Source organism: Streptacidiphilus jiangxiensis, assembly GCF_900109465.1.
Classification (GTDB): domain Bacteria; phylum Actinomycetota; class Actinomycetes; order Streptomycetales; family Streptomycetaceae; genus Streptacidiphilus; species Streptacidiphilus jiangxiensis.
In genome coordinates, this window is record NZ_FOAZ01000026.1 from 55145 (window position 1) to 101246 (window position 46102).

Annotated in this window: 48 protein-coding genes, 1 tRNA gene and 1 pseudogene (1 of these 50 only partly in view); 27 read left to right on the forward strand and 23 right to left on the reverse strand. The window is 71.9% G+C overall.

Annotated elements, in window-relative coordinates:
- The 3 genes from BMY61_RS36065 to BMY61_RS36075 all read right to left on the reverse strand — a co-directional run.
- A protein-coding gene (locus BMY61_RS36065) for a hypothetical protein (protein WP_042457800.1) crosses the window boundary here: on the reverse strand, window positions 1-528 show its 5' portion. Its footprint begins 39 nt before the window's first position; the window shows 528 of its 567 coding nt (coding positions 1-528); its start codon is at window positions 526-528; its stop codon lies off the left edge, out of view.
- Window positions 515-937 (reverse strand): helix-turn-helix domain-containing protein, encoded by a 423-nt coding sequence (locus tag BMY61_RS36070; protein ID WP_042457802.1) that lies wholly within the window; start codon window positions 935-937, stop codon window positions 515-517. Before BMY61_RS36070 ends, BMY61_RS36065 begins: the two co-directional genes overlap by 14 nt.
- A gap of 101 nt (window positions 938-1038) precedes the next feature.
- The gene (locus BMY61_RS36075) at window positions 1039-1401 is read right to left on the reverse strand and encodes a hypothetical protein (protein ID WP_042457804.1); all 363 of its coding nucleotides are present in this window, start codon (window positions 1399-1401) and stop codon (window positions 1039-1041) included.
- Window positions 1402-1508: 107 nt separating this feature from the next.
- On the opposite strand from BMY61_RS36075, the gene BMY61_RS36080 reads away from it, so the two are divergent.
- Together BMY61_RS36080 and BMY61_RS36085 are read left to right on the forward strand one after the other, a co-directional pair.
- Window positions 1509-2306 (forward strand): GNAT family N-acetyltransferase, encoded by a 798-nt coding sequence (locus BMY61_RS36080; RefSeq protein WP_042457806.1) that lies wholly within the window; start codon window positions 1509-1511, stop codon window positions 2304-2306.
- A 128-nt stretch (window positions 2307-2434) separates the two neighbouring features.
- On the forward strand, window positions 2435-3523 hold the full coding sequence (locus BMY61_RS36085; RefSeq protein ID WP_083555244.1) for a rhomboid family intramembrane serine protease: 1089 nt from the start codon (window positions 2435-2437) through the stop codon (window positions 3521-3523).
- A gap of 90 nt (window positions 3524-3613) precedes the next feature.
- Here the strand turns inward: BMY61_RS36085 and BMY61_RS36090 are convergent, their stop codons facing one another.
- On the reverse strand, window positions 3614-3961 hold the full coding sequence (locus BMY61_RS36090; RefSeq protein ID WP_042457815.1) for a hypothetical protein: 348 nt from the start codon (window positions 3959-3961) through the stop codon (window positions 3614-3616).
- Between the two features lie 197 nt (window positions 3962-4158).
- Here BMY61_RS36090 and BMY61_RS36095 point away from each other — a divergent pair, with 197 nt between their 5' ends.
- The 10 genes from BMY61_RS36095 to BMY61_RS36140 all read left to right on the forward strand — a co-directional run bounded on the left by BMY61_RS36095 (window position 4159) and on the right by BMY61_RS36140 (window position 10700).
- Window positions 4159-4581, forward strand: a complete 423-nt coding sequence (locus BMY61_RS36095; RefSeq protein ID WP_042457818.1) for a hypothetical protein — start codon at window positions 4159-4161, stop codon at window positions 4579-4581.
- A 3-nt stretch (window positions 4582-4584) separates the two neighbouring features.
- Window positions 4585-5166, forward strand: a complete 582-nt coding sequence (locus BMY61_RS36100) for a thiol-disulfide oxidoreductase DCC family protein (protein WP_063773390.1) — start codon at window positions 4585-4587, stop codon at window positions 5164-5166.
- Between the two features lie 9 nt (window positions 5167-5175).
- The gene (locus tag BMY61_RS36105) at window positions 5176-6042 is read left to right on the forward strand and encodes a TetR/AcrR family transcriptional regulator (RefSeq protein ID WP_052439401.1); all 867 of its coding nucleotides are present in this window, start codon (window positions 5176-5178) and stop codon (window positions 6040-6042) included.
- 54 nt (window positions 6043-6096) lie between these two features.
- A complete protein-coding gene (locus BMY61_RS36110) occupies window positions 6097-6687 on the forward strand; it encodes a hypothetical protein (protein ID WP_143094690.1) in 591 nt (196 codons plus the stop codon).
- On the forward strand, window positions 6684-7148 hold the full coding sequence (locus BMY61_RS36115) for a hypothetical protein (protein WP_042457825.1): 465 nt from the start codon (window positions 6684-6686) through the stop codon (window positions 7146-7148). The genes BMY61_RS36110 and BMY61_RS36115 overlap by 4 nt, the downstream gene beginning before the upstream one ends.
- Window positions 7145-7531 carry a DUF805 domain-containing protein gene (locus BMY61_RS45555; RefSeq protein WP_042457828.1) on the forward strand — a complete coding sequence of 129 codons (387 nt, stop codon included), beginning with the start codon at window positions 7145-7147 and terminating at the stop codon, window positions 7529-7531. Before BMY61_RS36115 ends, BMY61_RS45555 begins: the two co-directional genes overlap by 4 nt.
- A complete protein-coding gene (locus BMY61_RS36125) occupies window positions 7528-7818 on the forward strand; it encodes a hypothetical protein (RefSeq protein WP_143094691.1) in 291 nt (96 codons plus the stop codon). Before BMY61_RS45555 ends, BMY61_RS36125 begins: the two co-directional genes overlap by 4 nt.
- 400 nt (window positions 7819-8218) lie before the next feature.
- Window positions 8219-8707, forward strand: coding sequence for a hypothetical protein (locus BMY61_RS36130; protein WP_042457842.1), 489 nt, complete (start codon window positions 8219-8221; stop codon window positions 8705-8707).
- 91 nt (window positions 8708-8798) lie between these two features.
- Window positions 8799-9680, forward strand: coding sequence for an AraC family transcriptional regulator (locus tag BMY61_RS36135; protein WP_042457845.1), 882 nt, complete (start codon window positions 8799-8801; stop codon window positions 9678-9680).
- Window positions 9681-9722: 42 nt separating this feature from the next.
- On the forward strand, window positions 9723-10700 hold the full coding sequence (locus BMY61_RS36140; RefSeq protein WP_082015559.1) for a deoxyribonuclease IV: 978 nt from the start codon (window positions 9723-9725) through the stop codon (window positions 10698-10700).
- 139 nt (window positions 10701-10839) lie between these two features.
- On the opposite strand, the gene BMY61_RS36145 is transcribed toward BMY61_RS36140, so the two are convergent.
- Window positions 10840-12111 (reverse strand): GNAT family N-acetyltransferase, encoded by a 1272-nt coding sequence (locus BMY61_RS36145; RefSeq protein WP_042457929.1) that lies wholly within the window; start codon window positions 12109-12111, stop codon window positions 10840-10842.
- Window positions 12112-12121: 10 nt separating this feature from the next.
- A complete protein-coding gene (locus BMY61_RS36150) occupies window positions 12122-13459 on the reverse strand; it encodes an MDR family MFS transporter (RefSeq protein WP_042457848.1) in 1338 nt (445 codons plus the stop codon).
- Between the two features lie 105 nt (window positions 13460-13564).
- Here BMY61_RS36150 and BMY61_RS36155 point away from each other — a divergent pair, with 105 nt between their 5' ends.
- Window positions 13565-14323 carry a phosphoglyceromutase gene (locus BMY61_RS36155; RefSeq protein WP_042457851.1) on the forward strand — a complete coding sequence of 253 codons (759 nt, stop codon included), beginning with the start codon at window positions 13565-13567 and terminating at the stop codon, window positions 14321-14323.
- Window positions 14324-14970: 647 nt separating this feature from the next.
- Here the strand turns inward: BMY61_RS36155 and phoU are convergent.
- The gene (gene phoU / locus BMY61_RS36160; RefSeq protein WP_042457853.1) at window positions 14971-15648 is read right to left on the reverse strand and encodes a phosphate signaling complex protein PhoU; all 678 of its coding nucleotides are present in this window, start codon (window positions 15646-15648) and stop codon (window positions 14971-14973) included.
- Window positions 15649-15828: 180 nt separating this feature from the next.
- Between phoU and phoR the strand changes: the two are divergent.
- Window positions 15829-17031: pseudogene (phoR, locus tag BMY61_RS36165) on the forward strand (two-component system sensor histidine kinase PhoR); the annotation flags it as partial.
- Window positions 17032-17366: 335 nt separating this feature from the next.
- Complete coding sequence (gene phoP, locus BMY61_RS36170; RefSeq protein WP_481557188.1) at window positions 17367-18044, forward strand: two-component system response regulator PhoP; 678 nt, start codon at window positions 17367-17369, stop codon at window positions 18042-18044.
- Window positions 18045-18136: 92 nt separating this feature from the next.
- Here phoP and BMY61_RS36175 read toward each other — a convergent pair whose 3' ends face one another.
- Entirely contained in the window at window positions 18137-18778 is a 642-nt protein-coding gene (locus tag BMY61_RS36175) for a hypothetical protein (RefSeq protein WP_052439403.1), read from the reverse strand.
- Window positions 18779-19150: 372 nt separating this feature from the next.
- Here BMY61_RS36175 and BMY61_RS36180 point away from each other — a divergent pair, with 372 nt between their 5' ends.
- From BMY61_RS36180 to BMY61_RS36205, 6 genes are all read left to right on the forward strand, one after another.
- On the forward strand, window positions 19151-19633 hold the full coding sequence (locus tag BMY61_RS36180) for a CarD family transcriptional regulator (protein WP_030255707.1): 483 nt from the start codon (window positions 19151-19153) through the stop codon (window positions 19631-19633).
- Between the two features lie 261 nt (window positions 19634-19894).
- Complete coding sequence (gene ispD / locus BMY61_RS36185) at window positions 19895-20659, forward strand: 2-C-methyl-D-erythritol 4-phosphate cytidylyltransferase (RefSeq protein WP_042457860.1); 765 nt, start codon at window positions 19895-19897, stop codon at window positions 20657-20659.
- Window positions 20649-21149, forward strand: coding sequence for a 2-C-methyl-D-erythritol 2,4-cyclodiphosphate synthase (ispF, locus tag BMY61_RS36190; RefSeq protein WP_042457863.1), 501 nt, complete (start codon window positions 20649-20651; stop codon window positions 21147-21149). The genes ispD and ispF overlap by 11 nt, the downstream gene beginning before the upstream one ends.
- A 155-nt stretch (window positions 21150-21304) precedes the next feature.
- The gene (gene cysS, locus BMY61_RS36195) at window positions 21305-22699 is read left to right on the forward strand and encodes a cysteine--tRNA ligase (RefSeq protein ID WP_042457867.1); all 1395 of its coding nucleotides are present in this window, start codon (window positions 21305-21307) and stop codon (window positions 22697-22699) included.
- A 51-nt stretch (window positions 22700-22750) separates the two neighbouring features.
- Complete coding sequence (gene rlmB / locus BMY61_RS36200; protein WP_042457870.1) at window positions 22751-23731, forward strand: 23S rRNA (guanosine(2251)-2'-O)-methyltransferase RlmB; 981 nt, start codon at window positions 22751-22753, stop codon at window positions 23729-23731.
- 310 nt (window positions 23732-24041) lie between these two features.
- Window positions 24042-25475, forward strand: a complete 1434-nt coding sequence (locus tag BMY61_RS36205; protein ID WP_052439404.1) for a DoxX family protein — start codon at window positions 24042-24044, stop codon at window positions 25473-25475.
- A 139-nt stretch (window positions 25476-25614) separates the two neighbouring features.
- Here the strand turns inward: BMY61_RS36205 and BMY61_RS36210 are convergent, their stop codons facing one another.
- The 3 genes from BMY61_RS36210 to BMY61_RS36220 form a co-directional block, all read right to left on the reverse strand.
- Window positions 25615-26412 (reverse strand): nucleotidyltransferase family protein, encoded by a 798-nt coding sequence (locus BMY61_RS36210; protein WP_042457873.1) that lies wholly within the window; start codon window positions 26410-26412, stop codon window positions 25615-25617.
- Between the two features lie 69 nt (window positions 26413-26481).
- Window positions 26482-26910 (reverse strand): hypothetical protein, encoded by a 429-nt coding sequence (locus BMY61_RS36215; RefSeq protein WP_042457876.1) that lies wholly within the window; start codon window positions 26908-26910, stop codon window positions 26482-26484.
- A 175-nt stretch (window positions 26911-27085) separates the two neighbouring features.
- Window positions 27086-28186 carry an ABC transporter ATP-binding protein gene (locus BMY61_RS36220; RefSeq protein ID WP_042457879.1) on the reverse strand — a complete coding sequence of 367 codons (1101 nt, stop codon included), beginning with the start codon at window positions 28184-28186 and terminating at the stop codon, window positions 27086-27088.
- A 251-nt stretch (window positions 28187-28437) separates the two neighbouring features.
- On the opposite strand from BMY61_RS36220, the gene BMY61_RS36225 reads away from it, so the two are divergent.
- Window positions 28438-28511, forward strand: a tRNA-Thr gene (locus BMY61_RS36225).
- A gap of 160 nt (window positions 28512-28671) precedes the next feature.
- Here the strand turns inward: BMY61_RS36225 and BMY61_RS46725 are convergent.
- Together BMY61_RS46725 and BMY61_RS36230 are read right to left on the reverse strand one after the other, a co-directional pair.
- A complete protein-coding gene (locus BMY61_RS46725) occupies window positions 28672-28842 on the reverse strand; it encodes a hypothetical protein (RefSeq protein ID WP_161791344.1) in 171 nt (56 codons plus the stop codon).
- Window positions 28843-29055: 213 nt separating this feature from the next.
- The gene (locus BMY61_RS36230; protein WP_042457882.1) at window positions 29056-29361 is read right to left on the reverse strand and encodes a hypothetical protein; all 306 of its coding nucleotides are present in this window, start codon (window positions 29359-29361) and stop codon (window positions 29056-29058) included.
- Window positions 29362-29539: 178 nt separating this feature from the next.
- Here BMY61_RS36230 and BMY61_RS36235 point away from each other — a divergent pair, with 178 nt between their 5' ends.
- On the forward strand, window positions 29540-30535 hold the full coding sequence (locus BMY61_RS36235) for a helix-turn-helix transcriptional regulator (RefSeq protein WP_042457885.1): 996 nt from the start codon (window positions 29540-29542) through the stop codon (window positions 30533-30535).
- A 299-nt stretch (window positions 30536-30834) separates the two neighbouring features.
- The gene (locus tag BMY61_RS47230; protein ID WP_052439405.1) at window positions 30835-31413 is read left to right on the forward strand and encodes a helix-turn-helix transcriptional regulator; all 579 of its coding nucleotides are present in this window, start codon (window positions 30835-30837) and stop codon (window positions 31411-31413) included.
- 45 nt (window positions 31414-31458) lie between these two features.
- On the opposite strand, the gene BMY61_RS36245 is transcribed toward BMY61_RS47230, so the two are convergent.
- The 10 genes from BMY61_RS36245 to BMY61_RS36290 all read right to left on the reverse strand — a co-directional run bounded on the left by BMY61_RS36245 (window position 31459) and on the right by BMY61_RS36290 (window position 43068).
- Window positions 31459-33081 (reverse strand): amino acid adenylation domain-containing protein, encoded by a 1623-nt coding sequence (locus BMY61_RS36245; RefSeq protein ID WP_082015563.1) that lies wholly within the window; start codon window positions 33079-33081, stop codon window positions 31459-31461.
- Window positions 33078-34931 carry a condensation domain-containing protein gene (locus tag BMY61_RS36250; protein WP_042457889.1) on the reverse strand — a complete coding sequence of 618 codons (1854 nt, stop codon included), beginning with the start codon at window positions 34929-34931 and terminating at the stop codon, window positions 33078-33080. The genes BMY61_RS36245 and BMY61_RS36250 overlap by 4 nt, the downstream gene beginning before the upstream one ends.
- 71 nt (window positions 34932-35002) lie before the next feature.
- Window positions 35003-35743, reverse strand: coding sequence for a class I SAM-dependent methyltransferase (locus BMY61_RS36255; protein WP_042457893.1), 741 nt, complete (start codon window positions 35741-35743; stop codon window positions 35003-35005).
- A 32-nt stretch (window positions 35744-35775) separates the two neighbouring features.
- On the reverse strand, window positions 35776-36786 hold the full coding sequence (locus BMY61_RS36260; protein ID WP_042457896.1) for an OsmC family protein: 1011 nt from the start codon (window positions 36784-36786) through the stop codon (window positions 35776-35778).
- Complete coding sequence (locus tag BMY61_RS36265) at window positions 36786-37841, reverse strand: PLP-dependent transferase (protein ID WP_052439406.1); 1056 nt, start codon at window positions 37839-37841, stop codon at window positions 36786-36788. The genes BMY61_RS36260 and BMY61_RS36265 overlap by 1 nt, the downstream gene beginning before the upstream one ends.
- A gap of 2 nt (window positions 37842-37843) precedes the next feature.
- Complete coding sequence (locus BMY61_RS36270; protein WP_082015564.1) at window positions 37844-39313, reverse strand: radical SAM protein; 1470 nt, start codon at window positions 39311-39313, stop codon at window positions 37844-37846.
- A 124-nt stretch (window positions 39314-39437) separates the two neighbouring features.
- Window positions 39438-39917, reverse strand: a complete 480-nt coding sequence (locus BMY61_RS36275) for an SAM-dependent methyltransferase (protein WP_201777646.1) — start codon at window positions 39915-39917, stop codon at window positions 39438-39440.
- 24 nt (window positions 39918-39941) lie between these two features.
- The gene (locus BMY61_RS36280; protein ID WP_042457901.1) at window positions 39942-41042 is read right to left on the reverse strand and encodes a thioesterase domain-containing protein; all 1101 of its coding nucleotides are present in this window, start codon (window positions 41040-41042) and stop codon (window positions 39942-39944) included.
- An 86-nt stretch (window positions 41043-41128) separates the two neighbouring features.
- Window positions 41129-42364: an MFS transporter gene (locus BMY61_RS36285; protein WP_042457904.1), complete on the reverse strand. Its 1236-nt coding sequence runs from the start codon at window positions 42362-42364 to the stop codon at window positions 41129-41131.
- Window positions 42361-43068, reverse strand: coding sequence for an alpha/beta fold hydrolase (locus BMY61_RS36290; protein WP_177240403.1), 708 nt, complete (start codon window positions 43066-43068; stop codon window positions 42361-42363). Before BMY61_RS36290 ends, BMY61_RS36285 begins: the two co-directional genes overlap by 4 nt.
- A 248-nt stretch (window positions 43069-43316) precedes the next feature.
- Here BMY61_RS36290 and BMY61_RS36295 point away from each other — a divergent pair, with 248 nt between their 5' ends.
- The 3 genes from BMY61_RS36295 to BMY61_RS36305 form a co-directional block, all read left to right on the forward strand.
- Complete coding sequence (locus BMY61_RS36295; RefSeq protein WP_052439407.1) at window positions 43317-44897, forward strand: amino acid adenylation domain-containing protein; 1581 nt, start codon at window positions 43317-43319, stop codon at window positions 44895-44897.
- A gap of 485 nt (window positions 44898-45382) precedes the next feature.
- Window positions 45383-45838 carry an SAM-dependent methyltransferase gene (locus tag BMY61_RS36300; RefSeq protein ID WP_042457950.1) on the forward strand — a complete coding sequence of 152 codons (456 nt, stop codon included), beginning with the start codon at window positions 45383-45385 and terminating at the stop codon, window positions 45836-45838.
- A gap of 50 nt (window positions 45839-45888) precedes the next feature.
- Window positions 45889-46102: S-adenosylmethionine synthetase N-terminal domain-containing protein (locus BMY61_RS36305; RefSeq protein WP_280521069.1), on the forward strand; the 214-nt coding region annotated here is incomplete at its 3' end.

The window sequence follows — 46102 nt, forward strand, 5'->3', positions numbered from 1 at the left end:
CGCCGGCTTCGGCGCGGGCGCCTCGGCGTCGGCCTCGGCTGCGGGGGCCGCGTCCTTCGGCTCCTCGGTCTCGGCCGCGAACACGTCGGCCTTGGCCACCGGCGCCGCGGGCGCCTCGATGGCGGGCTCGCCGTCGAGCGTCTCGGCGCCGTTGAACTGACGGTCGACGACGGCCTTGCCGCGCGCGGCCAGCTCGTCGTACGCCTCACGCGCCTTCACGGCGAGCTCGGCCGCCCGGCCCACGCTCTGCAGCGCCAGGCCCTGGGCCTTCTCCTGCAGCGACTTCAGGTCGGTCGGCAGCGTCTGCACCGCCTCGGAGACCTTGACCTGCGCCTCGTTCAGTCGCGTCTGGGCCTCGCCCAGCTTCGCGGCCGCCTTGTCCTGCGCGGCCTTGCGGTCCGCGGCGAGCGCGGCGGCGCGCTCCGGGACGGTCTTGAGCTTCTCCACGGCCAGGTCACCGGCGCCGGCGAGCGCGTAGAGAGGCGTCGGATCGGACAGGGTCTTGCGGAGGTCCTCAGCGATCGCCATCGGAAATCCTCCCCTTCTGTGCGTTCTCATCGAGGGACTGCGGCTCGTCTTGGTCGGCCTGGTGGACGCCGTTCTCCTTGAGGAACGAGTCGTACACGGCGAGCAGCACGTCCTTCTGCCGCTCATTGATCAGCGGGTCGGCGAGGATCGCCGTCCGCAGCCCGAAACCGTGCTCATCGCGCTCCTCCAGAATCCCCGCCTGCACGTAGAGCGTCTCCGCGGAGATCCGCAGGGCCTTCGCGATCTGCTGCAGGATCTCCGCGCTGGGCTTGCGCAACCCGCGCTCGATCTGGCTCAGATACGGATTCGACACCCCTGCGGCGTCCGCGAGCTGCCGCAGCGAGTACTGCGCGTGCCGCCGCTGCTCCCGGATGTACTCGCCGAGCGACCCGACGTTCAGTGAGGCCATGCCCACATGCTGCCGCGCCGTGCTTGCAATTGCAAGCACGGCGCTAACTCGCGCACGCGCGAGTCGGGCGGCGACCCCGGCGGCGACCCCGGCGCTGCGGGTCAGGACTCCGGGGCGAACAACTGCAGTGTTGGACCGTCCAGGGCCAGGGCGGTGAAGCCCGTGTCCGTGCCGGAGGTGTGGAGTTCCCCCTGCTCCCAGCGGACGCCCTGCCCCGCGGCGATCGGGACGCGGACCCGGTCGGGGCCGGCGACCCAGCCGGCGCCGGTGAGCACGAGGAACAGCTGCGGTCCCATAGCCGGGTGCGTCCCGACCACGCCGCCCGCGGCCACGGACAGATGCGCGAGAAACGCACCGTCGCCGTTGGACGGGCCCGTTCCGTGGGCGATCCGCGTCGCCGTCAGGCCGATGCTGCCGTGCTGGGTGACGGACCGTTCCGCGCGGTCGAAGGTGAACATCTCCATGGGCTCCCCCTGGCCGAGTGGCGAAAGGTGAACCCTACTGCGGTGCCCTCCCCGGTAGGCCCTAAAGCGTTTGCCCAGTTCGGCACGCCTGTGGTGGCGTGGACGGCATGGATGTGGACACGACGCTCGCGCTCTTCGACCGGCAGATGCGCAAGGAGGCGCGGCCCGACCCGGCGCCGGCCCGCGTCGAACGGACCGGAGAGGTGGTGCGCCAGGTCGGGCCGGGGGAGCTGTGGAACGGGGTGCTCTGGTCCGGGTTGGACGAGGCCGGCACCGGGGCCGACCAGGCGATCGCCCGGCAGGTGGCGGAGTACCGGGCGCAGCCCGGCGTGGAGAGCTTCGAGTGGAAGCTCTACAGCCACGACCGGCCCGCCGACCTGGGGGATCGGTTGGCCGCGGCCGGGTTCGTCGCCGACGACACGGAGGCGTTGATGGTGGCGGAGGCCGCGGACGTCGCCGCCCTCGCGGCCCCGCTGCCGGAGGGCGTGGAACTGCTGCCGGTCACCGACACCGCAGGCGTGGAGCCGGTCGCGGCCGTGCACGACGAGGCCTTCGCCGTGGGGACCGGTGCACGGATCAGGGCGCGGCTGCTCGCCCAGCTCGCCGCGGCGCCGGAGAGCCTGGTGGTGCTGTTGGCGATGGCCGGGGACCGGCCGGTCTGCGCGGCGCGGATGGACTTCGCCGAGGGCACCGACTTCGCCGGCCTGTGGGGCGGCGGCACCGTCGCCGAGTGGCGCGGCCGTGGGATCTACCGTGCGCTGGTTGCCCACCGCGCGCGGGTGGCCGTGGAGCGGGGCTACCGTTACCTGTTCGTCGACGCCTCCGACCAGAGCCGTCCGATCCTGGCCCGGCTCGGCTTCGTCCAGCTCGCGACGACGACTCCGTACGAGTACCGGCTGCGGTAGGGCGGGCGGGCCCGGCCTGCCGAGTCTTTGCGTGGGGCGGGGGCTTCGCTAGCCTCCTCTGGACCGCGCGCGGTGAGGGCTGCCGCGGTTCGTCCGTCACCTCGCATCGAGTGGAGCCACACGCCGCCATGGAGCACCAGGAGAACGCGCCCTCCACGGTCGAGGGGGTGTCCGGGGCCGCGCCCGAGCAGGCAGCGGCCGCCGCGATCCCGGCCCAGGCCGAGCCCGCCGGCGCGCCGTCCGAAGCCGCGCCGTCCGTGGCCGCGCCGTCGGTGGCCGCGCCGTCCGTCGACGCGCCGCAGGCCGTCGCGCCGCCGGCGACGACGTGCTACCGCCATCCGGACCGCGAGTGCTACGTCCGCTGCACCCGCTGCGAGCGCCTGATCTGCCCGGACTGCATGCGGGCCGCCTCCGTCGGCTTCCACTGCCCGGAGTGCCTGCGCGAAGGAGTGAAGTCCCAGCGACGGGCGCGGACGGTCTTCGGCGGGCGGATCGCGGGCGGGCCGCCGGTCGCGACGATCACGCTGATCCTGCTCAACGTGCTCGCCTTCGCGGGCGAGCTGCGCGACAACGCGATCGTCGACCGGTTCGCCCAGCTGGGGCGCGGGGTGATGACCCCGAACGGGACGGTGTTCCCCTGGCCCGGCTTCGTGCCGGAGGGCCTGGTGCCCGTCGGCGTCGCCCACGGTGAGTGGTACCGGCTGGTGACCTCGGCGTTCCTGCACGCGCTGCCGAGCTCCGGTGCCCTCGGGATCACCCACATCCTCTTCAACATGATCTGGCTGTGGCGTCTCGGCCCGGTGATGGAGGTGCAGTTGGGGCGGGTCCGCTACGTCTCGCTCTACCTGGCCGCCGCGGTCGGCGGGTCGACGGCGGTCTACGTGCTGGCGCCGGACAGCGCGGCGATCGGCGCCTCCGGCGCGATCTTCGGCCTGGTCGGCGGGTACTGGGTGATGAGCCGGCGGCTGCGCAACGACCCACTGGGCGGCAACGGGCTGTTGGCCATCTTCGTGCTGTGGATGGTGGTGTCGGCCGGGATCGACTCCTGGCAAGGTCACCTCGGCGGGCTGCTCGCGGGCCTGGCCGTGGGGACGGGCTTCGCCTTCGCGCCGCGGGGCAAGGCGCGGCCGTGGGTGCAGGCGGGCACGGTGGTGCTGGTCCTGGCGGTGCTGGTGGCGCTGGTGCTCTGGGAGACGAGTCGGCTCGGGGCGATCTGAACGAAGCCGAGCCTGGCTCGGTGGTGAACGGCGACGGGCCGGGTGGCGGATGCCACCCGGCCCGTCGCCGTTTCCGTCGCAGGCCTGTCGTCAGCCGTGGTGGTGCCCGCCGCCTCCGCCGAAGTCGGACGAGCCGGACGAGCTCGACCAGGACGAGCCGCTGTCGTGGTGGCCGTGGTGTCCGCCGCTCTGCTGCCAGCTCTGGTCGTGGTGGCTGTGGTGTCCGTGGTGTCCGTGGTGCCCGCCGGTCGGCTGGCCGGGATCGCTCCACGGCATCTGGTTGGCGGTGGGATCGGGCAGGTAGGCGAGGCCGTCCCGGCGCCCGTGTGCCTGCCGCCGGTCCGCGTCCGTCCGTGCGCTCTTCCGGCGGGCCCGGTCCACGGCCACCGGTGTCAGTACGGCCAGCACCGCCACCACGATCAACAACCCGATCAGCATCTCGTGATCCCCCTTCGCGTCGGGTCCTTCGAGGTCACTGTGCCCAGCGCGGGGCCCTGCCACAACACATCTGATCCAGATCTGAGGTTCGGCCCTCCCGGGCATATTGAACGCGTTCAAAAAGCTGCTACAGTCCTCTCGAAGGCGAAATTGAACGCGTTCAACAACTGTGTGAAGGGCCGGAGGGCTGTGCCGAGATGAACACCACCGTCGTCACCTACGTCGTCTACCTGATCCTGAGCCTGTCGCTCACGATCTGGGTGGGCAGGACCCTGAGCCGGGCCGGCCGCGTCTTCCTGGCCGACGTGTTCCAGAGCAACGACAAGCTCGCCGACGCCGTGAACCACCTGCTGGTGGTCGGCTTCTACCTGGTCAACCTGGGCTTTGTCGCTCTGTGGCTGCGCGTCGGGGACAACGACGTGGCGGACGTCCCCGAGGTGTTCCGTGCGCTGTCCTACAAGGTCGGCACGGTGCTGCTGGTGCTGGGCGTGATGCACCTGGTCAACGTCTACGTGCTGAACCGGTTCCGGAACGGTGCGCGGATGCGCAACGAGCCGCGCCCGCCGGTCCCGCCGACGGCCTGGACCGTGCCCATGCCGCCCGTCGCCCCGCAGGCCTGAGCGATGAGCCGGCCCCAGCCGACGCCCCGGCCGGTACCGGAGCGGGGTGCCAGCGACGCCCCGGTCCGGTGGCTGACGGTGCTGTCCGATCCGGGCTGCCCGCTCTGCAGCTACCTGCGTCGCTGGCTGGAACGCCAGCCGCAGCTCGTGCCGCTGGAGTTCGTCGACGTCGGCTCGGACGAGGCGCGGGCCAGGTTCCCGCAGCTCGACCACCGGCGGGCACAGGACGAGATCACGGTGATCGGCGACGCGGGCCAGGTCTACGAGGGCCCGGCCGCGTGGATCGCCTGCCTGTGGGCGCTCGCCGGCCACCGGGCCACCGCTCACCAGCTCAGCACTCCGGCCGGGGCACCGCTCGCCCGGGCCGCGGTGGTTGCCGCGGCGAGCGGGCGCAAGCTCCTGTCGCACCGCGACGGGAGAGGGGGAGGGGGGACGGGAACGGCTGCGGCGACCGCGCGGGGGGCGGCCGCCGCAGCCGGGACCGGCCTGTCCGACCCGACCGAGCTGTCCGACCCGGCCGGCCCGGACGGGCCCGGCGACGATGTTCCGTCCTGCGGCAGCGAGTGCCGGGCATGGTCCGGATAGCCTCGATCCGTGACCGACGAACAGCCTGCCCCGTCCACCCCAGCCGCGCCGGCGGGCGAGAGCGCCAAGACGGCGAAGAGCGAGCGCACCCGCGCGCTGATCCTGGAGACGGCCATGCGCCTCTTCCAGGAACGGGGCTACGAGAAGACCACGATGCGCGCCATCGCCGCGGAGGCGGGTGTCTCGGTCGGGAACGCCTACTACTACTACGAGGGCAAGGAATTCCTGATCCAGGGGTTCTACGACCGGATGACGCACGAGCACCTGGTCGACGCCCGGGCCCGGATGGAGGGCCGCCGGGACTTCTCCGAGCGGCTCACCCTCTCGCTGGAGTCCTGGATCGACTGCGCGGCGCCGTACCACGAGTTCGCCGCCCAGTTCTTCCGGACCGCGGCCGACCCGGACAGCGCGCTGAGCCCCTTCTCCAACGAGTCCCACCCGGCCCGCGAGACGGCCGTCCAGCTCTTCCGTGAGGTGCTGGACGGCTCGGACCTCGGTCCGAAGATCGACCCGGAGCTGGACGAGTTGCTGCCCGACCTGCTCTGGCTGCACCTCATGGTCGTCGTCCTGTACTGGGTCTTCGACCGCACCGACGACACCGAGCGCACCCGTGCCTTCGTGCAGCGCTGCGCTCCGTTCGTCGCCAAGCTGGTCACCCTGTCGCGCTACCGGGTCTTCCGCCCGCTGGTCCGCGACGCGGTGGACATGATCAAGGAATTCGTCCTGCCGACCATCGGCCAGACGTCGATGGGCCAGACGTCGACGGGCCAGACGTCGACTGGCAAGACGTCGACGGGCAAGACGTCGATCGGCAGGACCACCACCGTTGCCGGCCCGGAGAGCGGCACCAAGCGCAGGCGGCGCGCCAAGGACTGACCCGAGCCGAGGGCTCGGTCCCTCCGGCGCTGCGGCCGCCGGAGGGGAAGCAGGATGAGCACCAGCGCAGCGTTGCCACCGCCGGAGACCGGCCCCGACATGACGGGCCTTCTGCTCCGCGCCCTGGGTGAGGGCTTCGGCCTCTCCCTCCTCCTCGGCCTGGCGCTGTTCGCGGTCGGAGTCCCGTTGCCGCTCGCCGGCGGGCTGACCGTGTTCGCCGCGGCCGTGGCCTACGGGGTGGCGACGGGCCGTCAGGAACGGCCCTCCGAGCGGTGGGTCGTGGGGCTCGCCCGGACGACCACCTTCTGGTGCATCGGCCTGCCGCTGATGCTGGCGGTCGCCGCTGTGGCCTACCCGGGGGTGCTGCTCGTGGGGGCCCTGTTCTGGCTGCTGCCCCAGGCGGGACTCGGCGTGGGCGGCACCGCGCTCATCCGCCGTCGGCATTACGTCGGCGGCGTGCTGCTCAAGCTGATCAGCCTCCTGCCGTACAGCCTCGGCCTGCTGGTGGTCACCGCGACGCAGGCGATGACCTCGGGGGACTGGACCGGCTTCGCGCTGGGCCTGTCCGCCGCGGGACTGGCGCTCGGGCTGGTCGCCTCGGCCGTGACGGCTCACACCACGGCGCCACTCGGAGGCGGACGATGAAGCAGAACAAGAACCTGGCGTGGTGGGCTTTCAGACTCGCCGTGCCCGTCGCCGCCGCGGCGGCGACCGCCGGCTGCGCGCTGGCGGGGATGGGAGTCGAACCGCTCGACCGACCCGTGTCGACGAGCCTCCTCGTCGGCCACTGGACGGCGGACAGCCGTTGCCCGCACACCACCCTGGACCTGGCCACCGACCTGACGGGGCGGGTGCAGCGCTTCCCGGTCGACGAGTCGGCCGACGGTCTCCACGTGGGACGCACCGTCAGCGGCACGGTCCACTGGAGCCAGGACCCGGGCCTCGGCAGCGCCGACATCCCGGCCACGGCTGTCATCGAGTTGGGTACCCAGGGCTACGCGCTCGACTACGGACGCGACGAACACGGCTTCGTCCTCGTCGCCACGGTCGGGGACCCCGACGACGGCGTCGCCTGCGTCTACCACCGGACCGGCTACGCGACATGAGGACGCCCCAGCGGGACCACTGGCTGTGGGGCGTCGTGACGATCCTCGTCGGGTTGGTCGTCGTCACGTTGGGATCGTTGCTCCTGCTGATCACCACCGCGATCGCGACCTTCCTCTTCGGCTGGTTCGCGCTGCCCGTCCCCCTCGTCGCCCTTGTCGCCGCGTTCGCGGTCCTGTCGAAGAGGTTGAACCGGACAGGCGCGGCCGGCTGGTGTCCCGAGTGCGGCGGGGTGCTGTCGCCGGCTGTCATCGAGCCCGCCCGCTTCGATGCCTCCGACGAGCTTCGGCTGCGTGCGGTCTACACGTGCGCCGTGTTGGGGCACCGCAGTTGGCGCTGGGCGGACGAAGGCGGGCCACTGCGCACCGAGCGGGAGGAGCGGTGACCCCGCCTCCCACCCGGCGAGTGCCACAGCCGGCGCTGGTCGCCGCGCGCGGGTGCGGCGTGGTGCTCGGGGCCTGGCTGGCCTGGACGCTGGTGGTCGCCGCCTACGCCGTGCTGGCGTGGCTGGCCTCGCCGGGTGTGCGGTACGTGATGGACTCGCCCGCGACGGCGCTGCTCGCGCTGCTCGGCTACTTCATCGCACCGGTCCTGGCTGGTGTCGCCTGCTCCTCCTGGATCCACGGCGGCCCGTGGCGCGCCGTCCTGAGCTCTCGGAGGACGCCCGAGTGACCGGAACTCGGACGCGGACGCGGCAGCAGCGGGCGCCCGGGCCGATTGGCGAGCGACCCGCGCGGTGGGCACGCTCGCGATGTACATGCTGGAGTACGGGCTGACGGCCGCCCGCGGTCCAACTGCCGTTGCCGGCGGTCGCTCACCGCCTCGCGGGAGCGTCGCCGGGGGCCGGACTGCGGCGGCCCGACAGCGGTGGCTCGACAGCGGTGGCCTGCCGCGTGGACGGCTGCGGCCGGCTCGTCCCGCTCGGTCCCGAGTGAGGTGGCCCCGCCGGTCGGGGGGCGCGCGGTGTCCGACCGGCGGTTTGTGCCTCAACACTTGCTCAAGGCGGCTTCCCCGCGCGTCGCCGGGGACCTACCTTCCTCCCCAGGTCGGACGAGAACCGGGGGAGCGAGTCATGCGCGCACACAAGCGCTTGGGGGTGGTCGCCGCCGTTGCGGCGGGAACGGTCGTGCTGGCGGCCTGTTCGAGTGGTTCGCAGCCGAAGGCGGGCGCTGCGCCCGTGCGGGTGTCGCCGACGGCCGGACAGTCGACGGCCGGGGCGCCGCCCGTCGACCCGAGCCGTCCCATCGGGCTCGACCTGCCCGGGAAGGTGCTGCTGCAGGTCGCCGGCCGGACCGGCTCCGCCCAGCCGGCCGTGGTGCCGCGCGTGGAGCCGGGCACGCTGAGCGTCGAGGTGGAGTGCACCGGCCCCGGCAAGATCACAGTGCGCCTGGGGGCGGTCATGTGGTTCGACGTCGACTGCGCGCCCGGCACCCCCGGGACCCACAACGAGATCGTGCTCGACAACGCCCTGACCGACGTCGCGGTCTCCGTCCACGGCGCTGCCGCCGACACCTGGGCGCTGGCGCTGGGCTGGTCCGACGTTCGGCAGAAGCCGCGCTGACCCGACCGGAACGGGCACAGGATGTCGGGTCCGGGACAGGGGAGGATTCCTAGGGTCGACGGTGAACGGAAGCGAGCGAGGAAGGACCCGCGTGCTCGAACCCCTCAACGAGTCCCTGGAGTACGTCGAGGCGCATCTGCGCGAGCCGATCGACGTCGCGGAGTTGGCGCGGATCGCGCTCACCTCGGAGTACCACCTGCGGCGGATGTTCTCCGCGCTGGCCGGGATGCCGCTGTCGGAGTACGTCCGACGGCGTCGGCTGACGGTGGCCGGGGCCGAGGTCGTGGCCGGGCAGCGGACGCTGCTGGAGCTCGCCGTCCGCTACGGCTACGGCTCGGGGGAGGCGTTCGCCCGGGCGTTCCGTGCCATGCACGGGGTGGGGCCCGGCGAGGCGCGGCGCGACGGGCTCGCGCTGCGGTCGCAGCCGCGGATGTCCTTCCGGCTCGTCGTCGACGGAAGGAGTTCCATGCAGTACCGGATCGTCACGAAGGACCGCTTCGCGGTGGTGGGCCGGATGGCCACCGTGCCGCAGATCAACGAGGGGGTGAACCCGCACATCATGGAGATGATCAAGGCGATCGACCCCGACAGCATGGCCCGGATCGCCTCCCTCTCGGACCAGGAGCCGAGCGGGATCGTCTCCGTCACCCGCCCCCACGACGAGGAGAACCACGAGGAGGGCAGCCCCCTCGACTACTACCACGCGGTCGTCGCGAGTCCCGAGCGGGCGAGCGGCGAGGAGGCCGCCGGCCTCGACGTGCTGACGCTGGAGAGCGGCCTGTGGGCGGTGTTCACCTCCGTGGGCGAGTTCCCGGCCGCGTTGCAGCGGATGTGGGGCGACGTCTACAGCGAGTGGTTCCCGTCCAACCCCTACCGCCACCGGCCCGGACCCACCCTGCTCAAGGTCGGCGCCGACCCGGCCGGGCAGGGCGCGCTCGCGGAGCTGTGGGTCGCCGTCGAGCCGGAGGGCTGAGCGGCCCGCCGGCCGCCGGACCGGGCGTGGCATGCTGCACGGGTGAACGACCAGCAGGACCCGCTCCTCCGTGCCCACGGCCATGACCTCCGCCACCGCAATCCGATCGGTGCCCATGTCCCCGTCGCCGGCCGCGGGCTCGTGGGCACCGGCCTCGCCTACGCGGAGCGGATCGGCGCGGAGGCCGTCCAGGTCTTCGTCGCCAACCCGCGCGGCTGGGCCACGCCCGCCGGCAACCCCGCCCACGACCGGGCGTTCCGTGAGGAGTGCGAGAAGCGGGACCTGCTCGCCTACGTCCACGCGCCCTACCTGATCAACTTCGGCTCCGACACGGCCGCGACGCGCGAACGCTCCACGGAGTCGCTGTTCCACTCGCTGGTGCGCGGACGCGCGATCGGCGCGCGCGGCGTCGTCGTCCACACCGGCTCCGCGATCGGCGCGGGCCGCAGGGCGGAGGCGATGGCGCAGCTGCGCTCGGATCTGCTGCCGCTGCTGGACCAGGCGGAGGCGGACGACCTGCCGTTGCTGCTGCTGGAGCCGACGGCGGGTCAGGGCGAGTCGCTCTGCTCGCGCATCGAGGACCTGGAGCCGTACGTGGAGGCGCTGGACCGCCACCCCCAGCTCGGCGTCTGCCTCGACACCTGCCACGTCTTCGCCGCCGGCCACGACCTCGCCGCGCCGGGCGGTGCGGCCGAGGCGCTGGACCTGCTGGAGAAGGTCTTCGGCCCCGGCCGACTGAAGCTCGTCCACGCCAACGACTCCAAGGACGTCGTCGGTGCGCGCAAGGACCGTCACGCGAACATCGGCGACGGCCACATCGGCGCCGCGCCCTTTGCGGAGCTCTTCCGCCACCCGGCGACGGCGGGCGTTCCTCTCATCGTCGAGACCCCTGACCGCAGCGCCGCCCCGGGCTTCGGTCACGCGGAGGACGTCGAGACGCTGAAGCGGCTGCGACTCCAGGGGCAGGAGGCTCCGACAGGTGCGGCCCCGCCGCGTGGGCGCGACAAGCCATCCACGTAGCCGGCGGGCCGAACGCGCGCAGCCACCCGCATGCCGGTGGTCGTTCGCGCCCACGCAGGGGGCACCTACCGGCCGAGGGCCCGGGGGAGGAGCCGCACCGGCAGAGCCCCGGGCCCCGAGGGAGGGCAGCCACCTCGTCTCAGAAGACGTCGGGGCACCACGGCGCCTGCGCCGTGCGAAGGACGCGCTGTGCGGCGTCCAGGCCGCCCGCGCGGCGCTGTTCCAGCAGGCCCGCCTGCGCCAGGCGCGCCAGCGGCTGGTGGCCGAAGTACACCGCCGCCAACTCGCTGACGTCGATGGCGAAGTCGACCTCCCCGTCCGCCGCGTCAGCGGCCTCGCAGACGCCGGTGCCATCCGCCGCCGCGTCGAGGACGAAGCGTCCGTCGGTGTAGCCCATGCGGTCCGTGACGTCGAGGACGACGCGGCCGGGGGCGTCGTAGGTGCGGGCGGAGAAGGCCTTCGCCACGTCGAGGATGCGGACCCAGAGGAAGTCCCCGGTGCTGTCGTCGTTGTCGACGCAGGCCCGCTGGTCGTGCAGGGCGAGCGGCAGCGGCGAGTCGGGGGCGAGGTCCCAGACCTCGACGCGCTGGATCCAGTCGACCTGGAGCGCGTAGCGCCACAGCGCCGCCTCGGCCGCCCAGTCCACGGCGAAGTAGTCGTCGACCTTCAGGGTCGTCGTGCGGGGGACCCAGTTGCGCCAGTCGTCGTCGGTGACTCGGTAGGCGAGCAGGCCCGCCGGGGTGCCGGCGGCGTCGCGGTAGAGGGCGACCAGCGGCTCCTTGAAGGCACGGTCGGGATTGAGGAGCTCACCGGTCTTGAACTGCCAGTCGACCGTGTCGCGGGAGACCACGCCGGGGCGGGTGCGGCGGAAGCGCTCGTGCAGCTCGGGGCCGATCTTGCCCATCTCGGCCATGGTGAGCAGCTCGATGCTGCCCTGGTCCGAGGCTGCCGGGACGCGGATGCCGCCGTAGCGCTGCTTGTCGATCACCTTGCCCTGCTGGGCGGTGGCCGGGCCGAAGCCGTAGCGGCCGTAGATGCCGAACTCGGCGGCGATCAGCATGGCGAAGGCCTCGCCGCGGGCGACCGCCGCGTCGAGGTCCTGACGCATCATCCGGTTCAGCAGGCCACGGCGACGGTGGGTCGCGGAGACGGTCACGTTCGTCACCGCGTCGGCCGTCAGCGTCGCGCCGCCCGGCACGGTCAGCTCCTTCTCGAAGCTGCGGAAGGTGCCGACGCAGCGCGCGCCGTCGAACGCGCCGAGAGCGCGTCCCAGCTGGAACCGCCTGCGCTGGAAATCGGGTCGGCCGTCGGCCATCGGACGCATGAAGCCGGCATTGAGGGCCTGGCCCCAGGCGCCCAGCTCCTCGTCGCCGATGACCCGGATCTCGATGTCGTGCGCGCTCTGTCCCATGTTCGGCACTCTAGGAGGCCGCAGGAGCGGTGGCATCCGATTTGCCCGCCACCGAGCCGATCGCGGCGGCCTGCGCGGCGGCGAGGTGACGACCCGAGCGGCCGCGCATCAGGCCGACGTAGCCGACCGCGGCGACCAGGCCCAGGACGGCGCAGGTGAACCAGACCGACCCGGCGCCCCACGCGGCGAGCATCACACCGGAGGCCAGCGGCGCCAGGAAGGACGACGTCTGCCAGGCCAGGGAGAAGACGCCCTGGTAGCGGCCACGGCCGTGGACGGGGGAGAGCTCGGCGACCAGCGCCTGGTTGACGGGGGTCCAGATGATCTCGCCCAGGGTCCACACCACGACGGTCACCGCGTAGAAGGACATGCTGTCGGCCCAGCCGCACAGCGCCATGCCGAGGCCGAACAGCAGCGAGGCGGTGACCAGGACCCCGGTGCGTCCGCGTCGCTTGATCATGCGGGTGGCCGGGATCTGGGCGAACACGATCAGGACGCCGTTGACGGCCACGACCAGGCCGAACTGGCTCGCGGAGTAGCCCTGGCGGCCCATGACGACGGGGAGGGCCACCTGGCCGAGGCCGATGACCATCGCCAGCAGGAACGTCAGGCCGACGAGGGAGATGAACGGCCCGTCGCGGAAGACCGTGACGAGCCCGATCCGCGGCACCTCGCCGCCCGCCGGGGCCGCCCCTGCCGACGACGCGGACGACGCGGTCGGTGCTGACGGCGCGGACGGCCGGGTCTCCGGGATGCGGAGGAAGACGACGACCGCACAGAGCAGCGTGGTGATGGCGTCTCCGTAGAAGAGGATCAGGAAGCCGTGCGCGGCGAGCGCCCCGGCCACCGACGCGGAGACGGCGAAGCCGATGTTGATCGCCCAGTAGTTGAGTGAGAACGCCCGGACCCGGTCGGGCCCGGGCACCAGGTCGGCCATGATCGCGGAGATCGCGGGTCGGGCGGCGTTGCCGGTCAGGCCGAGCAGGCCGGCGACGAGCCCGATCAGCACCGGCTGGGTGGTGTAGCCGAGCACCACGGTGGCCAGCGCCGCGAGCGACTGCGCGGCCAGCAGTGTCGGCCGTCGGCCCAGCCGGTCCGCCAGCACCCCGCCGCCGATGGCCCCGAAGACCCCGCCGAGCCCGTACGCGGAGACCACCAGACCCGCGACCGCGGGGGAGAAGCCGCGGGTGGCGGTCAGGTAGAGGGTGAGGAAGGTGACGACGAAACTGCCCAGGCGGTTGACCAGCGTGCTGGTCCACAACCACCAGAACGTACGGGGCAGACCGCCGACGGACTCCCGGACAGCGGTGCGCAGGCGGGGGAGGCGGGTGGGGACAGGGGTGGCCATGGGGGCTCCGACCTCGACAGGTAAGTGTCAGAACAGCGAGTGGGACATTACTCGCCCTTGAGACGGCGGCGCCAGCGGATTACGACCTGGACTAGGCTCGTGGCCATGGCTGATGCTCCCTACCGTCTTGTGCTGCTCCGTCACGGCGAGAGCCAGTGGAACGAGAAGAACCTCTTCACCGGCTGGGTCGACGTCGACCTGAACGAGAAGGGCGAGAAGGAGGCCGTACGCGGCGGCGAACTGCTCGCCGCCGAGGGCCTGCTTCCCGACGTGCTGCACACGTCCCTGCTGCGCCGCGCGATCCGCACCGCGCAGATCGCGCTGGACCGCGCGGACCGGCACTGGATCCCGGTCCACCGCAGCTGGCGCCTGAACGAGCGCCACTACGGTGCGCTCCAGGGCAAGGACAAGGCCCAGACCCTCGCCGAGTTCGGCGAGGAGCAGTTCATGCTGTGGCGCCGCTCCTACGACACCCCGCCGCCCGCGCTCGCCGACGACGCCGAGTACTCGCAGGCCCACGACGTCCGCTACGCCGAGCTGCCGGGCGACATCCGCCCGCAGACCGAGTGCCTCAAGGACGTCGTCCAGCGCATGCTGCCGTACTGGTACGACGCGATCGTCCCGGACCTGGCGGCCGGCCGCACGGTCCTGGTCACCGCCCACGGCAACTCGCTGCGCGCGCTGGTCAAGCACCTGGACGACATCTCCGACGAGGCCATCGCCGGTCTCAACATCCCCACCGGCATCCCGCTCGTCTACGAGCTCGACGCCGACTTCAAGCCCCTCACCAAGGGTGGCCGCTACCTCGACCCGGATGCCGCCGCAGCCGCGATCGAGGCGGTCAAGAACCAGGGCAAGAAGTAACCCACTGCACGATCAAGCCCTCTACCTGCGCAAAAAGCGCGGGTAGAGGGCTTTCTCCTGTCCTGGGCCGCCTGTGGGCCGTTCCGTCCCGCGTCCTCCGGGCCGGAAAAACCGCTTGCCGCGGTGCTGAATCATCGAAGGCGTGATCAGCAGAGAGCGAGCGGTCGAACTGGTCGAAGGGCAGCTTGCCCATCGGCAGCAGCTCACCGCTCCGGCGCGCCGGAACCGGGATGTCTGCTGCACGAGCGCGTGAGACACGGCGACGCCGCGGGGTGACCGGGCCCCGCGGCGTCGTGTCGGTGCTGGTGCGTCAGCGCTGGTGGCTCACGTCGTCAGTGCGAGCAGCAGCCGCCGCCGCACTGGCAGGTGCCGCCGGACTGGCAGCCGCAGCCGCAGCCCGAGCCGCAGCCGCATGCGGCCAGGAGGGGCAGGCGGGTGGGTTCGCTCGACGGCGGTGGGGTGGGGGACGGGGGAGTCGGAGTCTTCGACATCGACAGTGGGGACATGGAGACAGGTCCTCCTCGTACCTTGCCGGGCCCGCGTCATTGGGCGTGCCCGCCTGTCTCCCAGTGAAGGCCCCGGGCCCGGGAAGGGCAACGGGCGTACGGGATCACCCGTACGCCCGTTTGAGCGCCCCTGCGAACGGACTACTCCTGGCCGGCTCCGGCCTCGGGGACGAAGTCGTCCGCGTGCTCGCCGGTCACCAGGAAGACCACACGCTTGGCCACCGAGACCGCGTGGTCCGCGAAGCGCTCGTAGTAACGACCGCACAGCGTGACGTCGACCGCGGTCTCCACGCCGTGGTGCCAGCGGTCGTCCAGCAGGTGGGCGAAGAGCTGCTTGTGCAGCTCGTCCATCCGGTCGTCGTCGCGCTCCAGCTCCAGCGCCGCGTCCACGTCCTTGGTCGCGATGACCTGGCCGGCCTTGGCGATCAGGCGCTGCGCGAGCTGACCCATCTCCAGGATGATCGGGTGCAGGTCGGCCGGGACCGCCGACTCGGGGTAGCGCAGCCGGGCCAGCTTGGCGACGTGGCGGGCCAGGTCGCCGCTGCGCTCCAGGTCCGCGCTCATCCGCAGGGAGGTCACGACGATGCGCAGGTCGGTGGCGACCGGCTGCTGGCGGGCCAGCAGGGCGATGGCGCGGTTCTCCAGGTCGTGGTGCAGCTGGTCCAGCTTCTCGTCCGCGGCGATGACCGACTCAGCCAGCTCCAGGTCGGCGTCGAGCAGCGCCGTGGTCGCGCGGCCCATCGCGGAGCCGGCCAGGCGGGCCAGCTCCACCAGGCCGTCGCTGATCGAGTCGAGTTCCTCGTGGTAGGCGTCGCGCATGCTTGGCTCTCAATCCCTCCTGGACGGGTGTTCGCAGCCTACTGTGCGTTGCCCGGACGACCCTGACGCTCAGCAGGAGTGAACCACCGGGGTCGTGAAGGTGAATTCTCGGCATCCTCCGGCTGAGCGCATTCTCCGAGGGTTACGGCAGGTCACCAGCGTGCGCTTACGCTGAGAGGCATGGATGTGAACGTGGCCGCCGCCTCCGTGAGCGCGCTCGTCGGGCTCGGAGTCGGCCTTACCGCCGCGCTCGCCTTCCGCTGGAGCGAGAAGGAGAACAGGCCCGCCAAGCGCGCCGACCAGCAGGAGGAGCCGGCTCTACCGCCCGGCGTGGACACCGTGCTCTCGGTGCTGCGCTCCTGTGCCGTGGTGCTGGACGAGAGCGATCAGGTGATCAAGGCGAGCTCCGCCGCCTACGCCCTCGGGCTGGTGCGCGGTGGGGCGATCGCCGTCGACGCGATCCTCGCCATGGGCCGGCTGACCCGCCGTGACGGCGAGATACGTCAGGCCGACCTCGACATTCCCAGACGCGCTTCCGGCGGCGGCGAACTGCTCGCGGTCTCGGTCCGCGTCGCGCCGCTGGGCTCACGGCTGGTGCTGGTGCTGGTCGAGGACCTGACCGAGGCCCGCCGGATCGAGGCGGTGCGACGGGACTTCGTCGCCAACGTCTCGCACGAGCTGAAGACCCCCGTCGGCGCGCTCTCGCTGCTCTCCGAGGCGGTCCAGGACGCCAGCGACGACCCGGAGGCGGTGCGCCGCTTCGCCGGACGCATGCTGATCGAGTCCGCCCGGCTGACCAACCTGGTCCAGGAGATCATCGAACTCTCCCGGGTCCAGGACGACGTGCGGCTGGTCGACGCCGAGATGGTGCCGATCGACGAGCTGGTCGCCGAGGCGATGGACCGGTGCCGTCACCAGGCCGCGGCCAAGCAGATCACCATGGCCGCCGGTGGCATCGCCGGCCTGCAGCTCTACGGCAACCGCGGCCAGCTGGCCGCGGCCCTGGGCAACCTGGTCGAGAACGCCGTCAACTACAGCCCCGCCCGCACCCGGGTGGCCATCGCCGCCCGCAAGGTGCCCGGAGCCAAGCAGGACCTGGTGGAGATATCCGTCACCGACCAGGGCGTGGGCATCTCCGAGAAGGACCGCGACCGGATCTTCGAGCGCTTCTACCGGGTCGACCCGGCCCGGTCCCGCGCCACCGGCGGCACCGGCCTCGGCCTCTCCATCGTCAAGCACGTCGCCGCCTCCCACGGCGGCAGCGTGGCGGTGTGGAGCGTCGAGGGCCAGGGGTCGACGTTCACCCTGCGCCTGCCTGCCGCGAAGAACAGCGAGCGGACGGCCGGCGTCGGCTACGACGACCCCGAGATCTACGACGAGGCCTACGACCCCGAGGCGTACGACGTCGAGGTCTACGCCCCCGACGCCGGTGGCCCCGGTTCCCACGGTGCCCACGCCCACGACGGCCACGAAGCCGGGGGCGCGGACGCCGCCGACACCACGGACACCACGGACACCGACGACGATGCCGCCGGATCCCCCGAGTCCGTCGAGATCCCAGGCCCCGCAGACCCCGCCCGTCCGGTCGCCGCCACCGAGGTGGCCGCCGTGACCGTCGACGGCCCGGCCGGCGTCCTGCCCGCCGACCCCGCCGCCCACACCCACCCCACTGCTCCCACCACCACCCCTGCCGCCCCGGAGGCCATGCCGTGACCCGTGTGCTTGTCGTCGAGGACGAGGAGTCCTTCAGCGACGCCCTCTCCTACATGCTGCGCAAGGAGGGCTTCGAGGTGGCCATAGCCGCCACCGGCCCCGACGCGCTGGACCAATTCGAGCGCAACGGCGCCGACCTGGTGCTGCTCGACCTGATGCTGCCCGGCCTGCCCGGCACCGAGGTCTGCCGCCAGCTGCGCGCCAAGTCCTCCGTCCCGGTGATCATGGTCACCGCCAAGGACAGCGAGATCGACAAGGTCGTCGGCCTGGAGATAGGGGCGGACGACTACGTCACCAAGCCCTACTCCACCCGCGAGCTCGTCGCCCGCATCCGCGCGGTGCTCCGCCGCCGCGGCGAGACCGAGGAGACCACCGGCGGTCCCGGCGCGCTGGAGGCCGGCCCGGTCCGTATGGACGTCGACCGCCACGTGGTCACCGTCGACGGCGCCAAGGTCGACCTGCCGCTCAAGGAGTTCGACCTGCTGGAGATGCTGCTGCGCAATGCGGGCCGGGTGCTCACCCGCATGCAGCTCATCGACCGGGTCTGGGGCGCGGACTACGTCGGCGACACCAAGACGCTCGACGTCCACGTCAAGCGCCTGCGCGCGAAGATCGAGCCGGACCCGGGCGCGCCGCGCTACCTGGTCACCGTCCGTGGCCTGGGCTACAAGTTCGAGCCCTGATCGGCAGGACCACCCGAAAGAGGCCGGGGCGGCACCGCTTGTGCGGTGCCGCCCCGGCCTCTTCGCGCTCGCGCCGGAAGGCGCGGAGGGCGTCAGTGCGTGGCGCTGGAGGACGGCGTCGGCTTCTTGGTCTCGCCGGGCTTCTTGGTCTCGTGCGCGGCGGCGGAGCCGGACGCGTTCGGGAGGGCGGTGCCGGTCGGCAGGATGCTCGGCAGCGTCGTCGGGGTCGGCGTCGGCGTGGCCGGGGCGTACGGCGCGTACTCGGCGGTGCCGGTCTGGATCTGCGCGATCAGGGTGACCGAGCCGCCGTTGGCGAAGACGAAGGTGACCGGGATGGTCGCGCCGGCCGGCTGGTCCAGCGTCTGCACGGTGGCCAGGGTCGCGTTGGGGCCCGGGGTGCCGAGGCTCAGCGCGGCGCCGGTCGGGATCGCCGTGGTGCCGGTCAGGGTGGCGGCCGTGGTGCCGACCGTGACGGAGACGAGGTTCTCGGGCTGCGTCTCGTTGTTGGAGATGCTCGCGATGACGCTGGCCGGGGCGTTGCCCTGGGCGTCGGTGACGATCGCGACGCCGTTCAGCTTGAGCTGGCCCCCCGCCACGCTGATGGAGGTGGCGGCGGCGTTCGGCTTGACTTCGAGGGTCGCCGCGCTGGACCCCGCAGAGCAGGCGGCGAGGACGGGGGCGATCGCGACGGCGATGACGGCGGCGACCGCGCCGCGACGAAGACTGCGGCTCACGGGGAGGGTGCTCCTTGAACGGTTTGAAGGTTCTGGTCCGGGTTCAGATTACCGAGGGCGTTTATCCGCTCCACACGGGGTAGCCCGTGTCGCGCCGACGAGCGCGGCCGGACCTACCCCTGAACCCACCCGGACGAAGATCAGATCACGGTTCGATAACGCCCGGAGTGCAAGATCATTGCAAGCCGGAGGTGCCTGCCGAGGTTCGTGGACAACCGCTCCGACCTGCGAGAAGGGGTTCTCGAACAGGGGTCGCAGCACGGAACCGGGGCGGTTGTCAAGCCTGCGAACCAGCTCTGACCTGCGGAAACGCCCTTCTGATACGGCCCGGAGCGTGTTACTCTGGAAAGCCACGGAAGGGGTACCTGTCACATGACGTTCAAGGTTGGCGACACCGTGGTCTACCCCCATCACGGGGCCGCGCTGATCGAGGCCATCGAAATTCGCCAGATCAAGGGTGTGGACAAGACCTATCTGGTGCTCAAGGTGCAGCAGGGCGACCTGACGCTGCGCGTGCCCGCAGAGAACGCAGAGTTCGTAGGCGTGCGCGACGTGGTCGGCCAGGACGGTCTGGACCGGGTCTTCGAGGTGCTGCGAGCACCGTACACCGAAGAGCCGACCAACTGGTCCCGCCGCTACAAGGCGAACCTGGAGAAGCTCGCTTCGGGTGACGTTATCAAGGTCGCCGAGGTTGTGCGCGACCTTTGGCGTCGCGAGCGCGAGCGCGGGCTGTCCGCAGGTGAGAAGCGGATGCTCGCCAAGGCGCGCCAGATCCTGGTGAGCGAGCTCGCGCTCGCGGAGAACACCAACGAGGACAAGGCGGAGACGCTGCTCGACGAGGTGCTTGCCTCGTAGTACGCGGTCGGCACGCCGCGGTGCGCCCTGCCCGCGCACAGAGGTGTGCCCATCTTTCTCTTTCTCGTTCGTCCCAGCGCCTGGCGGTCGTCGCCGGGCGCTGAGGCGTACGCGGAACAAGGAACAAGGCGAACACGAACAAGGCTCACACGGAGCACCGGCACGGTCGAAGTCGAGCCGTGCCCGCGCCGAGCCGTGCCTGCCGTACCGGGCGCAAGCGTCAAGTTGCGCTTCACGGAAGGGCGCTGAGCCCGGCACGCCTTGACCGTACCCACATCCCCGAAGGGACCAAACCTGAACGCCGCAGCAGTGGTGCCCGCAGCGGGCCGCGGTGAGCGACTGGGGCCCGGTGCCCCGAAGGCGTTGCGCGAGCTCGGCGGGGTGCCCATCCTCGTCCACGCCGTCCGGGTGCTGGCGCGTTCGCGCGCCGTCGGCACGGTGGTCGTGGTGGCGCCCAAGGACGGCGTCGCCGAAGTGAGAGCACTGCTCGCGGACGCGATCGGTGAACGCGAGAGCGCTGCTCTCGTCGTCGTGCCCGGCGGTGACACTCGTCAGGAGTCGGTCCGGGCCGGACTCGCCGCGCTCCCGGCCGACGTGGACGTTGTGCTCGTCCACGACGCCGCCCGCCCGCTCGTCCCCGTCGACGTGGTCGACGCCGTCGCCCGCACCGTCGCGGACGGCGCCGAGGCCGTCGTCCCCGCCGTCCCGCTCGCCGACACGGTCAAGCAGGTCACCCCGGCCCAGGCCCCCGGCCTGCCCGAGCCGGTGATCGCCACGCCCGACCGCGCCACGCTGCGCGCCGTGCAGACCCCGCAGGGCTTCCGCCGCGACGTCCTGGACCGCGTCCACGCCAAGGCGGTCGAGGAGGGCGTCGACGCGACCGACGACGCCGGGCTCGTCGAGCGCTTCGGCGGCCGGGTCGTGGTCGTGCCCGGCCACGAGGAGGCCTTCAAGGTCACCCGCCCGCTGGACCTCGTCCTCGCCGAGGCCGTCCTGGCCCGCCGGAGGTCCCGCGATGAGTACTGAGAGCTCCCCCACCCCCGCCTACCGCCTGCCGCGCACCGGCATCGGCGTGGACACCCACGCCTTCGCCGCCGGCCGAGAGCTCTGGGTCGCCGGACTGCGCTGGGAGGGCCACGAGGTCGGGCTCGAAGGCCACTCCGACGCCGACGTCGTCGCCCACGCCGCCTGCAACGCCCTCTTCTCCGCCGCCGGGCTCGGCGACCTCGGCGCCCACTTCGGCACCGACCGCCCCGAGTGGGCCGGTGCCCCCGGCGTGAAGCTGCTCGCCGAGGCGGCCCGCATCGTCCGCGAGGCCGGATTCGAGATCGGCAACGTCGCGGTTCAGGTCGTCGGCCCGTTCCCGAAGATCGGCAAGCGGCGCGCCGAGGCGCAGGAGCTGCTGACCGCCACGGTCGGCGCGCCGGTCTCCGTCTCCGGCGCGACCACCGACGGCCTCGGCTTCCCCGGCCGCGAGGAGGGCCTCACCGCCGTCGCCACCGCCCTCGTCTACTGAACCTCCCCGCACTGCCGTCACCCCGGCCTCACCTCGGCGTCCGCCACCCGAGCGTCACCCGCGAAGCTGACGGCAGTGCAACAACGGCAATAAAGCCGTGTGGCCCCTCACCCGATGGGAGCAGTGCAGTGCCCGCCGCCCACTACCCTGGTGGGGTGAGCATTCGCCTGCACGACACCGCCTCCGGCCAGGTCCGCGACTTCGTCCCGAGCACGCCGGGCTGCGTGTCGATCTACCTGTGCGGAGCGACCGTCCAGGCCGCGCCGCACATCGGTCACATCCGCTCCGGCCTGAACTTCGACATCATGCGCCGGTGGTTCGCCCACCGCGGCTACGACGTCACCTTCGTCCGGAACGTCACCGACATCGATGACAAGATCATCGCCAAGTCGCGTGAGTTCGGCCTGCCCTGGTGGCAGATCGGCTATGCCAACGAGCGGGCCTTCAACGACGGCTACACCGCGCTCGGCTGCCTCCCGCCGACCGGCGAGCCGCGCGCGACCGGGCACGTCACCGAGATGATCGAGATGATGCAGGCGCTCATCGAGCGCGGCCACGCCTACGCCACGACCGAGGGCAACGTCTACTTCTCCGTCACCTCCTACCCCGAGTACCTCGCGCTGTCGCACCAGGAGTTGGACAACCTGCGCCAGCCCGAGAGCGAGGGGGAGACCGGCAAGCGGGACCCGCGCGACTTCGCCATGTGGAAGGCCGCCAAGCCCGGCGAGCCCAGCTGGCCCACCCCGTGGGGCCACGGGCGTCCCGGCTGGCACCTGGAGTGCTCCGCCATGGCGCACAAGTACCTGGGCGAGCGCTTCGACATCCACGGCGGCGGCCGGGACCTGATCTTCCCGCACCACGAGAACGAGATCGCCCAGTCCAAGGCCTTCGGTGACGACTTCGCCACCTACTGGCTGCACAACGCCTGGGTGACCCTCAGCGGCGAGAAGATGAGCAAGTCGCTCGGCAACTCGGTGCTGGTCTCCGAGATGACCGTCACCTGGCGGCCCATCGTGCTGCGCTACTACCTCGGCACGCCGCACTACCGCTCCACCATCGAGTACAGCGAGGACGCGCTGCGCGAGGCCGAGACCGGCTTCAACCGCATCGAGTCCTTCCTGCAGCGCGTGGTCGAGCAGCACGGCACCGTCGAGCCGGCCGGCGACGTCCCGCCGGCCTTCGCCGAGGCGATGGACGAGGACTTCGGCGTCCCCGGCGCCATGGCGATCGTCCACACCGCCGTCCGGCAGGGCAACGCCGCGCTCGCCGCCGACGACAAGGAGAGCGCGGTCGCGCGCGCCTCCGAGGTCCGTGCGATGCTCGGTGTGCTGGGCATGGACCCGCTCGACCCGTTCTGGGCCGGCCCCGGCTCCGGCGAGGACCTCCACGGCGTGGTGGACTCGCTGGTCCGGCTGGTACTGGAGCAGCGTCAGGCCGCGCGCGAGCGCAAGGACTGGGCGACCTCCGACGCCATCAGGGACCGGCTCGCCCAGGCCGGGCTCACCATCGAGGACCGCGCGGACGGCTCGCGCTGGACCCTCAACAAGTGACCTTTACTTAAGCCCGTAGTAGCAGTATCAGCAGGAAGCAGGACAGCACCCATGGCCGGCAACAGCCAGCGCAGGAACCGTCGCAACCCCGGATCGAAGAAGGGCGCGTCGGTCGGCACGGGTGGCCACAGCCGTCGGGCGCTCGAGGGCAAGGGCCCGACGCCGCCCGGTGAGGCGCGCAAGGGCCACCCGAAGCAGCGCGCCGCGAACGCCGCGGCCAAGCGCGCCGCCGACGCCAAGGCGCGGGGCGCGCGCCGCGGCGGCGTGCACGGCCGCACCGGCAAGTCCGGCGCGGAGCTGGTCTACGGCCGCAACTCGGTGTTGGAGGCGCTGCAGGGCGACGTCCCCGCGTCCGCGCTCTACGTCCAGCAGTTCATCGACAACGACGACCGCGTCCGTGACGCGCTCTCGCTGGCCACCGAGCGCGGCGTCCCGCTGATGGAGGCCCCGCGCCAGCAGCTGGACAACCTGGCCGAGGGCCACAACCACCAGGGCGTGATCCTCCAGGTCCCGCCGTACGAGTACGCCCACCCGGACGACCTGCTGGCCGGTGCCGCCGTCAACAAGGACGCCCCGCTGATCGTCGCGCTGGACGGGATCACCGACTCGCGCAACCTCGGCGCGGTCGTCCGCTCGGTCGCCGCGTTCGACGGCCACGGCGTCGTCGTCCCCGAGCGCCGCAGCGCCGGCATGACGGCCGGCGCCTGGAAGACCTCCTCGGGCGCGGCCGCCCGCGTGCCGGTCGCCCGCGCGAGCAACCTGACGCGTGCGCTCGAGTCCTACAAGAAGGCCGGCCTCTTCGTCGTCGGCCTCGCCGCGGACGGCGAGCACGACCTGGTCGACCTGGACGCGCTGACCGGCCCGGTGGTGGTCGTCATGGGCTCCGAGGGCAAGGGGCTCTCCCGTCTGGTCTCCGAGACCTGCGACCTGACCGCGCGTATCCCGATGCCGGGCCAGGCCGAGTCCCTCAACGCCGGTGTGGCGGCGGGCATCGTCCTCTACGAGGCGGCGAGGCTTCGCGCCAAGAAGTAGCAAGAAGTAGCAAGTAGTGGGCGCTGCCTGCCGTTGCAGCGACCTCAGGGGCGCGGGGAACTGCGCGACAAGCCACTCGAGCCGGATGGGCCTCCCGTGACAGGGCCATCCGCACGGGTGGTCTCTCGCGCCGTTCCCCGCGCCCCTGGTGTGTGCATCCGAGTGGTTCGTAATACGGCTCGCCCGGTCGGCTGTCAACCGGGAGTGTCCTTCCGGGCCCTCGGCCGGTTAGTGAGATGTGGACACCAGAACACGTACCCGTCCTCGTCCCGCGGCGGCGAACGCCGGTGGGATAGACGGCGGCGAGCCCATGCTCAACATGGTCAAGGTGCCGTCGGACCCGTCGCGGCTCAACACCACCACCGCGAGCTTCCGAGTCCGGTTCACCCCGCCCGCAGGGTCGCTCATCGACGCGGGCCTGTTCGGCGCCGACATGGGCAGACGTGAGTCCATGCTGGTCGGCGCCGGCAGCGTCGGTTCCGTGGGTGCGGTCGGCGGCGTGCGCGGGGTCGCGACGATGCCGCGGCGCCGCGGGCGGGTGACGCCGATCACCTGGACCGGACAGCTGGACCTGGTGGTCCCCGGCGTCACGCCGGGCGTGCAGCCGGGCATCCTCGGCGTCCCACCGCAGGCCCCTGGCCGACGCGCGGAGGAGCTGGAGACGACGCAGCCGCTCAGCCGCAGCGAAATCGACGCCTACGCCGACGAGTTGGACGATGTCCAGGTCTTCGAGCCGGCCATGCGGCGGGCCCCGCTGCCCGAGAGCAGCGAGGGCGTGGGCGCGTCCCAGCACCAGACCTGGCAGTCGAACAAGCGGGTCGACCTCGGTCTGGTCCTGCTCCCGCTGCGCGTCTTCCTCGGCCTGTTCTCGATCTATGCGGGCTTCAGCAAGCTGTGCGATCCGGTCTTCTTCGACGGCGGGGCGCGCGGCTCGATGATGCACTGGATGGAGTCGCTGCACCCCTGGAGCGTCGCGCAGCCGCTGATGGCGCTCGCGCTGGCCCACCCGGTGGGCGCCGGGCTGGCGGTGGCGTTCGTCCAGATCAACGTCGGCGTGCTGGCCATCCTCGGCCTGTGGCAGCGGTTCACCGCGGCCGTGGCGATGACGCTCTCCTTCGCGCTGCTGGTGACGGTGAGTTGGCGGACCGTCCCGGTCTACGACACGCCGGAGATCATCTACCTGGCCGCCTGGAGCCCGCTGCTCCTGGCCGGTGCGCCGATGTTCTCCCTGGACGGCTGGCTGCACCTGGAGGCCTGGAGCCGGCTCGGCGAGCAGGCCCGCGTCACGCAGCTGCGCCGTCGGGTGATGCGGCGCGGCGTGGTGCTGACCACCGTCGTGGTGGGGGTGACGCTGCTGCTCGGCTCCGCGCTGGGAGCAGCGGTGCGCGCCTCGCACGTCACGCAGACCACCACGGTGCCGGCCGAGCAGCAGCCGTCCGCGACGCCGACGCAGATCCTGCCGGTCGGCGCCTGGCCGACGGGCGAGGTGCCGGTTCCGGTGGCGACGACGCCGAGGACCGGCGGTGCGTCCGCGACGGCGGCCAAGCCGTCGCCGTCGGCCTCCGCCTCGGGCAAGCACCACCGCGGCACCGGCACGGGCCACAGCGGCTCGACGGGCACCGGCGGCGGCACCACGGGCAGCGGGTCCGGCACCACGCCGACCCGCTCCCACAACCCGGCGCCGGCGCCGACCCCGACGGGCGGCAGCGGCGTGATCGGCGGCCTGCTGGGCGGGGGCGGCTGACCCGTAGCGAGCGACAGAAACGCAGTGACCCCCGGCCGTTCGGCCGGGGGTCACTGCGTTTCTGTCGCTGTAGGGCCTCTTTACGGCCTCTGTGCGGCGTCCGTACGCCCTCTGCGGGGGCCGGGCGCGGTCAGCTGCGTCAGGCCTTGCGCGCGCCCACAGCGTCGGCCTCGGCGGCGGCACGGACCGAGGCGAGCTCCTTGGCGGCCTCGTTGAGGTCCTTCGCGGTGTCGATGGCGCGCCAGTAGACGCCCTGCGGCAGCTCGTAGCCGGAGAGGCGGCGCTCGCGGGCCAGGCGCGGGAACGTGGAGCGCTCGTGGTCGCCCAGGTCCGGCAGCATGGAGGCGAACTGGGCGGAGAAGACGTACACGCCCGCGTTGATGAGGTACGGCGACGGCGGGGACTCGATGAAGTCGAGGATGTTGCCGAACTGGTCGACGTCCACGGTGCCCCAGGGCAGACGCGGACGGGCCAGGGCGAGCGTCGCGTGGGCGTCACGGGCGGCGTGGAAGCCGGACATGTCGCGCAGGGAGAAACGGGTCCAGATGTCGCCGTTGGTGGCGTACCAGGGCTCGTTCTGGCGCGGCAGGGAGGACGCCGCGAACTTCAGGCCGCCGCCGCGGCCGAGGGGCTCGGTCTCCACGACCGTGGTGACGTTCAGCGGCAGGTCGGCGATCTTCAGCCAGTCCTGCAGCACGTCCGCGAGGTATCCGCAGGAGATGACGACGTCGGTGACGCCCTCCTCGGCCAGCCACTGCAGCTGGTGCCCGATGATCGGAACGCCGGTGCCGGGGATCTCGATCATCGGCTTGGGACGGTCGTCCGTGTAGGGGCGGAGGCGGGATCCCTGGCCGCCGGCGAGGATCACGGCCTGCGTCACCGTCGGCTTGGCCAGCGGCGACCCTCCGGCGGAGGGGATGAGGTGCTCTGCGGTCATGGCCTCACCCTAGTAGGGAAAGGTGTGGGTGAGGCCTGCCGTCACGCGATGGTCACCTGATCCAGTGCATCAATTCGCCGGGCTGAGGGAACCCGCGGCGAACGAGGCGTCGCAGACGGGGCGCGCGTAGGTCAGCGCCTTGTGCACGTCCCCGTGGTACTTGCGCACGGCGGCCTGGCCGAGCTCGCGCGCCAGCGAGGAGCAGTACTCCCGCAGCGACGGTTCACGGTCCATCGTGCGCTCCAGGTCGTTCAGGGCGACTGCGGGGCTCTTCACCGCCAACTCCCGCAGCAGGCGCGCCTGGAGGGCATCCTTGGGGGTCGTGGTGGCGGGCTGCGCCGGGGCCTGCGCGTCGGACGCGGCCGTCAGCGACTGCACGTCGGCGGTGGCCGGCGGAGCCCAGGAGACCTTGGCGACGGCGAGGGTGCCGGTCGTCACGAGGACGAGCGGCAGCAAGAAGGCGAGAGATCGGCCGATGCGGCGAACTAGCTGCTTCACAGCGGCGATGCTAGCGAGGGGTGATGATTCAGCGACATTGCGTCACTCCAACGAGTGAGCCTGGTGTCGGAATTCTCCCGAAAAGCCGGAAGCCGCCCGGACGAATCGGGCGGCTTCCACAGCCTTTCGAGTGGTCCTGGTCAGCGGACCGCCGTGAGGCTTCGGGCTCGATCGCTCAGTCGCTCAGGCGGGCACCGGTCTTGGTGGAGAACAGGTGCAGCTCGCCCTGGCGCGGCACCACGTGCAGCACCTCGCCGCGGGCCGGCACGGCGCGGCCACCGACGCGGACGACCAGGTCCTTGTCCTCGCCGCCGACCTTCGCGGTGCCGTAGACGTAACCGTCGGCGCCGAGCTCCTCGACGACGTTCACGGTCACGGCCAGGCCGGCTTCGGAGTCGCCGTTGCCCGCCAGGTCCAGGTGCTCGGGGCGGACGCCCACGGTCAGCGTGGTGTCGCCGTTGGCGGACGCCTCGGCCACCGCCTCCCGGGAGACCGGCACCACGGTGCCGCCGAACTGCACACCGCCGTCGACCAGCGGCACCTCGATGAGGTTCATCGCCGGCGAGCCGATGAAGCCGGCCACGAACAGGTTGGCGGGCTTGTCGTACATGTTGCGCGGGCTGTCGACCTGCTGCAGCAGACCGTCCTTGAGCACCGCCACGCGGTCGCCCATGGTCATGGCCTCGACCTGGTCGTGGGTGACGTAGACGGTCGTGATGCCCAGGCGGCGCTGGAGCGAGGCGATCTGGGTGCGGGTCTGCACGCGCAGCTTGGCGTCCAGGTTGGACAGCGGCTCGTCCATGAGGAAGACCTGCGGCTCGCGCACGATCGCACGACCCATGGCGACACGCTGGCGCTGACCGCCGGAGAGCGCCTTCGGCTTGCGGTCCAGGTACTGGGTCAGGTCGAGGATCTTCGCGGCCTCTTCGACCTTGGTGCGGATCTCGGCCTTGTTGACGCCGGCGATCTTCAGGGCGAAGCCCATGTTCTCGGCGACGGTCATGTGGGGGTACAGCGCGTAGTTCTGGAACACCATGGCGATGTTCCGGTCCTTGGGCGGAAGGTGGGTGACGTCACGGTCACCGATGCGGATGGCTCCGCCGTTCACGTCCTCCAGGCCGGCCAGCATCCGCAGGCTGGTGGACTTGCCACAGCCGGAGGGGCCGACCAGGACGAGGAACTCGCCGTCCGCGATCTCCAGGTCCAGCGCGTCGACCGCGGGCTTCTCGCTGCCGGGGTACAGACGGGTGGCCTTGTCGAAAGTCACCGTAGGCATGGTGTTCTGCTCTCCTTCACCGGCAGGAACGTGCCGGACGATCCGATGTAAAGGGGGGTGTCCGTATGAACTTGTCGCCCTCCCGTACCCCGCGCCAGCCCGCCGGAGCGACACGGTCCACGATGAGGTCTAGTCCACAAGCGAAGTGAACTTCGGGTGACGTTACCTGTCCGATGGTGTGCTTGTCAGCCCTCCCGTGGCACGAAATCCACCAGCCAACCACTCCGCCCGCCCGGTACACTGCAACCCGCGCCTCCTTAGCTCAGCTGGCCAGAGCACCGCTCTTGTAAAGCGGGGGTCGTCGGTTCGAACCCGACAGGGGGCTCTGCGGCTCACCAGCCGGAACGCAACGCGAAGGCCCCGGACCGATCACGGTCCGGGGCCGCGTTCGTGGGGCGAAGGCTGTGGCGACGCCGCAGCCGGCGAGATCCGCGGCTGGGCGGGAGTGACGAAGCGCGCCGAGCGGGTGCCCCGGGGGTCGGCGCTTACTGCCAGCCCATGTCGTTCGGCGAGGTCGGTGCGCCGGCCGGGACCGCATCCGCGACGGCGTGGGCGCCGGTGGCGGGGGCGCTCGGGCTGAGGGATGCGGGGCCGAGGGCCAGGCCGAGGCCGAGGGCGACGGCGACGGTGAGGCGGGGCAGGAAGGTGCGCTTCACGTGGTCAGTCCTTCTCACGAGCGGTGGCGTTGAAGAGGGCCTGTTCCGGCCCCGGGGTTCGCTGGCGAGGTGGGGGCCGGATCGCCTCCGGTGACGTCCCTGTGGGGCGGTCCCTTCGGCTCGCCCTACTCTGGCGACCGCTCTTGACCTGCCGAAAGAGGGTTCCGTTGGACGGAACATGCAGTGGACGGTTCCGTCCAGCAACGGCGGCTCCTAGTCCAGCAGTTGTTCGAAGAACGGGGTGAGCAGGGGAACCTGGGCCTCCACGAGCGCCCACGTGGACAACGGTGCGTATCGCTCCAGGGCCAGGCGGCAGATGCGGAACGCGCGTGCCTCGGCGTCTGCCAGGGAGTCGGCGATCAGGAACAGCCCCAGCACGGGGTCCGGCATTGCGGCCGGATGTGCCACGACGAACTCGAGCCCGTCGGCCGGTCGTGCGCAGGAGCGGACGAGCGCTGCCGCGTCGTCGGGCAGGGGTGCGTGTCCGGGTTCTCCCAAGCGCACGTGCACGAGATACATGGCGCCAACTGTCCCAACACGGTCATCTGGAGCACCAGGTGACCAAGCGGGACGGTTCTTGCCGTGGCCGGAACCGTCCTCGTTAAGAATCCGCTGGGCCCCTGGTTCGGCATGTCCAGCCTTTGAGATGATCGAGAGCGGTCAAAAACTCGCACATGCGTACCACGGGGGTGATGACGTGCTGACTCTTCTGGGGCTGAGCACGACGGCTGAGCAGGTGTATCGGGCCATGTTGGCCCATCCCGACGATGGTGTGGCCAGGCTGGGGGCACGGCTGGGCCTGTCGAAGGAGCAGATCGAGGAGGCCCTGCACACGCTCAGCGAACTGGCGCTGGTGCGGCCCTCCTACGACCGTGACCACGAACTGTGTGCCGTCTCTCCCGAGGTCGGCATGGAAGTGCTGCTGGCCCGACAGCAGGCGGAGCTCGCGGCCCACCAGCAGCGCATCGAAGCGTCGCGGGCCGCCGCGGCGCAGCTCATCGCGCAGTACGCCGAGCGGAGTCCGTCCGGCGCGCACCCCTGGGTCGAGTACCTGGGCGGGCTGGACCAGATCCGTGACCGGTTGGTCGCGCTCACCCGTGATGTGCGGACCGAGGTCCTGGCCTTCGCCCCCGGCGGCGCCCAGACCGAGGAGAACATGAAGGCCTCCCAGCCGCTCAACCGTGAGCTGCTCGACCGGGGCGTGACCATGAGGACGCTCTACCTCGACAGCGTGCGCAACAGCCCGGCGACCGTCGCCCACGCCGTCTGGCTCGTCGAGCACGGCGCGGAGGTCCGTACCGTGCCGTCCCTGCCGACGCGGTTGATCATCGTGGACCGGTCCACCGCGGTCATCCCGGTCGACAGCGAGGACTCCTCCGCCGGGGCCATGGTGCTCACCGGACAGGGCACGCTGACCGCGCTGTGCGCGCTCTTCGAGAGCATGTGGGCCGGGTCCAGGCCGATCGGCGAGCCCTCGACGCGCGACGGCCAGGGCCTGACGCCGCAGGAGGCGGGAGCGCTGCAACTGCTCGCCGACGGTCACACCGATGAGTTGATCGCCAAGCGGCTCGGGGTGTCCCCGCGCACGGCTCGACGCATCGCCGGGGACCTGATGGAGCGCCTGAACGCCCGGAGCCGCTTCCAGGCCGGTGTCCGTGCGGTGCAGAAGGGCTGGCTTCCGCCCCACCCGTGACACCGCGAGCCTGCGCACGGGGTCCGGTGCGGTCCGCGCGGCTCGCCTGCGCGGACCGCCCGGCTCGCCCGGGCCGCTCGATCGTCGCAGCTGGACGGAATATGCGATGGACGGATCAGGCCACCGAGACCCGTTCTCGTCCCCGCGAGCGGCGGTCATAGTGGAAGGTGCCAGCGGCCCGTCGGTTCGGGTCCCGCGCGAGACCACGGCACTGTCACACGATTCCCAGCGGGCCTACCGGCCCGCGGTCGGAACCGCGATGCCGACCCTGCATCGAAACCGCAAGCTGCGAGGTTCCCGTGTACCTGATCGGACTGATCTACGACCGGCAGTTCACCGCCTGGGCGGTACGCACCGCCCTCAGCTCCGTGCCGGAGCTGGATGTGCACATCCTCTCCGAGCAGGTGTCCCGGACCAGGCCCGCACGGGATCTGGACGTTCTGATCACCGACCAGCCCGACGGCCGGCACCGGCCCGGCGTCAACGCCACGCAGGTGCTGCTGATGACGCCGACGGATCCGCCGACGCCGGCCGAGCTCGCGGCCCGCGGCTTCGACGGGTGCCTGTCCGAGAGATTCACCCCTGCGCAACTCGCCACCGCGGTCCAGGCCGCAGCGCAGGCGGAGCCGGACCGCTCTCCCGCGTCCGGTGTTCCGCTGCGGCTGGTGGCGGACAACTCCCGGTCGGACACGGCCTTGTCCGACCGGGAGCGGCAGGTGCTCCGTCTCATCGCCGAGGGCTACACCCACGACCAGACGGCCCGTCGGCTCGGGATCAGCCCGCACACCGTCAACACCTACGTGAAGCGGGTGAAGGGGAAGCTCGGCGTCGGCAACAAGGCCGAGCTCGCCCGGGTGGCCCTGGTCTCGGGCTGGTGATCCCGGCCTGTTCCGGCTGATCGCGCCCATGTCGGCGGATCGCGCCTATGTCGGCGGATCGCGCCGGGGTCGCAGGGCCGCTGCTTCGCGGACGCCGTGACGGTCGAGCTTGCCGGACGGGGTGAGGGGGAGGGCGGCCACGAGGACGAAACGGTCCGGCACCATGTAGCCGGGCAGCGTCCGGGCCAGGTGGAGGGCCAGTTCCTCCTGGAGTTCCGTCCCGTTCGAGACGGCTGCGGGCACGCAGCAGGCGACCAGCGACTGCCTGCCCTTGCGGTTGGTGACGACCACCGCCGCCGCGTCCCGGACCGAGGGGTGTGCGCGCAGCGCGGTCTCGATCTCGCCGAGTTCGATGCGGAAGCCGCGCAGCTTGACCTGCTCGTCGTTGCGCCCGAGATACTCCAGCTCGCCGTCGGGCAGGCGTCGGGCCAGGTCCCCGGTGCGGTAGCCGCGTCGCGGGCCGGAGGGGGTCGGCAGCGTCCGGAAACGCTGGGACGTCAACTCCTCGCGGCCCAGGTAACCCTGAGCGACTCCGTCGCCGAGCACCCACATCTCGCCCGTCTCGCCGTCCGGTACCGGCGAGCCGTCCTCGCCGAGCAGCGCGATGGCCAGATGCGGCAGGGGCCGGCCGATCGGTGAGCGGACCGCACCGGCCAGGGCCTCCGGCGGCAGCTCCTTGAACGTCGCGTGCACGGTGATCTCGGTGATGCCGTACATGTTCACCATGACCGGGCCGGGCGCCGGCCTTGCGGCGAGGAAGTCCCGGACGACGTCGAGGTCGACGCTCTCACCGCCGAAGATGACGTAGCGCAGCGGCAGTGCCACCGGGTCGGTCTCCGCAAGGCACGCCTGGAGGTAGCGGAAGACCGAGGGAACCTGGTTGAGCACGGTGACCCGCTCGCTGAGCACCAGGTCGAGCAGTCCGTGCGGGGAGCGCGCCTGCTCGCCCGGCACCACGACCGCCGTGCCACCGGTCGCCAGGGGCCCCCAGAGCTCCCACACCGAGAAGTCGAAGTTGTAGGAGTGGAAGAGCGTCCACCGGTCGGCGGGGCCGATGTCGAGCAGCGGCAGGGTGTGCCGCAGCAGGGCGAGGACGTTGCCATGGGTGATCACGCAGCCCTTGGGGTCGCCGGTCGAGCCCGAGGTGTAGATGACGTAGGCAGGGTCGTCGGGGCGTGGAGCATGCGGCGCGGGATCGGGCGCCTCCGACCCGGACCCGTCCGGTGGCAGCCGCCACGGGTCGCAGACCTCGACCGTGTCCAGGCCGCACCGGCGCACCAGCTCCGGGTCGCCGACCACGAGCCGGACGCCGGAGTCCTCGGCCAGATAGGCCAGCCGGTCGGGCGGATAGTCGGGATCCAGCGGGACGTAGGCGGCCCCCGTCCTCAGCACGGCGAGGATCGCCACCGGGATGTCGACCGAGCGTGGCAGCAACAGGCCGACGAGGCTTCCCTTGCCCACGCCCCGGGCGGTCAGGTGCGCGGCGAGCCGCTCGGCCCGGGCGTGCAGCAGGTCGTAGCTGAGGTCGCCCTCCGGGCCGGTGACGGCGGTGCGGGAGCCGTGGGCGGCTCGGCTCGACTCGAAGAGCTCCCAGAGCGAGCCGACGGCCGGAACCTCGACGGGCTCGGCGGACCGGTGGCGGTCGACGGTCACGGCGGGCGGGTTCATGCGGGCTCCTGGACCGGTGGGACAGGTGAGACGCGCGAGAGAGGCAGGGCAGGCGGTGCGGGCGGGTCAGGCAGGGCGGGCGGGTCGGGGGGAAGGTCGGCGGCGTGAAGAGAACCGACGATCCGCAGGAAGGCGCGTGCCAGGGCGGTCGGCACGTCCTCGGGGACGCTGCCCGGTCGGTGATTGACCGTCAGGACCGCTCCGCCCTGGTCGTCGTGGGGTCGGACCTCGGTCAGCAGCTCGACCGGGAGGCCGGGGTAGGGCTGGCGCAGATGCCGAGCCTTCGCGCCCGGGAGCCGCAGTACCGGGGCGGAGGTGTCCTGCAGCGCGAAGATGTTCTGGAAGAGCGGGGAACGGCCCGGCCGCCGATCGGGGTTGACCACGCGGACCAGCTCGGCCAGCGGCACGTCCTGTGCGGCGAAGGCGTCGGCCGCGGCCTCGGCCACGGCGAGCACGGCCTCCGCCGGCAGCGTGCCGTCGACCGGCCGGGCGCCCAGCCGGACACAGACCGTGCCGACGAAGCAGCCGACGCTGTTCCGGGTGAGCGGGTCCGACCGCCCGGCGACCGGTACGCCCACCCCGAACTCGCCCACTCCGGTGGCCTCGGTCAGGGCCGCGCCGTAGACCGCGAGCAGCACCGCGAACCGGGTGACGCCGTACGTGGACGCCAGCCCGTCAACTGCTGCCAAGTCGGCTGCTGACAACCGGTGTTCCTGCCGTACGGGTCCAGGAGGTGACTGTGGGGCGCGGGGCTGCGGGGTACGGGACTGCGGCGCGGCGGCCGACGACCACGGCAGGTTCGGCGTCCCCGCGAGGGCCGCGGCCCGCCTGTCCAGTTGTCCCTGGTCGACCGCGCGCTGCGCCCGTCTCCGCCTGGCCGACCACTGTTCGGCCAGGCCCGGCAGGGCGCGGTCGTCGAGAGCGCGGTCTTCGAGGCGTGCACGGTAGGCCTGGGAGAGGTCGTCCGCCAACACCGCCTCCGACCAGCCGTCGAAGGCGATGTGGTGGACGACCAGCCCCAGGACTCGCCCGCCGCCGGGGATCCCGGCGACCGCGACGCGCCACACCGGGCCGGTCTCCAGGTCCAGAGCCTGTGAGAGTTCCGCGCGGACCGCCGCCCTGGCGGCGTCGGCAGTCGGCAGGTCGCCGAGCGCCACCGTCCGTGGCGCAGGGGCCCGACCCGGCAGGGCGACCGGTTCCTCGTCGAGCCGGTAGACGCTGTTCAACGCCTGGTGCCGGGCGTGCACGTCGCCCAATGCGGCGTCGAACGCGTCCTGGTCCCACCGCCCCTCGACGTCCCGGCCGTCGATGTCCCGGCCGTCGATGTCCCAGCCGTCGATGTCCCAGAGCATGAGGCAGTACGCCGAGCGGTCGGCCGGATCGGTCAGCTGACGCATCAGGAAGGCGCACGGCTCGGGAGCCAGGTCCAGGGCCGGGGAGGTGGGAGGTGCGGCCGCCGTGCCGGCCGCCGTGCCGGCCGCCGTGCCGGCCGCTGTCGGGTCGGACTCCGCGGACCCCGAACCCGGCCCCAGCCCCGACGCCGACCCCGACGCCGCCTCCGCCTCCGCCTTCGTCTCCCGGTCGAGCTCACGCAGCCAGGCGGCGAGCGCCGCCGCGGTCTGCCGGTGCGCCATGCCGGAGACCGGCACGTCATGGCCCAGCCGTGCGGCAAGCCGGGCGCAGACCAGGGACGCGTCGAGTGAGGAGCCTCCGAGCTGCGTGAACGGGATGTCGGGTGTCAGGTCGGCCTCGTCCTCGCCGAGCACGTCGGCGAAGACCGCGACCACCAGGTCCTCGTAGTCCTCCGCTGCCGGGTGGCAGACGTCGGTCGTGCGCGTCACGTCGGACATGCCGCCGTCCTCCTCTCCGTTGCTTCCTCAGTCCCCGGTCCCCGGTCCGGCCCGACGGTCAGGCCCGACGGTCAGGCCCGAGTCGCCGAGATCTCCAGGCGCACGTAGTCCACGACCGGCTCCGGCAGGCGTGCGGCGACGGCCTTGACGAACTGCTCGTGCTCCGCCTCCGGCATCCGGTCCAGGTGCGAGCCGAGGATCACGGTGGCGAGGAAGCTCCACAGCTGCTCGCCCGGCTCGAAGCGGGCCGGGTCAGGCCGCAGCGACACCTCGATGTCGGTGAAACCGGCCTGCTCCAGGCGTTCCCTGGTCTCCTCGACGCCGGCGAAGTACCAGACCTTCTCCTGCTCGCCGATCACCTCCTCGATCGCCGCCGAGACCTGGGCGACGTTGCCCAGGCCGCCGCACTCGGCGACGAACCGGCCACCGGGTCGCAGCGTGCGGGCCAGGTTGGCGAAGAGGGAGGCGTGGTCGGTGATCCAGTGGAACGTGGCCACGCTGACGATGGCGTCGACCTCGCCCTCCAGGGGCAGCGGCTGGGTCAGGTCGGCCTCGATGACCTCCACCCGGTCCAGCCGGTCGGCCAGCCGGACGCGCAGCTGCTCCAGCATCCGCTTCGACCCGTCTGCGGCGATCACCCGACCGTCGGGCACCAGGTCCAGCAGCGCGGCGGTGTCGCGTCCGGTGCCGCAGCCGGCATCGAGGACCGTCTCCTTGCCGGTGAGGTCCAGGCCGCCGAGGACGCGCCGCCCCCACTGGAGGTGCGGCAGCGGCAGCGAGTCGTAGGTCTTCGCGTCCCATTCCCTGGGCATGTTCTGCTCCTTCTGGTGCTGAGGTGAGCTGCTCAGACGCCGACGGAGTCGCCGTTGAGCACGAGTCGGACCTTGACCGGGTGGTTGTCCCGGACCAGCCGCAGGACGTCCCCGTCGGTGAGCCACGCGTCGACCGCCTCGGCGCGCACGTCCGCGCCGACTCCCGGCAGGAACTGCACGAGCAGGCTGCCGAGCCCCACCGGGACGCCCTCCGAACTGTCCGGCCCGCGCAGGTCGAGCCGGGCGGAGGCGTGGATCGACGCCCCGTGGTCCGAGCCCCCGGGCCGGGTGGCGTGGCCGAGCGCCTCGGCGGCGAGGGCCGCGAGCAGGTGCTCCTCGGGGCTCGGGGCGCGGTCGCCACCGAACAGTTGCTTGGGCTGGTCCGTCTGGACGGTGACGCCGTCGACCTCGGCGACGACCAGCAACCCCGACTCCCACACGGCCGACGCCGAGCGGCGTGCGCCGCCGGGCTTCTCGGTGTCCGCGCGGTACTCGTGGGGGCGGTCGGTGAGGTACCGGTTCTCCTCCGCGACCAGGACCGCGCGGATCTCGTTGGCCTCCTCCAGGGTGCGCAGGACGGTGCTGCGCGTGCGGGCGGCGGCGACGCACTGCAGAGCGGTCTCCTCGTCGACGTCGCCGTCGATCCGGACCTCGACCGTGAGATCGCTGCGCGGGTCCAGGGTTCCGCCACCGGTCGGCAGTTGGGCCTGCGTGCGGACCTCGAGGCGGGACGGGCTGACGCGGTGGCCGGTGAGGGCCGTCGCCACCTCGCTCGCCACGCCGGCGCCGAGGGCGGCGAGCACCGACGCCAGCGGGTCGCGCAGCCCCGCCGCGGCGGGGCTGCCGGTGCCGTGCGGGAAGACGAACGGGCGGGCGGCGCGCGTCGTGCCGAGCCGCACCGGGCCGGTGCTGATCAGGCACCGGTCCGGGCCGTCGGGGGTGGCCTCCACCCCCAGGCCGAGCTGCGCCTCCCAGGGCTCCTGCCGGAACTCCCGGCCGAGCTCGTGCAGACCTTCCAGGTCGACACCGTTGAGCAGGGACATCAGCGCTTCTCCGTTCCGATGGGTGTCCGCCGGCCGTCGACCGCGGCATGGACGGAGTGCGCGCGGTCCAGAGCGCGGGTGAGCCGACGGATCAGCGGCCCGGGGTCCTCGATGCCGACCGCGATGCTGATCAGGCCGCGGTGGGCGCCCATGGCCTCGCGCTGACGCTCGCTCAGCGCCGCATGGGTGGTCGCCGCCGGAACCAGGGCGAGGGTGGACATGGCCTCCCGCGTCGTGGCGTCCCCGTTGACGGCCTGCACCAGTGCGGCGACCTCCGCCGCGGGCAGCTCCGTCTCGAAGGCGAGCAGCCCCCCGAAGCCGTCATGCGTCTCCAACGCCCACGGGTGCTCGTCGAAGGAGGGACGGTGGACCGCCGTGACGGCCGGGCAGTCCCGCAGCGCGACGGCGACCCGGTCGGCGTTGGCCTGGATCGTCGTCATCCGCAGCCCGAGGGTGTCCAGCGAACGGTCGAGCAGGCGCCCGGACCAGGGGTCGATGCCCGCGCCGCCCGGCGCGGCCTGCGCCTTGATCTGATGCATCAGGCGGCGCGGACCGGCGACCAGACCGGTGTTCAGGTCCCCATGGCCGTCCAGGTAGGGGCCGCAGTCCTCGACGACGACCGCCGCACCGAGGTCCAGCGGGCGCAGGAGCGCCGGGGACAGGGCGGTGTTGTCGACCACAAGGAGCAGGTCGTTCGTCTGCGCGAGCGGTGCCAGGTCGTTGACGGGGCACGGCAGCATCAGCGGGCGGCTCAGCGACTCGGCGAACACGACCTGCGTGGTGGGGCGGATGGCCGCCGCCACCTCGTCGAGGTCGGCGCAGTCGACGAAGGTCACCTCGCGGCCCATCCGGGGCAGGCCGTCCCGGAGGAAGTCGCCGACCGGGCCGTGCGCGTAGCGGGAGGCGATCACGTGACCGCCCGGGTTGCTGAGCGCGAGCAGCGCGGCGGACACCGCCGCGACCGCGCTCGGCGCGAGCAACGCGGTGTCCGCGCCGTGGAGTTGCGCGAGCCGCTGCTCGACCGGCGAGACGGAGGGTGATGCCGTGGTCTCCACGCTCACCGCCGACAGACCGGCGCGTCGGACAGGCCGATGCGCTGGTGGAAGTAGTGGAAGATGATCTCCTCGTGCAGGGCCTCGCCGTCCAGGGTGGGCTTGATCGCCGCACCGTCGTCGACCATCTCGACCAGGCCGCGCTCCAGCAGCTCGGCGAAGGCCGAGGCGAAGGGCTCCATGCCCAGCAGGTCGGCGCCGAACTGCTCCTGGTAGCGGGCCAGCACGATCGGCTGGTTGGCCTTGAAGTTGAAGCCCAGCGCCGTGCCGATCGCCTTGTGGCCGTCCAGCTTGCGGCCGTAGGCCAGCGGCAGGCCCTCCTCCTTCTGCATGAAGGAGACGTACTTGCTGATGTCGGTGATGTTGTGGGTCTGCAGGAACTCGTCGCGCCCACCGGTCAGCCAGCCGTACGCGCCGGGACCGTACGCGATCATGGTGTTGTAGTGCTCCCACTTGTTCTTCGAGGTCTGCGGGATGTTCCCGCCCTCGTAGGTTCCGGGGCGGCTCCACCAGCCGCACGGGCTCGGGTAGTAGCCGGCCTCGAGCAGCACCTCGACCGCGGCCTGGCGCATCTCGTAGGTGGCCTCCAGCTCGGGGAACCGGCCCTCCTGGATCAGGCGCTCGCGCACGACCGGGTTGTTCCAGACGGCCCGGTTGCCGATGCCCATCTCCTCGCGGTCCGCGTTGCGCAGGCGGTAGATGGTGATGGTGGGGACACCGAGGTCGGTCAGGATCTTCATGTCGCGGCGCACCGACTCCGGGGTCTGGTACGGCAGGCCGAACATCATGTCGACGTTGAACGGGCACCCCGTGTCCAGCAGGTTCCGGATCGCGTCCAGCGACTGCTCGGTGGAGTGGCGGCGCTTGGTGAAGTCGTTCACCTCGTCCTGGAGCGACTGCACACCGAGGCTGAACCGGTTGAAGCCGAGGTCGCGGGCGATCGCGAGGTGCTCCTTGCCGAAGTTCTCCGGGTTGCCCTCGATGTTGAACTCGACGGAGTCGGTCAGCTGGTAGGCGGAGCGGACGTGCTCCACCAGCGGAGCGATGTAGTCCCGGTCGTTCAGCAGCAGCGCGGCCGTGCCACCGCCGATGTAGAAGGACTCGATACGGGCCTGGGGGAGCCAGTCGAAACGGTCGAGGTAGCGGCGGGACTCCTCGATCAGCAGATCCGTCCAGAGTCGCAGCGCGCCGTCCTCCTTGCCGCGCGGCACGAGTCGCTTCACGTAGTTGCAGAAGTGACAGATGTAGTTGCACAGCGGCAGGTGGAAGTAGAGGTGGGCGGGCAGCCCTGCCCCCTCGAAGCGGCCGTACTCGGTGGCCACCTCCTCGGCGGAGAGCTTCTCGCCCTCGTTCGAGGTGACGTTGATGTTGTACTGGTCACGCGGGACCTGCAGCTGCGGGTTGCGGTCCAGCAGCCGGCCGAGGTTGAGCTCGTGGGTCTCGGCCAGGCCCTGGGTGCTGACGGTCGTGGTCACGGAAGCGCTCCTTTTGGGTGCCGTGGGATGCCGTGGGTGCCATCTGGTGCCGTGGTGGGACTGCGTCGGTGTGCAGTCCGCAGGGCCGCCCGGCCGGTCGGCCTGGGCCCTGGCGTTCTGTGCGTCAGAAGTACGCGGACATCACCTCCTCGACCCACGCGGGCTCGCGCACCCGGTCGGACTCCGGAACGAAGCGCTTCAGGTAGGGCTTGACGTCCAGCACCGGTGTGCCGTCCAGGGCGTCGAGCGACCGCACGTGCAGGGTGAGGCCGTCGACGCCGAGCAACTCGCAGCGGGAGACGGCCAGATGGTTGGGCCGCTCCTTGATCCGCTGAGCGAGGACGCCGACGCGCGGCAGGTCGGTGCGACCACGCGGGTGGCGGGCATCGGTGACGACGTCCCGCTCGCCGAGCAGGTGGAAACGGAAGACCACCTCGAGGTGGGAGAACTCCTCCAGGCCCGCGACCGCGTCCGGGTGGAACAGCTCCTCGTCCAGGGAGATCGAGGCGGTGACGGGCCCCCAGCCGTCGTACTCGGGGCGGATGCGCGGCGAGGTCACCACGCCGATCGGGCGGAGCGTCACCGGGTCGGTCATGTCGGTCATGTCGTTCTCCATGTCCGCAGCTGCTCAGGTGAGTTCGGTGAGTTCGGCGAGGTCGGTGAGGTCGGCGCGGATGGCGGCGGCCAGGGCCTCGACGTTGCCCGGCTCGATCATCGTGAAGTGGTCGCCGGGAACGGCGGTGACCGTGACCTCGGCGGCGAACTCCGTCCACCCCAGGTCCTCGGGGTAGTTCTCCGGCTCCATCGCCCGGTCCGTGACCCGGTACAGCACCAGTCGGCCGTCGAACGGCCCGACCTCGTACCCGGCCAGGGCGTCGAGGTTGTGCTGGTACATGTCGATCATCCGGCGCAGCCGCTCGGCGTCGAAGTCGGCCGGGACGGTGCCCGCCGCGTGCGCCTTCTCCAGCAGCACGGCGGACCGCTCCTCGGGCGTGAGCGAGCGCAGCCAGTCCACGTCGAGCTCCAGGCGCAGGCCGCGGAAGAGCAGCGCGCGCAGGGCGAAGTCCGGGTCGTCGCTCGGCTCGACGGTGGTGCGGGTGTCCAGCAGGCCGACCAGCCCGACCCGTTCGCCGGCTGCCCGCAGCTGCCGGGCCACCTCGAAGGCGATCAGCCCGCCCATCGAGTAGCCGAGCAGGTGCCAGGGCGTGCCGTCCGGGTGGACCGTGCGCATGGCGCGGATGAAGTGCGCGGCGATCTCCTCGATCGAGCCCAACGGCTCCTCGCCCGGGTTGAGCCCGGAGGACTGGAGCGCCCAGAAGGTGTGCGCGGTGCCGACGGCGCGGGCCACCTGCGGGTACACCAGCACGGTTCCGGAGACGGGCGGGAAGGCGTAGACCGGCACGCCCGACGTGCCCACCTGGAGCCGGACCAGCGGGCCCTGCTCGCGGGAGCCGCCCTGACGGACGATCGGCGCCAGCTCGGCGATGGTGCGGGTGCCGATCAGGTCGCTGACCGTGATGTCGATCTTGAAGTGCTTGCGGATCTCGACCACGTGCTTGATGGCCAGCAGCGAGTGGCCGCCGAGTTCGAAGAAGTCGTCGTGGACGCCGACGTCCTGGCGGTCCAGCAGCTTGCGCCAGATCGCGCAGAGCTGGAGCTCCACGCTGTCGCGGCCGGGCTGCGCGGCAGCCTCGTCGACCGGGTCCGGCTGGAGGGTGGGAGCGGACATGGGAATTCCCCCGGGTGTGCGATGGACGACAGGATCAGGCGACTGGATCGGGCGACGCGATCGGGCGACGCGATCAGGCGGCGGGATCAGGCGACGGGGACGGCGGCGTCGGCGCCGGCGGCTTCCGCCTCGGCGCGGCTGCGTTCGGCCCAGCGGACGGCCGGCGCCATGGCCAGGCCACCGACCAGGAAGACGCCGCCGAGCACGAGCCAGCCCGGCGCACCCCAGTCGATGAGCAGCACGGTGAGCACCGCGGGCGCGAACATCTGGGTGGCGGCGATGCCGGTGTTGAACAGACCCTGGTACTGCCCCTGCTTGTCGGCGGGGGCGAGGTCGTAGCCGATCACCCACGAGCCGGCGGACTGCACCATCTCGCCGTACACGTGCAGACCGGCACCGACGACGAGCAGCGCCACGGCGGCGACGGCGGAGCGACCGGAGCTGAAGGAGAAGGCCACACAGGCGGCCATCAAGCCCACACCGGCCAGCCGGAAGGCCCGCAGCGCCGGTGCGAGCGCGTCGATGCCCTTGGTGAGCCGCACCTGGAACAGCACCACGCTGCCGGTGTTGAGCACGTAGAGCGCCGCGGCCATCCAGCGCGGGGCGGCGGTGTGGCTGGAGATCCACAACGGGAGGGCCACGTCGAGCAGCGGCGAGTGCAGCAGCATCACCATGTTGATCAGGGCCAGCAGCGCGTAGGGGCGGTCCCGGAGCACCGCCAGGCGCGGCTCCCCGGGCGGACCGGCGGGCACGGGGTCGATCGTCGGCAGTCGCAGCAGGAGCAGCGCGCAGCCGACGAAGCTCAGGGCGTCCAGCCCGAGGGCCAGCAGGTAGGCAGGACGGGTGTCGAAGGAGAGGGCCAGGCCGCCGAGGCCGGCGCCGAGCGAGTAGCCGACGTTGGTGACCACCCGCATCTTCGCGCGGACCTTCACCAGGTTCTCCCCGCTCAGCGCCCGGCCCACCAGAGCCTGCCGGGCGGCGTATCCGCCGCGGTCGAACAGGGCGTAGAGCACGGCCGCGACCACGAACAGCGGGAAGGAGCGGATCACCAGGTAGGAGGCGGTGGCCAGCCCGGCCAGGGCCATCAGCCAGGCGGTCACGCCGCGTGCGCCGCGCCGGTCGGCCAGGTGCCCGAAGGGCACCCCGGCGAGCAGCCCGGCCACGCCGGCGATGCTCAGTCCGACACCGAACTGGGCGGCGGAGAAGCCGACGACGCGGGTGAAGTAGAGGGCGGAGGTGGTGACGAAGGCGCCGTTGCCCAGGGTGTTCACCAGCTGGGCGAGGACGAGCGTGCGACCGGGGTCACGCTGACCGGAGGTCATGTGCCGGCCACCTTCGTCCGATAGAACTCGTCCATGAGCGGCACGAGGACCTCGGTGTCCCGGTAGCACTCGGCGTGCGAGCCGGTGATCCTCCGGTAGTCGAAGAGCGCGTCGCGGCGGGCCAGCAGCCGTTCCTCCTCGTCCGTGCCGATCACGCCGCTGTCCGGCGAGCCGAGCACCAGCACGGGCACGCCCAGGCCGTGCAGCACGTCGAGCAGGTGGCTGAAGTCGTAGTGCCAGCGCAGCAGGCTGCCTTCGACCCATTCGTCGGCCTCGTGGCGTTCGGGGTGTGCCTCGAAGGACTGGTCGATCACCACCAGACTGCGGATCCGCGCGGCTCCCCAGGTCACCGCGGAGACCGCGCTCACCAGGGCGCCGTACGAGTAGCCGACGGCATCCACCCGCTCGGGAAGGACGTCCGCGATCCGGTGGACGTCCGCCGCGAAGTCGAGCACCGAGTAACCCCAGGCCGGCTTCGGGCTCGTGCCGTGGGCCCGGAGCACCGGGTAGAACGCCTCGGAGCCCGCCGGGCACAGGGCGTCGCCCAGCTCGCGCAGCTGCTGCTTGCCGCCGCCGAACCCGTGGACCAGCAGCATCGAGCCCGGAGCGGATCCGTTCTCGACGGTGCCGGCCACCCGGTCGTAGTCGAGCAGCGGGATCGCCGGATGCTCCGCGAGCGCGGGCCCCGGGGGAGGCGCTGTCACCTGGCTTCCGATGCCCATGGCTGCCTGCCTGTTCGAGGTGGTGGAGTGGAGGGGTTATGAGGTGGGCCGTACAACCGTGCGGAGCCGGGAGGCCGAGCCTTCGTGATCGACCTTGAGCTTCGCCGCCCGGCCACCGTCCGGTCAACGGGTCGCCGCGTCCCCATAACGGGGGACAGGCGCGCGGGACTTGACTCCGGCTAGCGTCGGGCCACGCTGTCCGACCCACACCCGAGGAGGCGCGAAGCACGGTGGCAGAACAGCTGATCCACGAGGCCGTGGCACGCCAGGCCGCGCTGCGCCCCGACGCCGTGGCGGTGGTCTGCCGCGGCGAGCGGCTGACCTACCGGGAGGTCGACTCCCTGGCCGACGCCTGGAGCGTGGAGCTCGCGGCACTCGGGGCGGGACCGGGAACCCTGGTGCCCGTCCATCTGCCCCGGTCCCCGGCACAGATCGTCGCGCTGCTCGCGGTGCTCAAGTGCGGGGCCGCGTACGCGGCTCTCGACCGCCGTTGGCCGGAACCCCGACTGGCGGATGTGCTGGGGCAGTTGGCGCCACCGGTGGTGGTGACGGACGACGCCGCGGCGGTGGGGTTCGCCGGGATCCCGGTCTGGCTCGTACCCGCGCTCCGGTCCGCGCCCGCCCCCGAGCCTCCGCCCGCACCCGAGTCTCGGTCCGCGTTGCAGGGATCCGCCGAGCCGTCAGCGCCGCATCCGCCGCATCCGCCGCACGTCGGCCTCCCGGCGTCCGCCGCGGCCTGCGTGTTCTTCACCTCCGGCACGACCGGTGCGCCGAAGGGCGTCGTCTCGCCTCACGCGGCCACCACCCGCCTCTTCGCCGACCACGGACCGCTCGCCCTCGGCCCCGGCCGGGTCATGGCGCAGGCCGCGCCGTCCCCGTGGGACGCGTTCTCGCTGGAGCTCTGGGGCATGCTCACCACCGGCGGCACCGTCGTGGTGATCGAGGACGACTACCTGCTGCCGGACACCCTGCGCGAGGTGGTCACGGAGTCGGGCGTGAACACCCTCTGGCTCACCTCCTCCCTCTTCAACCTCTTCGTCGAGGTGGATCTGGACGCCTTCGCCGGACTGCAGCAGCTGGTCATCGGCGGCGAGCGCCTCTCGCCGTCCCGTGTCGGACAGTTCCTGGAGCGTTTCCCCGAGACCGCCCTGTGGAACGGCTACGGGCCGGTGGAGAGTTGCGTCTTCGCGACCATGCACCCCGTCCGCCCGGAGGACTGCGCCGTGCCGAACGGGATCCCCATCGGCACTCCCGTACCCGGCACCGCGGTCCACCTCCTGGACGACGGCGACGAGTGCCCCGTCGGGGTGGTCGGCGAGCTGTGCGTGAGCGGCGACGGATTGGCGCTGGCCTACCTCGGCAACGACGAACTCACCGCCCGGTGCTTCCCCGACGTCGAGCTCGCGGACGGGCCCCGCCGCGTGTACCGGACCGGCGACCTGGCCCACCGCGACGCGGACGGGGTGCTCCACTACGTCGGTCGGGCCGACCGACAGGTGAAGGTGCGCGGCTACCGCATCGAGCCGGCCGAGATCGAGAGCACGGCACTCCGGCTGGCGCAGGTGGCCGGCTGCGCCGCCGTACCCGTCCCCGGACAGCTGGGTGCGTTCGACCGGATCGCGCTCTTCTGCACGGTGCCGCAGGCCGCCGTCCCGGTGACCGTGCGCGAGACCGAGCGGCTGATCCGCGCCGAACTCGAACGGCTGCTGCCGCTGCATGCCGTCCCGGACGTCGTCCGCCTGGTGGAGCGCATCCCCGTCACGGCCAACGGCAAGGCCGACCACCACGCCCTGTTGTCCGAGCTGGCCTAGGCCCGGTGGCCGGCTGCCCGGCCCCGGACCTCCCGGCCTGCCCAACTGTCGGCCGCCCGGCCGCAGCCTGCCCGAACTCCCGGACCCCCGCCCACAAGGAGCCCCGCGTGCCCGTCATCACCCTGCTCTCGCCCGACACCAGCCCGGGGAGCGCCGCGCTTGCCAAGGTGGCGGCAGCGGCGACCGACACCCTCGGCATCGCGCCCGACCACTGCTGGATCACCTGGCAGCAGATCGACCAGGACAGCGCCCACCGCTCCCAGTGGCAGGAGGGCACCGGCCCCCGGCCACCGATCGGATTCGTGACGTGCAAGGCTGCTTACTCGAAGGAACAGGTCGGTCTGCTGCTCCGGGCGGTTCAGGCCGAGCTCGCCGCCGTCCTCGGCATCGGGGGCGCGGACATCTTCCTGACGGTGCGTCGGGCCAACGAAGGAGAGTTGCTGGTGCGGGACGAGATCTGGAACGGCGAGGACGGCGTGCAGCAGGTGGCCTCGCGGCCCGTGGCCCACGTGGTGGGTGGCCGGGGGGAGGTCTTCGACGACGCCTGGGACGGCGTCGAGGCGGTGATCCGGCTGGACTCCGCGCAGTTCACGGAGGAGGCGCTGTACGGGCTGGAGACCTTCTCCCACCTGGAGGTGATCTTCCACTTCGACCGGGTGCCGGTCGAGAAGATCGAGACCGGCGCCCGCCACCCCCGCGGCAACAAGGACTGGCCGCTGATCGGCATCTTCGCCCAGCGCGGCAAGAACCGGCCGAACCGGCTCGGGGTCTCGCGCTGCCGCCTGCACCGCGTGGACGGCCTCGACCTGTACATCAGCGGCCTGGACGCGGTGGACGGCACCCCGGTGCTGGACATCAAGCCGTACATGGCGGAGTTCGGGCCGCGCGGCGAGGTCGGCCAGCCGGAGTGGGCCACGGAGATCATGCGCGAGTACTACTGACCTCCGACCCCGCCCCTTCCGACTCCCGACAGACAGAGGACCGCCGCAGCATGTCCCGCCGCCTGTTCACCTCCGAGTCCGTGACCGAGGGTCACCCGGACAAGATCGCTGACCAGATCAGCGACACCATCCTCGACGCCCTGCTGAAGGACGACCCGTCCTCGCGTGTCGCCGTCGAGACGCTGATCACCACCGGTCAGGTCCACGTCGCGGGGGAGGTGACCACGTCGGCGTACGCGCCGATCGCGCAGCTGGTGCGCGACA

Excerpts from the sequence above, each read along its gene's own strand:
- BMY61_RS36245 (WP_082015563.1), bottom strand. The coding sequence starts at position 33,081 with ATGAACCCGCCCGCCGTGACCGTCGACCGCCACCGGTCCGCCGAGCCC.
- BMY61_RS36260 (WP_042457896.1), bottom strand. The coding sequence starts at position 36,786 with ATGTCCCTGCTCAACGGTGTCGACCTGGAAGGTCTGCACGAGCTCGGC.
- BMY61_RS36250 (WP_042457889.1), bottom strand. The coding sequence starts at position 34,931 with ATGTCCGACGTGACGCGCACGACCGACGTCTGCCACCCGGCAGCGGAG.
- BMY61_RS36220 (WP_042457879.1), bottom strand. The coding sequence starts at position 28,186 with ATGCCTACGGTGACTTTCGACAAGGCCACCCGTCTGTACCCCGGCAGC.
- BMY61_RS45555 (WP_042457828.1), top strand. The coding sequence starts at position 7,145 with ATGAGGACGCCCCAGCGGGACCACTGGCTGTGGGGCGTCGTGACGATC.
- BMY61_RS36100 (WP_063773390.1), top strand. The coding sequence starts at position 4,585 with ATGAGCCGGCCCCAGCCGACGCCCCGGCCGGTACCGGAGCGGGGTGCC.
- BMY61_RS36095 (WP_042457818.1), top strand. The coding sequence starts at position 4,159 with ATGAACACCACCGTCGTCACCTACGTCGTCTACCTGATCCTGAGCCTG.
- BMY61_RS36080 (WP_042457806.1), top strand. The coding sequence starts at position 1,509 with ATGGATGTGGACACGACGCTCGCGCTCTTCGACCGGCAGATGCGCAAG.
- BMY61_RS36230 (WP_042457882.1), bottom strand. The coding sequence starts at position 29,361 with ATGTATCTCGTGCACGTGCGCTTGGGAGAACCCGGACACGCACCCCTG.
- BMY61_RS36150 (WP_042457848.1), bottom strand. The coding sequence starts at position 13,459 with ATGGCCACCCCTGTCCCCACCCGCCTCCCCCGCCTGCGCACCGCTGTC.
- BMY61_RS36090 (WP_042457815.1), bottom strand. The coding sequence starts at position 3,961 with ATGCTGATCGGGTTGTTGATCGTGGTGGCGGTGCTGGCCGTACTGACA.
- BMY61_RS36130 (WP_042457842.1), top strand. The coding sequence starts at position 8,219 with ATGCGCGCACACAAGCGCTTGGGGGTGGTCGCCGCCGTTGCGGCGGGA.
- BMY61_RS36085 (WP_083555244.1), top strand. The coding sequence starts at position 2,435 with ATGGAGCACCAGGAGAACGCGCCCTCCACGGTCGAGGGGGTGTCCGGG.
- phoU (WP_042457853.1), bottom strand. The coding sequence starts at position 15,648 with ATGCGCGACGCCTACCACGAGGAACTCGACTCGATCAGCGACGGCCTG.
- BMY61_RS36155 (WP_042457851.1), top strand. The coding sequence starts at position 13,565 with ATGGCTGATGCTCCCTACCGTCTTGTGCTGCTCCGTCACGGCGAGAGC.
- BMY61_RS36075 (WP_042457804.1), bottom strand. The coding sequence starts at position 1,401 with ATGGAGATGTTCACCTTCGACCGCGCGGAACGGTCCGTCACCCAGCAC.
- BMY61_RS36210 (WP_042457873.1), bottom strand. The coding sequence starts at position 26,412 with ATGACCGCAGAGCACCTCATCCCCTCCGCCGGAGGGTCGCCGCTGGCC.
- BMY61_RS36070 (WP_042457802.1), bottom strand. The coding sequence starts at position 937 with ATGGCCTCACTGAACGTCGGGTCGCTCGGCGAGTACATCCGGGAGCAG.
- BMY61_RS36145 (WP_042457929.1), bottom strand. The coding sequence starts at position 12,111 with ATGGGACAGAGCGCGCACGACATCGAGATCCGGGTCATCGGCGACGAG.
- BMY61_RS36205 (WP_052439404.1), top strand. The coding sequence starts at position 24,042 with ATGCTCAACATGGTCAAGGTGCCGTCGGACCCGTCGCGGCTCAACACC.
- BMY61_RS36275 (WP_201777646.1), bottom strand. The coding sequence starts at position 39,917 with ATGACCGACATGACCGACCCGGTGACGCTCCGCCCGATCGGCGTGGTG.
- BMY61_RS36280 (WP_042457901.1), bottom strand. The coding sequence starts at position 41,042 with ATGTCCGCTCCCACCCTCCAGCCGGACCCGGTCGACGAGGCTGCCGCG.
- BMY61_RS36115 (WP_042457825.1), top strand. The coding sequence starts at position 6,684 with ATGAAGCAGAACAAGAACCTGGCGTGGTGGGCTTTCAGACTCGCCGTG.
- BMY61_RS36110 (WP_143094690.1), top strand. The coding sequence starts at position 6,097 with ATGAGCACCAGCGCAGCGTTGCCACCGCCGGAGACCGGCCCCGACATG.
- ispF (WP_042457863.1), top strand. The coding sequence starts at position 20,649 with ATGAGTACTGAGAGCTCCCCCACCCCCGCCTACCGCCTGCCGCGCACC.
- BMY61_RS36180 (WP_030255707.1), top strand. The coding sequence starts at position 19,151 with ATGACGTTCAAGGTTGGCGACACCGTGGTCTACCCCCATCACGGGGCC.
- rlmB (WP_042457870.1), top strand. The coding sequence starts at position 22,751 with ATGGCCGGCAACAGCCAGCGCAGGAACCGTCGCAACCCCGGATCGAAG.
- BMY61_RS36255 (WP_042457893.1), bottom strand. The coding sequence starts at position 35,743 with ATGCCCAGGGAATGGGACGCGAAGACCTACGACTCGCTGCCGCTGCCG.
- BMY61_RS36285 (WP_042457904.1), bottom strand. The coding sequence starts at position 42,364 with ATGACCTCCGGTCAGCGTGACCCCGGTCGCACGCTCGTCCTCGCCCAG.